The sequence below is a fragment of the Nocardia sp. JW2 genome, assembly GCF_051843015.1.
Classification (GTDB): domain Bacteria; phylum Actinomycetota; class Actinomycetes; order Mycobacteriales; family Mycobacteriaceae; genus Nocardia; species Nocardia coubleae.
The window spans coordinates 227,429-283,549 of sequence record NZ_JBPXLK010000004.1 but is presented as its reverse complement, the minus strand read 5'-3'; the positions used below and the strand labels follow the sequence as shown (position 1 = coordinate 283,549).

57 protein-coding genes and 1 riboswitch (2 of these 58 only partly in view) are annotated in these 56,121 nt (G+C 67.3%); of the genes, 25 read left to right on the top strand and 32 right to left on the bottom strand.

Going from position 1 to position 56,121, the window contains the following annotated elements:
• The 6 genes from ACSVDM_RS08940 to ACSVDM_RS08915 form a co-directional block, all read right to left on the bottom strand.
• Positions 1-419, bottom strand: partial view of an MlaD family protein gene (locus tag ACSVDM_RS08940; RefSeq protein ID WP_439263968.1) — the 5' portion only. It extends 847 nt beyond the left edge of the window; 419 of the gene's 1,266 nt are visible here — the first part of the coding sequence; its start codon is at positions 417-419; its stop codon lies off the left edge, out of view.
• Positions 420-1,274 (bottom strand): ABC transporter permease, encoded by an 855-nt coding sequence (locus ACSVDM_RS08935; protein WP_181696140.1) that lies wholly within the window; start codon positions 1,272-1,274, stop codon positions 420-422.
• Positions 1,274-2,149 carry an MlaE family ABC transporter permease gene (locus ACSVDM_RS08930; RefSeq protein WP_439263967.1) on the bottom strand — a complete coding sequence of 292 codons (876 nt, stop codon included), beginning with the start codon at positions 2,147-2,149 and terminating at the stop codon, positions 1,274-1,276. The genes ACSVDM_RS08935 and ACSVDM_RS08930 overlap by 1 nt, the downstream gene beginning before the upstream one ends.
• A gap of 2 nt (positions 2,150-2,151) precedes the next feature.
• Positions 2,152-2,703: a hypothetical protein gene (locus tag ACSVDM_RS08925; protein WP_439263966.1), complete on the bottom strand. Its 552-nt coding sequence runs from the start codon at positions 2,701-2,703 to the stop codon at positions 2,152-2,154.
• Between the two features lie 154 nt (positions 2,704-2,857).
• Positions 2,858-3,520 carry a TetR family transcriptional regulator gene (locus ACSVDM_RS08920; protein WP_439263965.1) on the bottom strand — a complete coding sequence of 221 codons (663 nt, stop codon included), beginning with the start codon at positions 3,518-3,520 and terminating at the stop codon, positions 2,858-2,860.
• Positions 3,521-3,766: 246 nt separating this feature from the next.
• Entirely contained in the window at positions 3,767-4,288 is a 522-nt protein-coding gene (locus ACSVDM_RS08915) for a hypothetical protein (RefSeq protein ID WP_439263964.1), read from the bottom strand.
• A gap of 220 nt (positions 4,289-4,508) precedes the next feature.
• Here ACSVDM_RS08915 and ACSVDM_RS08910 point away from each other — a divergent pair, with 220 nt between their 5' ends.
• The 4 genes from ACSVDM_RS08910 (at position 4,509) to ACSVDM_RS08895 (ending at position 8,086) form a co-directional block, all read left to right on the top strand.
• Complete coding sequence (locus ACSVDM_RS08910; protein WP_439263963.1) at positions 4,509-5,060, top strand: hypothetical protein; 552 nt, start codon at positions 4,509-4,511, stop codon at positions 5,058-5,060.
• Between the two features lie 56 nt (positions 5,061-5,116).
• Entirely contained in the window at positions 5,117-5,677 is a 561-nt protein-coding gene (locus ACSVDM_RS08905) for a copper chaperone PCu(A)C (protein ID WP_439263962.1), read from the top strand.
• Complete coding sequence (locus ACSVDM_RS08900; protein WP_439263961.1) at positions 5,640-6,863, top strand: Dyp-type peroxidase; 1,224 nt, start codon at positions 5,640-5,642, stop codon at positions 6,861-6,863. Before ACSVDM_RS08905 ends, ACSVDM_RS08900 begins: the two co-directional genes overlap by 38 nt.
• A gap of 845 nt (positions 6,864-7,708) precedes the next feature.
• Positions 7,709-8,086: a hypothetical protein gene (locus ACSVDM_RS08895; RefSeq protein WP_439263960.1), complete on the top strand. Its 378-nt coding sequence runs from the start codon at positions 7,709-7,711 to the stop codon at positions 8,084-8,086.
• 281 nt (positions 8,087-8,367) lie between these two features.
• On the opposite strand, the gene ACSVDM_RS08890 is transcribed toward ACSVDM_RS08895, so the two are convergent.
• Positions 8,368-9,105 carry an AraC family transcriptional regulator gene (locus tag ACSVDM_RS08890; protein ID WP_439263959.1) on the bottom strand — a complete coding sequence of 246 codons (738 nt, stop codon included), beginning with the start codon at positions 9,103-9,105 and terminating at the stop codon, positions 8,368-8,370.
• Between the two features lie 57 nt (positions 9,106-9,162).
• On the opposite strand from ACSVDM_RS08890, the gene ACSVDM_RS08885 reads away from it, so the two are divergent.
• Positions 9,163-10,320, top strand: a complete 1,158-nt coding sequence (locus tag ACSVDM_RS08885) for an MFS transporter (protein ID WP_439263958.1) — start codon at positions 9,163-9,165, stop codon at positions 10,318-10,320.
• Positions 10,321-10,524: 204 nt separating this feature from the next.
• Here the strand turns inward: ACSVDM_RS08885 and ACSVDM_RS08880 are convergent, their stop codons facing one another.
• Together ACSVDM_RS08880 and ACSVDM_RS08875 are read right to left on the bottom strand one after the other, a co-directional pair.
• A complete protein-coding gene (locus tag ACSVDM_RS08880) occupies positions 10,525-10,854 on the bottom strand; it encodes a carboxymuconolactone decarboxylase family protein (RefSeq protein ID WP_181700009.1) in 330 nt (109 codons plus the stop codon).
• 38 nt (positions 10,855-10,892) lie between these two features.
• A complete protein-coding gene (locus tag ACSVDM_RS08875; RefSeq protein ID WP_439263957.1) occupies positions 10,893-12,347 on the bottom strand; it encodes an MFS transporter in 1,455 nt (484 codons plus the stop codon).
• 85 nt (positions 12,348-12,432) lie between these two features.
• On the opposite strand from ACSVDM_RS08875, the gene ACSVDM_RS08870 reads away from it, so the two are divergent.
• The 3 genes from ACSVDM_RS08870 (at position 12,433) to ACSVDM_RS08860 (ending at position 14,382) form a co-directional block, all read left to right on the top strand.
• The gene (locus ACSVDM_RS08870; RefSeq protein WP_439263956.1) at positions 12,433-12,990 is read left to right on the top strand and encodes a CGNR zinc finger domain-containing protein; all 558 of its coding nucleotides are present in this window, start codon (positions 12,433-12,435) and stop codon (positions 12,988-12,990) included.
• A 387-nt stretch (positions 12,991-13,377) separates the two neighbouring features.
• On the top strand, positions 13,378-13,992 hold the full coding sequence (locus tag ACSVDM_RS08865) for a hypothetical protein (RefSeq protein WP_439263955.1): 615 nt from the start codon (positions 13,378-13,380) through the stop codon (positions 13,990-13,992).
• Between the two features lie 3 nt (positions 13,993-13,995).
• A complete protein-coding gene (locus tag ACSVDM_RS08860) occupies positions 13,996-14,382 on the top strand; it encodes a hypothetical protein (RefSeq protein WP_439263954.1) in 387 nt (128 codons plus the stop codon).
• A 61-nt stretch (positions 14,383-14,443) separates the two neighbouring features.
• Here ACSVDM_RS08860 and ACSVDM_RS08855 read toward each other — a convergent pair whose 3' ends face one another.
• From ACSVDM_RS08855 to ACSVDM_RS08845, 3 genes are read right to left on the bottom strand one after another with little or no spacing between them, the layout of a single operon-like run.
• The gene (locus ACSVDM_RS08855) at positions 14,444-16,633 is read right to left on the bottom strand and encodes an ABC transporter ATP-binding protein/permease (RefSeq protein ID WP_439263953.1); all 2,190 of its coding nucleotides are present in this window, start codon (positions 16,631-16,633) and stop codon (positions 14,444-14,446) included.
• A gap of 23 nt (positions 16,634-16,656) precedes the next feature.
• Entirely contained in the window at positions 16,657-17,631 is a 975-nt protein-coding gene (locus ACSVDM_RS08850) for an ABC transporter permease (protein ID WP_439263952.1), read from the bottom strand.
• A gap of 10 nt (positions 17,632-17,641) precedes the next feature.
• Positions 17,642-19,234, bottom strand: coding sequence for an ABC transporter substrate-binding protein (locus tag ACSVDM_RS08845; RefSeq protein ID WP_439263951.1), 1,593 nt, complete (start codon positions 19,232-19,234; stop codon positions 17,642-17,644).
• 17 nt (positions 19,235-19,251) lie between these two features.
• A riboswitch (cobalamin riboswitch) is annotated at positions 19,252-19,461 on the bottom strand.
• A gap of 143 nt (positions 19,462-19,604) precedes the next feature.
• Here ACSVDM_RS08845 and ACSVDM_RS08840 point away from each other — a divergent pair.
• Positions 19,605-20,165 (top strand): TetR/AcrR family transcriptional regulator, encoded by a 561-nt coding sequence (locus tag ACSVDM_RS08840; protein ID WP_439263950.1) that lies wholly within the window; start codon positions 19,605-19,607, stop codon positions 20,163-20,165.
• A gap of 430 nt (positions 20,166-20,595) precedes the next feature.
• Here ACSVDM_RS08840 and ACSVDM_RS08835 read toward each other — a convergent pair whose 3' ends face one another.
• From ACSVDM_RS08835 to glpK (ACSVDM_RS08810), 6 genes are all read right to left on the bottom strand, one after another.
• Positions 20,596-21,093, bottom strand: a complete 498-nt coding sequence (locus ACSVDM_RS08835; protein ID WP_439263949.1) for an SRPBCC family protein — start codon at positions 21,091-21,093, stop codon at positions 20,596-20,598.
• Positions 21,094-21,200: 107 nt separating this feature from the next.
• Positions 21,201-22,418 (bottom strand): RNA polymerase sigma factor, encoded by a 1,218-nt coding sequence (locus ACSVDM_RS08830; protein WP_439263948.1) that lies wholly within the window; start codon positions 22,416-22,418, stop codon positions 21,201-21,203.
• Entirely contained in the window at positions 22,415-22,750 is a 336-nt protein-coding gene (locus ACSVDM_RS08825; protein ID WP_439263947.1) for a YciI family protein, read from the bottom strand. The genes ACSVDM_RS08830 and ACSVDM_RS08825 overlap by 4 nt, the downstream gene beginning before the upstream one ends.
• 76 nt (positions 22,751-22,826) lie before the next feature.
• The gene (locus ACSVDM_RS08820) at positions 22,827-23,246 is read right to left on the bottom strand and encodes a VOC family protein (RefSeq protein ID WP_439263946.1); all 420 of its coding nucleotides are present in this window, start codon (positions 23,244-23,246) and stop codon (positions 22,827-22,829) included.
• 158 nt (positions 23,247-23,404) lie between these two features.
• Positions 23,405-25,084: a glycerol-3-phosphate dehydrogenase gene (glpD, locus tag ACSVDM_RS08815; protein ID WP_439263945.1), complete on the bottom strand. Its 1,680-nt coding sequence runs from the start codon at positions 25,082-25,084 to the stop codon at positions 23,405-23,407.
• 26 nt (positions 25,085-25,110) lie between these two features.
• On the bottom strand, positions 25,111-26,613 hold the full coding sequence (gene glpK / locus ACSVDM_RS08810; RefSeq protein ID WP_439263944.1) for a glycerol kinase GlpK: 1,503 nt from the start codon (positions 26,611-26,613) through the stop codon (positions 25,111-25,113).
• 122 nt (positions 26,614-26,735) lie between these two features.
• On the opposite strand from glpK (ACSVDM_RS08810), the gene ACSVDM_RS08805 reads away from it, so the two are divergent.
• Positions 26,736-27,488 carry an IclR family transcriptional regulator gene (locus tag ACSVDM_RS08805; protein WP_439263943.1) on the top strand — a complete coding sequence of 251 codons (753 nt, stop codon included), beginning with the start codon at positions 26,736-26,738 and terminating at the stop codon, positions 27,486-27,488.
• A 28-nt stretch (positions 27,489-27,516) separates the two neighbouring features.
• On the top strand, positions 27,517-29,019 hold the full coding sequence (gene glpK / locus ACSVDM_RS08800) for a glycerol kinase GlpK (protein ID WP_439263942.1): 1,503 nt from the start codon (positions 27,517-27,519) through the stop codon (positions 29,017-29,019).
• A 244-nt stretch (positions 29,020-29,263) separates the two neighbouring features.
• Here glpK (ACSVDM_RS08800) and ACSVDM_RS08795 read toward each other — a convergent pair whose 3' ends face one another.
• Positions 29,264-29,734: a winged helix-turn-helix transcriptional regulator gene (locus ACSVDM_RS08795; protein WP_439263941.1), complete on the bottom strand. Its 471-nt coding sequence runs from the start codon at positions 29,732-29,734 to the stop codon at positions 29,264-29,266.
• 243 nt (positions 29,735-29,977) lie between these two features.
• Here ACSVDM_RS08795 and ACSVDM_RS08790 point away from each other — a divergent pair, with 243 nt between their 5' ends.
• From ACSVDM_RS08790 to ACSVDM_RS08780, 3 genes are all read left to right on the top strand, one after another.
• Positions 29,978-31,846, top strand: coding sequence for an FAD-dependent oxidoreductase (locus ACSVDM_RS08790; protein ID WP_439263940.1), 1,869 nt, complete (start codon positions 29,978-29,980; stop codon positions 31,844-31,846).
• A 214-nt stretch (positions 31,847-32,060) separates the two neighbouring features.
• A complete protein-coding gene (locus ACSVDM_RS08785; RefSeq protein ID WP_439263939.1) occupies positions 32,061-33,581 on the top strand; it encodes an MFS transporter in 1,521 nt (506 codons plus the stop codon).
• On the top strand, positions 33,568-34,149 hold the full coding sequence (locus ACSVDM_RS08780; RefSeq protein WP_439263938.1) for a TetR family transcriptional regulator: 582 nt from the start codon (positions 33,568-33,570) through the stop codon (positions 34,147-34,149). The genes ACSVDM_RS08785 and ACSVDM_RS08780 overlap by 14 nt, the downstream gene beginning before the upstream one ends.
• 51 nt (positions 34,150-34,200) lie before the next feature.
• On the opposite strand, the gene ACSVDM_RS08775 is transcribed toward ACSVDM_RS08780, so the two are convergent.
• Positions 34,201-35,055 (bottom strand): YybH family protein, encoded by an 855-nt coding sequence (locus tag ACSVDM_RS08775; RefSeq protein WP_439263937.1) that lies wholly within the window; start codon positions 35,053-35,055, stop codon positions 34,201-34,203.
• 91 nt (positions 35,056-35,146) lie between these two features.
• Positions 35,147-36,091: a sigma-70 family RNA polymerase sigma factor gene (locus ACSVDM_RS08770; RefSeq protein WP_439263936.1), complete on the bottom strand. Its 945-nt coding sequence runs from the start codon at positions 36,089-36,091 to the stop codon at positions 35,147-35,149.
• 133 nt (positions 36,092-36,224) lie between these two features.
• Here ACSVDM_RS08770 and ACSVDM_RS08765 point away from each other — a divergent pair, with 133 nt between their 5' ends.
• On the top strand, positions 36,225-36,584 hold the full coding sequence (locus ACSVDM_RS08765) for a nuclear transport factor 2 family protein (RefSeq protein WP_439263935.1): 360 nt from the start codon (positions 36,225-36,227) through the stop codon (positions 36,582-36,584).
• A 23-nt stretch (positions 36,585-36,607) separates the two neighbouring features.
• Here ACSVDM_RS08765 and ACSVDM_RS08760 read toward each other — a convergent pair whose 3' ends face one another.
• The 5 genes from ACSVDM_RS08760 to ACSVDM_RS08740 all read right to left on the bottom strand — a co-directional run bounded on the left by ACSVDM_RS08760 (position 36,608) and on the right by ACSVDM_RS08740 (position 41,981).
• Positions 36,608-37,243 (bottom strand): TetR/AcrR family transcriptional regulator, encoded by a 636-nt coding sequence (locus ACSVDM_RS08760; RefSeq protein WP_439263934.1) that lies wholly within the window; start codon positions 37,241-37,243, stop codon positions 36,608-36,610.
• Positions 37,243-38,790 carry an MFS transporter gene (locus ACSVDM_RS08755; protein ID WP_439263933.1) on the bottom strand — a complete coding sequence of 516 codons (1,548 nt, stop codon included), beginning with the start codon at positions 38,788-38,790 and terminating at the stop codon, positions 37,243-37,245. The genes ACSVDM_RS08760 and ACSVDM_RS08755 overlap by 1 nt, the downstream gene beginning before the upstream one ends.
• A gap of 229 nt (positions 38,791-39,019) precedes the next feature.
• Complete coding sequence (locus tag ACSVDM_RS08750; protein WP_439263932.1) at positions 39,020-39,757, bottom strand: SDR family NAD(P)-dependent oxidoreductase; 738 nt, start codon at positions 39,755-39,757, stop codon at positions 39,020-39,022.
• A complete protein-coding gene (locus tag ACSVDM_RS08745; RefSeq protein ID WP_439263931.1) occupies positions 39,754-40,776 on the bottom strand; it encodes a phosphotransferase family protein in 1,023 nt (340 codons plus the stop codon). The genes ACSVDM_RS08750 and ACSVDM_RS08745 overlap by 4 nt, the downstream gene beginning before the upstream one ends.
• Complete coding sequence (locus tag ACSVDM_RS08740) at positions 40,773-41,981, bottom strand: acyl-CoA dehydrogenase family protein (RefSeq protein WP_439263930.1); 1,209 nt, start codon at positions 41,979-41,981, stop codon at positions 40,773-40,775. The genes ACSVDM_RS08745 and ACSVDM_RS08740 overlap by 4 nt, the downstream gene beginning before the upstream one ends.
• Before the next feature lie 129 nt (positions 41,982-42,110).
• Here ACSVDM_RS08740 and ACSVDM_RS08735 point away from each other — a divergent pair, with 129 nt between their 5' ends.
• A complete protein-coding gene (locus tag ACSVDM_RS08735) occupies positions 42,111-42,971 on the top strand; it encodes a TetR family transcriptional regulator (RefSeq protein WP_439263929.1) in 861 nt (286 codons plus the stop codon).
• A 73-nt stretch (positions 42,972-43,044) separates the two neighbouring features.
• On the opposite strand, the gene ACSVDM_RS08730 is transcribed toward ACSVDM_RS08735, so the two are convergent.
• Positions 43,045-43,977 carry a phosphotransferase family protein gene (locus ACSVDM_RS08730; RefSeq protein WP_439263928.1) on the bottom strand — a complete coding sequence of 311 codons (933 nt, stop codon included), beginning with the start codon at positions 43,975-43,977 and terminating at the stop codon, positions 43,045-43,047.
• 184 nt (positions 43,978-44,161) lie between these two features.
• Here ACSVDM_RS08730 and ACSVDM_RS08725 point away from each other — a divergent pair, with 184 nt between their 5' ends.
• The 4 genes from ACSVDM_RS08725 (at position 44,162) to ACSVDM_RS08710 (ending at position 47,913) form a co-directional block, all read left to right on the top strand.
• Positions 44,162-44,920 carry a DMT family transporter gene (locus ACSVDM_RS08725; protein WP_439263927.1) on the top strand — a complete coding sequence of 253 codons (759 nt, stop codon included), beginning with the start codon at positions 44,162-44,164 and terminating at the stop codon, positions 44,918-44,920.
• Between the two features lie 131 nt (positions 44,921-45,051).
• Positions 45,052-46,275 (top strand): ABC transporter substrate-binding protein, encoded by a 1,224-nt coding sequence (locus ACSVDM_RS08720; protein ID WP_439263926.1) that lies wholly within the window; start codon positions 45,052-45,054, stop codon positions 46,273-46,275.
• Positions 46,276-46,435: 160 nt separating this feature from the next.
• Positions 46,436-46,741, top strand: a complete 306-nt coding sequence (locus tag ACSVDM_RS08715) for a hypothetical protein (RefSeq protein WP_439263925.1) — start codon at positions 46,436-46,438, stop codon at positions 46,739-46,741.
• Between the two features lie 506 nt (positions 46,742-47,247).
• On the top strand, positions 47,248-47,913 hold the full coding sequence (locus ACSVDM_RS08710; protein ID WP_439263924.1) for a cyclase family protein: 666 nt from the start codon (positions 47,248-47,250) through the stop codon (positions 47,911-47,913).
• Here the strand turns inward: ACSVDM_RS08710 and ACSVDM_RS08705 are convergent.
• Positions 47,900-48,697, bottom strand: coding sequence for an SDR family NAD(P)-dependent oxidoreductase (locus ACSVDM_RS08705; protein WP_439263923.1), 798 nt, complete (start codon positions 48,695-48,697; stop codon positions 47,900-47,902). The two genes, ACSVDM_RS08710 and ACSVDM_RS08705, sit on opposite strands and share 14 nt — an antisense overlap.
• 38 nt (positions 48,698-48,735) lie before the next feature.
• On the bottom strand, positions 48,736-49,305 hold the full coding sequence (locus ACSVDM_RS08700; protein WP_439263922.1) for a hypothetical protein: 570 nt from the start codon (positions 49,303-49,305) through the stop codon (positions 48,736-48,738).
• Positions 49,306-49,391: 86 nt separating this feature from the next.
• Here ACSVDM_RS08700 and ACSVDM_RS08695 point away from each other — a divergent pair, with 86 nt between their 5' ends.
• Both ACSVDM_RS08695 and ACSVDM_RS08690 read left to right on the top strand, forming a co-directional pair.
• Entirely contained in the window at positions 49,392-50,039 is a 648-nt protein-coding gene (locus ACSVDM_RS08695) for a TetR/AcrR family transcriptional regulator (RefSeq protein ID WP_439263921.1), read from the top strand.
• 176 nt (positions 50,040-50,215) lie between these two features.
• A complete protein-coding gene (locus tag ACSVDM_RS08690; RefSeq protein ID WP_067487667.1) occupies positions 50,216-50,569 on the top strand; it encodes a histone-like nucleoid-structuring protein Lsr2 in 354 nt (117 codons plus the stop codon).
• Between the two features lie 160 nt (positions 50,570-50,729).
• Here the strand turns inward: ACSVDM_RS08690 and ACSVDM_RS08685 are convergent, their stop codons facing one another.
• On the bottom strand, positions 50,730-51,110 hold the full coding sequence (locus ACSVDM_RS08685; protein WP_439263920.1) for a VOC family protein: 381 nt from the start codon (positions 51,108-51,110) through the stop codon (positions 50,730-50,732).
• A gap of 160 nt (positions 51,111-51,270) precedes the next feature.
• Here ACSVDM_RS08685 and ACSVDM_RS08680 point away from each other — a divergent pair, with 160 nt between their 5' ends.
• The 3 genes from ACSVDM_RS08680 to ACSVDM_RS08670 all read left to right on the top strand — a co-directional run bounded on the left by ACSVDM_RS08680 (position 51,271) and on the right by ACSVDM_RS08670 (position 54,766).
• Positions 51,271-52,704, top strand: coding sequence for a cytochrome P450 (locus ACSVDM_RS08680; RefSeq protein WP_439263919.1), 1,434 nt, complete (start codon positions 51,271-51,273; stop codon positions 52,702-52,704).
• Positions 52,705-52,816: 112 nt separating this feature from the next.
• The gene (locus ACSVDM_RS08675; RefSeq protein ID WP_439263918.1) at positions 52,817-53,278 is read left to right on the top strand and encodes an SRPBCC family protein; all 462 of its coding nucleotides are present in this window, start codon (positions 52,817-52,819) and stop codon (positions 53,276-53,278) included.
• Between the two features lie 12 nt (positions 53,279-53,290).
• On the top strand, positions 53,291-54,766 hold the full coding sequence (locus tag ACSVDM_RS08670; RefSeq protein WP_439263917.1) for an SDR family oxidoreductase: 1,476 nt from the start codon (positions 53,291-53,293) through the stop codon (positions 54,764-54,766).
• A 36-nt stretch (positions 54,767-54,802) separates the two neighbouring features.
• Here the strand turns inward: ACSVDM_RS08670 and ACSVDM_RS08665 are convergent, their stop codons facing one another.
• Together ACSVDM_RS08665 and crtI are read right to left on the bottom strand one after the other, a co-directional pair.
• Positions 54,803-55,765, bottom strand: coding sequence for a phytoene/squalene synthase family protein (locus ACSVDM_RS08665; protein WP_439263916.1), 963 nt, complete (start codon positions 55,763-55,765; stop codon positions 54,803-54,805).
• Positions 55,762-56,121, bottom strand: partial view of a phytoene desaturase family protein gene (crtI, locus tag ACSVDM_RS08660; RefSeq protein ID WP_439263915.1) — the 3' end only. The gene runs 1,167 nt beyond the window's last position; 360 of the gene's 1,527 nt are visible here — the last part of the coding sequence; the start codon falls outside the window, past its right edge — the gene reads right to left on this strand; it ends in the stop codon at positions 55,762-55,764. Before crtI ends, ACSVDM_RS08665 begins: the two co-directional genes overlap by 4 nt.

The following is a 56,121-nucleotide window of genomic DNA, read 5'->3' as shown; positions in this document are numbered from 1 at the left end:
GGAATCTCGGTACCGGCGCGCAGCGCGGGCCCTGGCCCGTTGTCGACCAACTGGACCGAGGACACCGCGAACACATTGCTCGGCACCACCCGCGCGGTGACCGTCCTCGGCACGCCCGACGCGTAGGCCGGGTCGAGCAGCAGCCGGACCCGATTCGCGCCGCCGTCGGCGGCGAGGGTCACCTCGCCGACCGAACCGATCAGCAGGCCACGGAATTTCACATCGGAGCGAGCGGGCAGCCCGTCGCCCAGTTCGTCGAGCAGAGCGATCACTTCCACCCGTGCGTCGAATCGCCCCGTCGACTTCATCAGCAGCGCCGTGACCACCATCGTCGTCACCACGATCAGCAGCAGGCCGCGCAACACGAGCGCGAGTCCACCCGGCCCACGTCCGTCCTTCTCCAGCATCGGCAGCGACATCTACCCTCCCAGCCGCGCACTGGATCCGATGCCCCACATACCCACGGTGAGCAGCAGGTTCACCACGATCATCACCGAGATGGCCGCCCGCATCGCCCGCCCGGCCGCCGTGCCGACACCCTGGGGGCCGCCCGCGGCATAGAAGCCGTAGTAGCACTGGATGGTCGACGTGAGGACGACGAAGACGATCGCCTTGAGCAAGGAATACGCGATATCGGGACCGTTGAGCACGAGCTGGAAGTAGTGCTGATAAGTCCCCGCCGACAACCCACCAGACAGCCCGACCACCACTTCGACCGCGAGGTAGTTGGCGGCGAGGCAGACCAGATACAGCGGCACCATGGCGACCACCGATGCGAGAATCCGGGTGCTCACCAGATACGGGATGGCCCGCACGGCCATGGATTCCATCGCCTCGATCTCCTCGGCGATGCCCATCGCGCCGAGCTGCGCGGTGAACCGGCAACCCGCCTGCGCGGCGAAGGCCAGTGAGGCCATGATGGGTGCGAGTTCCCTGGTCGAGGCCGTGGAGGCGATGAGGCCGACGGTCGGCTCCATCCCGAGCAGGTGCAGGGCGTTGTACCCTTCCAGCCCGACGATCGCGCCGCCCGCCGCACCGAGCACGATGATGACGCCCGCGGTGCCACCGCCGACGACGATAGAACCGTTCCCCCAGGTGATGTCGGACAGGATGCGCACGAACTCGGCGCGGTAGTGGCGCAGCATCACGGGAATCGCGAACACGGCCCGGCACAGGAAGGTCCCGATGTGGCCGAGCCGCATCGCCGCCGCTGCCAGCCGGACCGCGGCCAGGTAGATGGGCCGGACCCCCGGCGGAAAGTACCGTGCCGCCATCACAGCCCCTGCCGCGGCAACAAGATCATGTACAGCTGCGTGAAGGCGACGTTGACGATCATCAACAGCAGGATCGACGACACCACCGTCGAGTTGACCGAATTCGCCACCCCTGCCGGACCGCCCCGGGTCGACAGGCCCTTCTCGCAGGCGACCACGGCGACGATGGCCCCGTATACCGTCGCTTTGATCATCGTCAGCGCCATATCGCCAACTGTGGCGAAGGACGAGAAGGTGGCGACGAAACTGCCCGGTGCCCCGCCCTGGACGAACACATTGAACAGGTATCCCGCGAGAAACCCGACGAAGCACACGATTCCGGTGAGCGACACACCGATCAGCACACCGGCGGCCACGCGGGGGACGACCAACCGCCGGGTCACCGAGACACCCATGATCTCCATCGCGTCGAGCTCGTCACGGATCTTGCGCGATCCCAGGTCGGCGCAGATCGCCGAGCCGACCGCCGAGGCCATCAACAGGGCGGCGACCATCGGCGCGCCCTGCCGGATCACCGCGAGCCCGCTCGCCGCCCCGGCCAGCGAGGTGGCACCGACCTGGCCTGCCAGCAGACCGAATTGGATGGACAGCGTCACCCCGATGGGCAACGCGACGAAGATCGTGGGCAGCGCCGCCGACGACGCCATGAACGCGGCCTGCCGGACGAACTCGGTGAACGCGAAGCGGCCGGTCACGAGGTCGACGACGAGGAATCGCACGGCGCTTGTGCCGAGCAGGAATTGGCCGCCGACGGTTTCCAGCGCGGTGATCGGATGGCGGCGCAGATAGCGGCGTCCCCAGTCGCCGATCTGGGTCGCCGCCGGTTTCGTCTTCGACGCGCCGACCTCGATGTCGGCTCGGTCGGCTGAGGTCATCATCAGCTCGCGGAGACCAGCCCAGCGGTGTGACGCAACGCGCCGACGCTGAAAACCTCTGTGGCACCGATCTTTTCGCCGGGATGACCCGCCGAGGCCACCGCGCACGCCTTGAATGCTCGCGCCGCGCGGCTCACCGGGTGATGCGCGGTCCCGACACGCTGCGCGAATTCGTCGGGCAGAGCGTCACCCCAGAGTGCGACCTCGGCGGCACCGTGGTCGAGACAGTGCAGAATTCCCTCGCGCACCCGCGGGTCGGTGGCACACATCTGCGCAGGCGCGGCGAGCGCGTGCGGCCAGGTGTCGTGTTTCGGCTCGGCCAGCGACTGCTCGAAGTCCAGGACGGTGGCGCCGAGGATCCGGAGCGGGCGGACATCGGAGTGATCGATCACGAGAACGGTCACCTCCCAGCCCGCGGTGGTCTGATCGAAGAGCCAACCGCCTGCGTGCCGCACGACCTCCAGCGCGTTCGGCGCGATGATCGCCAAGCGGTAGCGGAGGGGATGCCTGCGGGCGTGGGCTCTCCAGTGCGCGGAATCGACGATTGCAGCCATGGTTCCCGTCCCGATCTTCGAAACTGACGATCGCGAAGGGGTCGATGGGCGGCGGATTGTTTCGGTGCCCGAACCCCCTGCGGAACCACACGGTAATCCGATTACTCATCGAGGCGCAGCGGTCTGCGGCAACTAACTAGTGATCTGCATCACATCACTGCGGCGGTCGATCGGGCCCGTACGGCCCGGCGAAGGAGGGGTCGACCACCGGTTCCGAGGTGGGCGGACGCGGCGCCGTATCGGCACCCGCACGTCGCGGGTCGCCGTGCAGAGTGAGCCTTCGGATCGCCCGGTCGAGGATCGGCAGAATATCGGTGACCTCGATGTCCCCGTCGACGAACCGGCCGGTCAAGGCATAGATCATGTTCGTGAGGACCAGCGCGATGTCCTCGACGTAGTCCCGGTCCATTCCCTCGAACAACGCTTCGGCGAACGGCCACACCGCACTCACACCCTGGGCGTCGAGCCGCCTGCCAGTCGTACTGCGCCGCGCGCGATGGTAGGCCTCGAGCATGCGCGGATTCCGTTCCCACGGCTCGAAGACATGGTGCAGCACCCGCATCAACCCGTCGGCCAAGGACTCGTCCGGGCGCGGCTGATCGAGTTCGGTGTAGCTGTTGATGTCCATCCATCGCGCGACGGCGGCGACGATCAACTCGTCACGGGTGGTGAACTTCTTGTAGACGGTGGCCAGCGAAACCCGGGCGCGGCGGGCCACCTCTTTCACCTGCAGCGCGTCATAGCCCTCCGACATCAGCATGTCGACCACGACATTGATGATCTCCGTCGAAGAATCCGCGTCAGATGTCCGTCTCACTCCGTTACGTTAACCTCGCCGCCCGAACGAGCGCGCGCCCCTCCCCCTGCATCCTCCAGCCTCGGAAATCGGGAACACCGGAGGAGCGCGGTGAGACTGTCGCGATGCCGCACCGGTCCGGATTCGACACTGCGGCGACGAAGTGACACGGATGGTGTGGTTGCCGAAAAAGGGGCAGTCCGGGTTGCGGCTCGTGGCGATTCGATGCCGGTAGGCACCGACATCGTCTGCCGGAACGACTTGTGATCAGTCGGGCAGATAGCGGATCGGGACAGCGCGCTCGATCCCAGCTGCCTCGAGGTCATCCAGGGTGAACACCTGATTCGCTCGTTCGCCGAGTAGACCGCCCAGGAGCAGGTCGAGCAATTCGCGATGCTTGGCTCGCGAGGCGTCCACTGCCGCACGCAGTTCGGACACGAACTCCCGGTGCGCTTCACCGATTCCGAGGTGGTCGAGCTCTTTCAGCAGCGCTCCCGCCACCAGGTAACCGTCCCACGGGGTTCCAGTGCGCTGCAACGACTCCGCCGTGTCGAGCAACAGGCCGTGCACATACTGGTTGCGGCCTCGGCCGGCACTCTGGCGTGAGGTCGGCAGATCCAGGTCGAACAACCCGCACAGCCCATCGAAGTAGGCGCGGCGTTCCGCGGCCATCCACCGCGGATTGCGTTCGTCGGTAACGACGTCGACATAGGCATCGCGTAACTCACCCACCCCGAACCGGGTCGGCGGGTTCGGTACCAGGCTCGCGTAGTCCTCATCCGGCAGCACCGTGTCATTGTCGTGGAACCGCCTCACTGCCGCGATACGAACGATCGTCAGAGACCGAACCCCGGCAACAACGATCACGGTAAGTGTCGGCACCCGTCGCGATCGGTCTCGGCCCCGCCCAGCGCCGCAGACCGCTACGCACGGTAGATGGCGACTGGCATCAGAGCTGCTCAGCTGCCCTCGTATTCAGAACAACGACACGGCGTCGTAGGATGACCTGGTGCGCTCCCCCACCGATCAGACCGCGGGTGTCCGGGGTGTGAGTGTGGGTGCGGCGTCCGGGGCGGTCGCGGTTCTCGCGCACGGACTCGGTGGTGCGAGCGGAGTGCCCGCGAGCTCTTCGCTGGTCCTGTTGTTCGCTGCTTGCGCCCTCGTCGGTGTCGTCGCGGGCACGTTCCCGCGCGGCGCCCACGCGGTGTCGACCATGGCGGTTCTGGCTGTGGGGCAATACGTCGGGCACACGGCGCTTTCCCTCGGCCCCGGCCATTCCCATCACGGCCTGACCGTGGCGATGGTGATCGCGCACCTGGTGGCGATCCCCTTGGGCGCCTTGGCGATCCGCGGTGCCGAAGTCGGGTTCGGGCGGGCGATCAGCAGCGTGTGTCGGCTTGTCATCGCGCTGGTCGGCGTCGTCGGTGTGCCCTCGCGCCCGACAGTTCCGGTGCCGGACGCCGAACGGGCGATCGTTCGACAACTTCTTCGTCGGCCCGTTATCAGCCTGCGCGGCCCGCCGCGGCACGGGTTACGCGCATCTCACCCCGCACCGGTATAGCGGTTCGAATCCACGCGCCGGTCCGGGTCCCCCAAACCTGATGATCGGAGTTCGTCATGTCCTTCTCTCCGCGTACCCGCTTGCGCTCACCTCGTGTCGTGCGAGGTTTCGGCGCTACCGTCGCCATGGCCACACTGGCCGCGCTCACCGCGGGCTGTTCCGGTGCCGAATCCGTTTCGGCGGGCACGGCGCCGAGCGCCGCCCCGGTGAGCATGACCGATCAGTGGATCAAAGCCGCCGAGTCCGGCATGTCGGCGGCCTTCGGCAACCTGCGCAACACCGGTGACGCCCCGGTGACGCTGGTGGCCGCGACCAGTCCCGCGTCGCAGCGGGTCGAGATCCACGAAGTCGTGCCCGACAGCACCGGCACCAAGACCATGCGACCCAAGCAAGGGGGCATCACCATCCCCGCAAACGGGGAGGTGACCTTGAAGCCCGGCGCCGACCACCTGATGTTCATGGACCTGGTTCAGCCATTGCGTACCGGCGCGCAAACCACGATCACCCTGACCTTCGCCGACGGGCAGACACTGGTCGTCACCGCGCAGGTCCGCGACTTCGCGGGCGGCAAGGAACACTATGCTCCCGGAGACGAAAGCCCTTCTCACGGTGGCTGATCCGCGACTCTCCCGGCGACGATTGCTCGGCGGAGGAGCTGCAGCGGCGGGCGTGGTCGGCGCGACGGCAGCGGGCTGGGGCGCAGCCGGTCTCACCGATCGCGAGCCAGCGCGCGACTGGGCGCTCGACACCGTGCCGTTCTACGGCAAGCACCAGGCCGGTATCGAGACCACCCCACAGCGGCACGTCGCTTTCGTCGGCTTCGACCTCGCCGCGGGCACCACTCGTGACGACATCATCGGCCTGCTCCGCATCTGGACCGACGACGCGGCTCGTCTGACGAGCGGTCTGCCCGCGCTGGCCGACACCGAACCGGAACTGGCCGCCCGGCCCGGCAAACTGACGATCACCGTCGGATTCGGGCCGGAGTTGTTCACGATCGCCGGGTTGCCACAGCGGCGGCCCTCGTGGCTGCGACCGCTGCCCGCCTTCCCCATCGACCGGCTCGACCCCGCCTATACCGGCGCCGATCTGCTGATACAGGTCTGCGCCGAGGAGTCGACCACCGTCGCGCACGCGGTTCGGGTGCTGTCCAAGCACGTGAAGTCGCTGGTTCGGGTGCGGTGGGTGCAGCGGGGTTTCCGGGACCCACCGTCGGGTGCGACCATGCGCAACCTCATGGGACAGGTCGACGGAACAGTCAATATCGCCGCGCCCGAATTCGAGCGTTTGGTCTGGGAAGACGGCGCGTCGGTGCCGTGGCTGGCCGGCGGCACGTCACTGGTCCTGCGGCGCATCGCGATGGACCTCGATCGCTGGGACGAACTCGACGTCGAGGCCAGGGAACTGACCGTCGGGCGACGACTGTCCAACGGTGCTCCGCTGACCGGGACCACCGAGTTCGACGAGCCGGACCTGGCCGCCCTCGACCGCCATGGAATCCCGGTGATCCCGCCGTCCTCGCATGTGGCCCGAGCCAGACACACCAGCGACGGCGAACGGTTCCTGCGCCGCGGGTTCAACTACGACGAACCACCCGAACCCGGGCACGTGTCGAACTCGGGGCTGTTGTTCGTCGCCTGCCAGCGCGACATCGACACCCAGTTCCTGCCGGTGCAACAACGGCTGGCCGAGATCGACGCGCTGAACGAATGGACCACACCGATCGGCTCCGCCGTCTTCGTGATCCCACCGGGTGTCCCAGGTCCTGGGCACTACCTGGGTCAGCAGCTGTTCGACAGCTGAGCACGTCCGGCCGGACCTGTCAGGGTCCGGCCGGACCCGGCACAGCCGCCCGGGACCCAGGGCCGCTGATGAGGCGCCGGGTCGCCCGATCATGGCGGATCGTCGAAGAAGCCGCTGGGTTCACGGGGCGGGGTCGAGGAACGACATCATCGGGGTGATGGCGCCGCCGCACACAGTTATCGTGCGAGAGACACCAGGTAGTCGCAGACCGGTGCTCAGAAGCTGCTCTCGTCCCGCTTGTCGTGGACCCAGAATCGGTACAGAAAAATTATTCGAACCCGTCAGCCACAGGGGTCAGCGTGGCGCGCGGTTCCTCATGGCGGCACAGGTCTGTTGTCGCCGTAGCGTTCGGCCGCGGCGTTTCACTCGCGTGCTGCTTGGTGCCCAATGCGGATCACATCCGGTGCCATGACGCAAAAGGCGCCGCGCTCGCCAAGCTGCGAAGACATCAAGATGGCGGGAGAAGTTCCGCAGGCGATCACGGAACAATGGGCACGGGAACAGCTTTCGAGCGAGCGAGCCGCCGCGCTCCTGCGTGAGGCCAACGGCGGTCCGCCTGCACCCCGATGAGCAGACCTCGGCACGCCGAGCTGCGGGCACTGGATCTCTCGGCCGAGGTGGCGTTGGGTCCAGACCGGTGGATCCGCCGCTGATGTGCCGACCGGTCACGGTGCGGCTCCGCGGATCCTTGTCTTGCCGACCTGCAACCGGCTACATCGACCAGAGTGCTGCGGTTTCTTCACTGAATCCCCATATTTCTGTGCTGAAGTCATCTTGTGGGATCGGCACAGATATGGGCGAGGGTACTTGCTGGATTCGGGAGTTCGACCGGTGCGGGACTCGTCTTGGTCTACGGCTTCGCGTGGCTGGTGGGCGGGGCACCCGACGCGCAGGTCGCGCCGGGTGTGAACGAGCTTCTGGTCGTCAAAGCGATCATCGTCGGAATCGGGGCTGTCGCGCTGGCGGTTGGCGCGGTTATCGCGCGTCCGGCGGTGATCGTCGGTGGATGCTGGCTGTTCGTAACGGATTTCGTCCTGCTTCTCGTCTTGTATGGCGTTACCACCGATCGCCCGCACACGCTCCCTGCCGAGGGCGGGTCGCCGTCGATTCCGTCCGAGATCGTATCGACCGCCCTGGTGGTCGGGGTTGTGTTCCCTTTCTTGACCATGTGGCTCGCAAACAGGACGCAGCCGATGACGTGGGATCCGGTGTCGAGCAGTTGATTCGGCTTCACACCCGGCGCCGGCGGCATGCCGGGTTGTGCCGGGCGTGTGGGATTCAGATGCTGGTATGCCGTTGCGGCATTGGGAGGCCGGGGAGGAAGCGGCTGCTGCGCGATCACGACCAGCGGGTCTCGGACCTCGCACACGAGGTCGGCGGACCTCGCTGATCAGGTCGGGCAATGTTGCAGGGGCACAGCACCGGACAGCCGAGCCACTGATGCCGGACTGACGGTGCGCCTCAGCGCGGCGCGGTCATGCCGGCCCCGCCTGGGCTCGGGGCGTCACTGGTGCAGGTGCGTGCCAGGGGTGTGGCCGAAGGTGGTGCGGAAGACATCGATGAACGCGCTCGCGGTCGCCCACCCGCAACGATGGGCAACTGTGGTGACCGGGGTCTTGTGGGCGAGCAGGATCAGCGCGTGGTGCAGGCGCAGCTGGGTTCGCCATTGCGGGAAGGTCAGCCCCAGGTCGTTGCGGAACAGCCGGGACAAGGTGCGGTCGCCGGCGCCGACCTCGCGACCGAGTTCGGCCAGGGTGCGGGGGTCGGCGGGGTCCGCGCGCAGGATGTCGCAGACCGCGCGCAGCACGGGGTTGGTCGGCATGGGCAGGTGCAGGGGCTGCTGCGGGCCGGCGTGCAGCTGATCGAGCAGGACCGCACGCATCCGGGCACGTTGTGGGGTGTCGGCGCTGTCGCGGGTGTAGGCGATGATCAGCTCTCGCAGCAACGGCCCGACAGTCAGCACGGTGGGAGTGTTCAGGTGCAGGGGGTTGTCGGCGACGGGCAGGCCGAGCAGGTGCAGTTCGAGTTCGCCGTAGGCGCGGTGAGCGTGAACGGTGCAGGCGGGCACCCAGATCGCATGCGTACCGGGCGCGACCCAGGTTCCGGCGCTGGTGCTGATCGAGAGCACCCCGCGGCCTGCGTAAACGATCTGGTGATCGTCGTGACGGTGGGCGTCGATCTCCTCGCCGGGGGCCAGGAGCTGGGCGCGAGTCGGCGCGACGGATTGGTGGCGGATTTCCATTATTGTCTGTCAGTTTATCGGAAGCGCGTCAAAGGCCTGCTCGCGCAGCATCGTTGGATGCGACGGAATACCTCAACCCTGCTGCTGTCGACCGGACACGCATGCGTCGACGTCTATCAGGGCGCGGTGGCCGCACTCGTGCCGTTCTTCGTCGCCGAGCGCGACTACACCTACGCCGCGGCCTCGGGGATCGTGCTCGCGGCGTCGCTGCTGTCATCGGTGGTACAGCCGTTGTTCGGGGCGTTGACCGACCGGTGGCCGATGCCGTGGCTGCTGCCGGTGGCCACCGTGGTCGGTGGTGCGGGGATCGCGATGAGCGGGTTGAACAGCTCCTACGCGCTGACATTGGTGTTCGTGGCGATCTCGGGGATCGGAGTGGCGGCCTACCATCCGGAATCCGCGCGGATCGCGCGGGCGGCCGGCGGCGGCAGCCACACCCGGATGGCCTACTTCTCCACCGGCGGCAACATCGGTTTCGCGCTGGCGCCGCTGCTGGTCGCTGCCACCGTATCGGTCGGCGGGCTGGACTGGACCCCGCTACTGGTGCTGCCCGCTCTGGCCGGTGCCGCGCTGACTCTGCCGGTGCTGCGCGCCCTGGCGCAGCGCCAGGCGGCCGGAGACAGCGGGTTCACCCCGCCGGGCCCCGACGACATGGCCTCGTTCCTGCGGCTGTCTGCAGCGGTGATCTTCCGTTCGATCGCCTTCGTCGGGCTGAGCACCTTCATCTCCCTCTATATCACCCAGCGCCTGGGCGGCAGCACCACCGCAGGCACGGTCGCGCTGTTCGTGCTCTACCTGGGCGGGGTCATCGGGTCGATGCTTGGTGGATCGCTGGCCGAGCGCTGGGACCGGGTGCTGGTCTCACGTCGGTCCTACCTGGTGGCCGGGGCCGCGCTCGCCGGTGTGGTGTGGACCCCCGGACCGGCGGTGTACGCGTTCGTCGCACTGACCTCGATCGGGCTCTACGTGCCGTTCTCCCTGCAGGTCACCCTCGGCCAGGACTACCTGCCCACCCGGGTCGGCACCGCCGGCGGCGTCACCCTCGGGCTCACCGTCAGCATCGGCGGTCTGGCCGGCCCGCTGCTCGGCTCGCTCGCCGACGCCACCACCTTGCAGATCGCACTGATCCCGTTGGTGCTCATGCCGGTGCTCAGCTGGCTGCTGTTCGGTACCCTGCACGATCCTGCCGGATTCGGCGGGCAGCGCCAGAGCTGATCCCGCCGTGACCGCCACCGCCGCTACCTCTCCCAGTAGCACTGCCACACATAGGTTTTCGTCGCGGGTGATCAATCCGGAATGACGTGTTCCTGGGGAGTTGGCTGTGACCGGTCTTCGGTGACTATCTGGAAGGTTCCGGACTTCCGGAATCATTTCGTTGCACTGGGAGTCCTTCCGCTGGTGAACGATCTGTCGGTCGGACTACTCGTCGTCGGCGATGCTCTTCATCGCCTTCCATCCGTGGGTGATGCCGCCGCCGGCGCGCAGGGCGGCGGCGACCATGACCGCTTCGGCGACATCGGCCTTGGACGCGCCCGCCTTGACGGCGCGCTTGGCGTGGTCTTCGATGCAGAACGGGCACTGTGTGGTCACGGCGACGCCGACCGCGATCAGTTCGCGGGTGGCCAGGTCCAGGTTCCCGGTGTTCTTGTCGAATACGGCTTTGTCGAATCCGAAGAAGGCCGAGACCATTTCCGGTGCGGCTTCCTTGATGTCGGCCATGAACTTCGCTTCGTCGTTGTGCGAGTGCATCGTTGATCCTTTGAGTCGGCCCCGGCAAGCGGGGGTGTTCAGTGCAGGGCGTCGGCGGACCGGCCCGTGGGCTTCGGCTCTTGTGTGTTGCCGCGCAGGAACAACACAGCGACCACAGCGGCGGCCAGCAGCATCGCGAACGCCACCAGCAGGGCGCCGCTGTAGCCGTCGGTGAGGGCGGTGGGTTCGGCCTCGGACGAATGGCTGGTGATAGTAGCGGCGACACCAGCCAGGACCGCGATACCGAGCGCGACACCGATCTGCTGGGCGGAGTTGAGCAGCGCGGAGGCGATACCGGCTTTGTCGCTGTCGACGTGGTAGACCGCCGCCTGCGTCAGTGCCATGACTCCGAGACCGAAGCCGAGTGCCGACACCAGCATGGGTGGTGCCAGATGCGTCCAGTAACCGCTGGTCGTGGTGATCGTGGAGAACCACAGTGCCGCAAGCGCACTGAGCAAAGCACCGGCACCGGCGACGAGGCGCGGGGCGACGGCCAACAGCAGTTTCGGTGCCAGGCCCGCACCGAGAATGATGCCGACCGCGAACGGCAGCCACGCCAGACCGGTCATGATCGGCGAATAGTCACGCACCCGCTGCAGGTAGAGGGTCAGCACGTACAGCGACCCCATCGGTCCCACCGCCAACAGCAGCATGGTCAGGTAAGCGCCGGTGCGGTTTCTGTCCCGGAACAGGCTCAGCGGGATCAGAGGGTTGCGGCTGCGTGCCTGGGTGAGCACGAAACCCACCAGGACAACGATGGCCACCACCACGGCGATCAATGCGACTGGATCAGTGAAGCCGTCCTCACCGAAGCGGGTGATCGCGAAGACGAGGGCGAACGTGCCCGCCGTGCCGAGCACCGCCCCGATGGTTCCGAGCTGTCCGCGGTGCGGCTGCGGCGCGAGCAGGGTTCGGGTACCCAGCAGTACGAGCAGCCCGATCGGGACGTTGACGAAGAAGACCCACCGCCACCCGAGCGTGCCGGTCAGCACACCGCCCACCAGCAGGCCGATCACGATGCCCAGACCCGACATCGCACCGTAGAGCGACAACGCGGTGTCGCGTAGCTTCCGCTCGGCGAAGGTTGTGGTGATCAGGGCGAGCACGTTCGGTGCTATGAGGGCCGCGCCCAGCCCTTGCAGCCCGCGCGCCCCGATCAGCATGCCCGCCGTCTGCCCCAGACCACCGGCGAGCGAGGCGACCACGAACACGATCAAACCGACCTGCACGGTGCGGCGCCGACCCCACAGGTCCCCGACCCGGCCGCCGAGCATCAGCAACGCACCGAACGCCAGGATGTAGGCATTGACCACCCACGACAAATGCACCGGGCTCACGTGCAATTCTCGCTGGATGCTCGGCAGCGCGACATTCACCACCGAGTCGTCGAGCACCAGCATCAACTGGGCGGTCGCGATCGTGAACAACGAAGCCACCAACGCGGGCGACGGTTTCGCGCCCTCGTCTACCTCGGCGCCGACTATCTCGGGCATGGAACAGCCTCCTCCACTATTCGGTACCCCCGTAAGGTATACACGTCAGGCTAATGTGTCAATCCAGTGTGTAGCATTAGGTGCTGTGCCCGGACGTTTCCCCTTGCTCGGCGAGCCATTGCCACTGGATCTGATCAACACCGCCCCGTCACTCGGCGATCTGCTACAGACCCCCGACGACCTGCGCGCCTGGTGCACCGCCCAGGCTCACCGGCTCCCCGAACTCGGCGCTGATATCGACGTGGCCGACGTCAGCGCTGTTCGCGCGATCCGCGCCCACATCGCGTCTGCCCTCGAACGCGCCCACCGCGGGCAACGCCCACGCCAACTCGACCTACACGCACTCGAAGACGCCCAACGTGGCGCCCCCGCAATCACCCGACTGAGGTGGGAAGACTCAGGCGTGACCGCCGCCCGTCAGCGCACGGGCACCCCCGGACAGCGTCTGGCCGCCGAACTCGCCGAGGCCACCGCCCACCTGCTGGCCGATCCCGCGGTCACCACCATCCGGCAATGCGACGCCCGCGACTGCGTGATCTGGTTCCTGCCCACCAACCCACGCCGACGCTGGTGCTCGGCCGCGCTGTGCGGCAACCGCATGCGCGTGGCCCGGCACTACCAGCGCCACAAAGCCGGGAAATAGACCCGATGCACTCGCGAGCACCAGCCGCCGACTCGCGGCATGTGGCGGTCCAGGGCACGGGCGACGCCGAGAGCGTCGCCTGTCGATGCCGCTACCGGTTTCCGGGGCGGGCAAGGTCCTCAAGCGCGACCTTCGCGCCCCGCATTGGGAGGGGGCGGGCCGCGCCGTTCACTAGCGGTCCGGCGAGCACCCGCCGCGTCCACGGCCCAGCCGTATGTACGTGCGACCTTCGACCGGCGCATCAAGGCCATAGAAGACCTGGATCTCGCAGACCCCGCGGGCACCGATACTCACCGGGGCGGGTGGAGGTGAGCACGATCGCTGCGCGGCCCTTAGCATTCGGGCATGCGCCGCGATGGATGGCTTCGAGTCATGGTGTGTTGTGCCGTGCTCGGCAGTACGAGTGGATGCCTCGGCGCGGTGGATCGCCCCGATTTCGAGAGCCAGGTGCGTTCGCGCGGCGGCGGGTTGGTGAGCGCACTGCCTCAGGAAGCGGTCGCCGCGCTCGGCCGGCGTATCGGCGCCACCGACGTCGAGGCGAATGTCATCGTCGTCTCCCCGCCGAACACCACGCAGTTCCGGCTCACCTTGGTCGACCAACCCGACCAGGTCACCAGGATGATGACCACCGACCACGACTTGTCAGCGCGGACGCCCACCGTCCACTTGCGAGTCCGTCCACCGGACCGACCCCGTCAACTCGACGACTACTCGTTCACCCTCGGTGACCTCAGCGCACCCCGCCCGGTGCGCGTGTCGGCTCTCCACGATCTCGACGGCGAGAACTTCTCCGTCAGCGAGGTGCCCGGCCTGTCGCGCCTCGAGGACATCGTCGACACCGCCCTCGTGCGCAGCGACCTTCCCGACGGCCAGCTCACTGTGCTGGTGGTGAGCCGTTTCGGCCCCGACATCCGTATGGTCGCCAACGTGCTGTCACCACGCGCGGAGACGGTCGTCGAATTCGACCGCACCGGCGCCTTCCTGCGGGTGCGGCAGGTCTAGACAATGCGCGCATTCATGATCGCCGCGGTGGGCGCCGCCTTCCTCACCCTGGCCCTGACCGTCGGCGTATGGCCCGGTGAAGCGAAACTCACCGCACCCCTGTTCTGTTCTGCCCCGACCACCGATCCCCTGGTCGTCGCGGACAAGTTCTACGACGGCGAGGGAACCTCGATCAACTACACGCTCTATTGCGTAGGCGAGCGCGGTGAACTCACCGACGAGGGCTTCGCCCTGCCGCTGCTGACCCTGTACGCCGGACACCTGGCGATACTCGCGATGATAGTGCTGTCGACCGCGTTGATCGGCCGGTCGCGCGACCGGCGCGCACCGGTCGGATCCATGCGTCCTCAGGACCGAGCGGTCGGACCAACGGGCACGAGCGACAGCTGATTCTCATGGAAATGGGCGAAGGATCATAGGGCTATGACTCTCGGCTGCCTGCTCTTCCAGCTCATTGCCACATCCTGCTCGAAAGTCCTAGCACCCGGTCGGCGAGACGGTTGATTACCGTGTCCTGATGGCTGATCACGATGAGCGCCATTCCATTTCGGCGCAGGTCTTCGAGCAGGTCGAGCACCATGTTCTGGGAATTCGGGTCGAGCGCGGTGGTGATTTCGTCGCAGATCAGGATGCGGGGTGCGGCGGCGAGGGCCCGGGCGATGGCGGCGCGCTGTTGCTGGCCGCCGGACAGCTGGTCGGGACGCCGTGTCGCCAGTTCGGAGTCAAGGCCTACCCCGTCGAGCAGACTTCGAGTCCGTGCCGAGGCGGCAACGCTGTTCATGCCGTGTAGGTGGCGCAGCGGTCGGCTGATCTGGCCGCCGATGCGATAGGACGGGTTGAGTGAGGTCGCCGGATTCTGCGGTATCAGTTGGATGGCGCGGCGGTGCGCCGGCGGGCGCCGGTCCACGCGCGGATGCAGTGCTGTGCCGTCCAGTTCGATAATGCCGCCCATCGGCGCGTGCAGGCCGGAGACGGCGCGTGCCAGCGTGGTCTTGCCCGCCCCGGATCTGCCTGTGATGGCGAGACATTCACCGGGATGCAGGGTGAACGACAACCCGTCGACGACTGGCTCGGGGTTGCGGCCGCGCCGGTGCGTCATCGACAGGTTCTCGACCCTGAGTATCGGCGAGGTCGCGGTCTCGATGCGGGACATCCGCGCAACCGATGTCGCCCTTGATGTTCGAGGGGCAGCCATCGATTCCACCCGGCCCCGGTCCAGGGTGAGCACATGGTCCACCAGCGGTTCCAGCGCCGCCGAGTCGTGGGTGATCACGAGCAGCGTGGTGGAGTTGTCGGACCGGATCCGGCGCAGTGTCCGCACCAGTCGGTCTCGGGCGTGCGCGTCGAGTCCGGTGGTCGGCTCGTCGAGAACCAGCAGTGCCGGATCACCGAGGAGCGCCATGGCCAGCAATACCCGTTGCTGCTGGCCGCCGGACAGCTCGTGCGGGAATCGGCGGCGGAATCGGCGGTCATCGGGCAGGTCGACCCGTCGCAATGCCTCCGCTACACCGTTGCCGACCCCCGATGCGTCATACCGCCTGGCGATTTCACGCAGGGCGGTGCCGATGCGTAGCGCCGGGTTGAGCCCGGTCGCCGGATCCTGCGGGACGTAGCCGACCGTGCGGCGACCAGCGGATCGGCCGATGCCGACCGAGCCGACGGCGGTCAGTTCGGGCGGTAGCGCACCGAGCACCGCCAGCGCCAACGTTGTCTTTCCGGCACCGGACGCTCCAACCACGGCCACGCCGCTGCCGGGCGGCACATGGAGCGAAATATCCTCCAGCACAAGGGCTCCGTCCGGATTCCGGACGCAGAGACCATTCACCGCGAGCCCCGGTCCCGCTTCGGAATCCCGCACCGGTTGATGCGCCGCGCTGGGCTGATCGGTGCCGAAGGCTCGGTCGGTGACCATATTGACCGAAACCACCAACACCATGATCAAAAGCGCCGGCGCGAGCACCGACCACGGTTGCAGAGCGAATCCGGGTCGATTCTCGGTGATCATCAACGCCCAGTCGGGCGCGGGCGGGCGCAGTCCCAACCCGAGGAATCCACTCACCGCAACCAGCGAAATGGTCGCCGACATCCGAACACCCGCGTCGGCGAGCACCACGGCCCGCAGGTTCGGCAGTACCTCGACCAGCCCCAGCCGCCACAGCGGTTCCCCTCGAGCTCGGGCGGATTCGACATAACCGGTCGACGCGAGTTCGAGCACACCAGTGCGGACGGTGCGGATGATCCAGGGCACCGATGCCAGTGCCGCGGTCACCATGATCGCCGCGGGCCCCGCCCCCATCGCGGTGGCGATCACCGCGAGCAGCAGAAACCACGGCACCACGGTGATGGCGTCGACCGGCCGCATGACCCAGTGGTCCCATTCGCGGCGCAGCCCGGCGAGGAGGCCGAGGCTCAGCCCCAACGCATAGGCGACGATCAGCGCAGGCCCGGCGATCGACAGCAACGGCAGACCGCCGTGCAGCACTCGCGAGGCCACATCCCGTCCGACCACATCGGTACCGAGGAGGTGCCGCGCCGACGGCGGTTGGAACGGCGGTGCCGTCACCGCGGTCGGCGAGTACGGCGCGAGGAGCGGACCCAGTGCCACCAGTAGCAGCACAGCGACGGTGACCAGGAGCCACACGGATCGAATCCTGCCGCGGTTCCTCATCTCCGATCTCCCATCGCTACCTGCCGCGCACGCGGGCTCACCAGCAGCGTGAGCAGATCGGCGAGCAGATGGATGCCGATCCCGACCGCCGCCAGCAGCACCGCGGCCGATTGGACGAACGGGAAATCACGGGATTCGATGGCCCGCAACAACTCCTGCGACAGACCCGGATAGGAGAACAGTGTCTCCACCACCGCGACACCGCCGATCAGCCCGACCACCGAGCCCGCGAGCGGATGGATCGACGCCGATACCGCATTGGGCGCGACCTGTCGCAGCATCAGGCGCGCACCCGCGATCCCGTTGAGCCGCGCCGTCTTTATGTACGGGCCGGCCATGACCTCGGCGGTTTGCGCGCGCACCATCCGTACCGGATGCGGCGCCAACCCGATCAGCAGGCACGTCACCGGCAGGACCAGGATTTCCGGGCGGTCCCACACGCTCGCGCCGGTCGGCAGCAGCGAGACAGCGGGCAGCAGGCGCAGCGACAACGACACCGTCGCCACCAGCAGGACGCCGAAGACGAACGGGGGCACCGATTCCGCCGCCAACGCACCGACGCTGATGACCCGGTCGGTCCGCGAACCCGCACGGGCACCGGCAAGGAGACCGAGCGCGAGCGACGCGGGTACGAGCAGCGTGGCGGTGATCAGCGCGAGCGCGACACTGTTGGTGGCGCGTCCGAGCAGCACATCGCCGACCGGCCGGCCGGATATCAGCGAATGCCCGAAATCGCCCTGTACGAAGGCGACCAGCCAGTCCTCGAAGCGCACCAGCGCGGGCCGATCCAGCCCGAGTTGGGCACGCAGTGCCGCCAGTTGCTCGGGGGTGGGGTCGCCACCCCCGGCACGTGACAGGATGACCGTGGCCGCATCGGAGTCCAGTGTCTCGAACAGCATGAAGACGACCAGCGCGACGGCGAACAGCACCGCGAGGCCGCCGCCGATGCGCCGCGCGACGTAGGCGATCACGAGCGGCGGGTCACTGCTCGGCGAGCCAGGTGGTCGCGTAGTTGGCCCAGTCGTCGGTGCCGGGCACGCCGTTTCGCACTCCACCCACATAGTTCTTCGCCGCGTCGGGGCGTTTGGCGAAGCTGTGCAGGATGTAGCCGCCGTCGTTCCAGAGTTCTTCCTGCAGTTGGCGATACAGCTCGCTCCGTCGCTGCGGATCCATCGCGGCGCGGGCCTGGGCGAAGGCGGCATCCCAGCCGGGTCGTCGCCAGCCGGTGCCGTTGCTTGGCGACGAACTGGTCATGGTCTGGCCGTAGAAGTAGTCGAGACTGTAGTTCCACCAGCCGACGTGGGACAGCGGCGCCTTACCGCTGACCTGGGAGAAGTAGGTGTCCGCAGGGACCGATTCCAGCTTGATCGTGATGCCCGCCGCTCTGGCGTGCTCAGCGAACAAGGTCGCGGCCTCGAGCATGCCGGGCATTCCGTCCGCCGTGGGCAGGGTCACCGTCAAGTTCTCTTTTCCGGCCTCGCGCAACAGTTCTCGCGCGCGCTGCGGATCGTAGGACCGCTGCGGCAGATCGCCGTGATAGAACGGTGCGCCCTTGCCGTAGATGTCGTTGCCCACCTCGGCGTAGCCGTAGTACACCGAATCGACCATGGCTCGGCGGTCCACCGCCAACCGCATGGCCTGCCGCACCCGCGGATCGTCGAAAGGCGCGGTGTCGACCCGCATCTGGAACGCACCCATCAACCCGGCGGGCGGCACCACAACCGTGGTGTTCGGATCACTGGACAGCGTCCGCGCCTGCAGGTACGAGATCTCGTGCGCCACATCGGCTTCCCCGGAAAGGAAGGCGTTGATACGCGCTTCGGTCTCGGCGATCTGGATGATCTCCACTTCATCGAGCGGTACCGGTCCGTCCCAGTACCGCTCGTTACGACGCAACAGGGTTCGGTCACCTGGTGACCAGCGGGCCAACGCGAACGGGCCGGTGCCCACCGGGAGCGCCGACCCGTCGATGACGCCGGTGCCCGCCTTGACGATGTAGCAGTACCAGCCCGCCAGCACCGAACCGAAGTCCGCCAGCGGGGATTTCATCGCCACCACGACACCGAGGTCACCGTCGGCACGGGTGCGCGACATATCGACCATCGAGAGATCACCGGAGGAGTTCCTCGTCGGATCGAGCATCCGCTCGAAGCTCCACAGCACATCCCGCGCGGTCAGCGGGGTTCCATCACTGAACACCACCCCCGGGCGCAGATTGATGCGCCACTGGCTGCCGTCCGCGTTCGGCTCCAGCGACCGCGCGAGCCGGTAGCGCAGGGTCAGATCATTGTTGTAGGCAACCAGCTTGTCCCAGACGTTCTTCGACACCGCGCCACCCGCCGAGCTACCGGCCTCGTGCGGGTCGAGGACATCCGCGCTCGCCGACCTTCCGGCGATCACCGAGCGCAAACGTCCGCCCGGCCGTGACGGTCCCAGCGGCGAACCCGCCTGGCCGGCTTCCGAGCCGCAGCCCGTCATGGTCGCGCCCAGCACGACAGCGCCGAACGCTCCCGCGCTGCCCAGCAGGAATTTCCGGCGGCCGAGCCCAGGCCGATCCGATGTGTAGTTGTTCATTGCCATCCTCGTGGGTGGATCCCGATACTTCGGGCGCAGGTATCCTGGCTCCCGGATCGACGCACCTCCGCCGGCCTTCCAACCTGGGTAGGTCGTGACCACTAATCGGCGGATTGCTCCCCGGTGACAGTTGCGGGACAGCCCCGGATTCACACCGGTGTTCCCTACGCCGGATACGACCCTACAACGATCTCGTCTGGCACCGAACACCGTTGGTCTCGGGCTTTACGCCGGATCGCGCGAGCGCCGGCCACGTGTCGCGACCATCCGGCTACTCAGGCGATGTGCGGCAATGCCCCGTCGACCTCCGATATCGGCGGTTTCGGGCGGGAGGCCGGAACGATCACGGTCGCCGCGACAGCACCCGAGCATGCGCCGGCTGGCCGATGAACTCGGGACAAGCACCGCCGCGATCTACCATCACTTCCCCACCAAGGCAGCCCTTTTCACCGTGATACTCGGCGCGCTCGCCGACGAACTGCAACGCCCCGAACTCCCCGATGCACCCAGGGACCGCCTGATCGCCATCGTCTGCTATCTCGTGGACACCCTGGACCAATTGCCGTGGGTGGCAGACATTCTCGTCACCGGCCAGAGCTTCGGTCGCTCCGCGATGTGGATGCTCAACGAATTCGTCGATGCCGCGACCGACCTGGGTGCCACCGACCGCAAGGCCGGATACATGTACTTCACCGTCTGGCGGTTCGTCGTCGGCGAGCTGATGAGCCGCCGCGCCGCCCGAACCCATCACGGCACAGAGCCCGCCCAGCCCTACTGGTCGGACCTGATCACCACCGATCAACTCACCGACTTCCCCACCGTCGCAAGACTGCTCCCCCAATGGTCAGACATCCGCGCCGAATTCCACACCGAGACAGCTGTTGCCGACGTCATCGACGGACTCGTCGCGAGCATCACACGGAACAGATGAGTTCTCACATCACTCGACGACGAAACCATCGCGTCAGCTGCCATCCCTGTGCGCTGCGCGATGCCTCCGCAGTACGGGAAATGCGCAATTTCAGGCTCTCCCCGTCGAGTTCACTACCAGGCACAAATGACCGAGCACGACTCGATCGAGAGCCTTCGGAGCCAGGATCCGTTACACGCGTTATCGGTCGCAATTCGCTCGACTGCTCTGTATGAATTGGTCACCGGCATTCCGCCGTTCAAGTATGCCGAGCAAGCCACGATGGTCGCGGTGCGTCTCACGGCCGAACCACCGCGATGCACGCGGGCGCGACCGGCCAGGGCAAGACGGCCTCCAGCCCGGGCGGCACGCTCGTCGCCGCCGACTCTGCCCGCTACTACCTGCCTCCGATCAGGGAACTCAAAGGCCGGTCCCTTCGAGTCGCGATGGATCAGGCGTCGTACTTCGCGAACGGCAGGCCGGTGCCGGTGGCGATCAACTGCGGAAGGCTCTTGGTGATGTAGAAGTTCCAGCCGCGGGAGCATTCGTCGAAGCATTCGGAGTCTGCGGCGGTCAGGCCTTTGTGCGTGAAGTGCAGGGTCGTGCCTGTCTGGTCGGCCGTGATGTCGAAGACGACATCGGTGCCGGTCCACTCGTCGCGGTCGTCGACGAAGCTGAGGTCGGAGTCCACGACGTGCCAGACCATCCGTTTGCCCGGCACTACCTCGGTGATCCGGAACCGGCTGAACCGGATGCCGTCCTTGTTCGTCCTGGCCGTCTCGCCCGCATAGTCGACGTCGTCGGTGAAGACGAATTCGTCGCCGACGGCGGCCGTATCGCCGATGATGTTCTGGTTCCACCAGCCGCGCACATCGGTGACGGCGGCGAAGACCTCGTCCGGTGTATGGCCGACCGACATCGTGGCGCTCAGGTACTCGGTGTTCGACATCTTCTTGCCTCTCTCTATCGGGTGGTTGTGTACCACCGACGAAGCAGAGCGCGCGGGATCGACATCGGCACGAGAAAAAGTTCTCCGAGACTTCCGGAACGGATCTGTCAGCGTCCGCGGAGGCGTTCGGCCAGGTAGCGGCGCTCGGCGTCGGTGGGGGCGAGTTCCAGCGCGGCCTCGTACGCTGCGGTGGCTTCGGTGATCCGGCCGTCGCGGCGGAGGAGATCTCCTCGGGTCGCGTGCAGCAGGTAGTAGCCGTCGAGGCGGCCGGACTCGGCGATCTCGTCGACGAGGGCCAGGCCGGCTGGGATGCTCTCGGCCATCGCCACCGCCACGGCACGGTTGAGATCGACGACCGGGGACGGCGCCAACTGCGCGAGTTCGCGGTAGAGGGCTGCGATCTGTGGCCAGTCCGTGGACGCCGCGTCGGGCGCGGTGGCGTGGCAGGCGGCGATCGCGGCCTGCACCTGATACGGGCCGGGACGACGCACAGCCAGCGCGTCGTCGAGCGTCGCCACGCCTTCGGCGATCAGCGCGCGATCCCATCGCGACCGGTCCTGGTTCTCCAGCGTGACCAGCACGCCGTGGTCGGTGCGGTTCTCGCGGCGCGCCTCGAGCAGCAGCATCAAGGCCAGCAGGCCGCGCGCCTCGGGCTCGGTGGGCAGCAGCCGGACGAGGACCCGCGCGAGATAAATCCCCTCGGCCGCGAGCCCGCGGGTTTCGTCCTCGTCGTCGTAGCCCTGGTTGAAGATCAGATAGAGCACCGCCAGGACGGCGGGGAGTCGTTCCGGCAGCAGTTCCGGCGGTGGCACGCGGTACGGGATGCCCGCCTCGGTGATCTTGCGTTTCGCGCGGACCAAGCGTTGTGCCATCGTTGGCTCGGCCGTCAGGAACGCCTTCGCTATCTCGGCGGTGCTCAAGCCCGCAAGCGTGCGCAATGTGAGAGCGACCCTGGCCGGGAACGGCAGCGCCGGATGGCAGCAGGTGAAGATCAGCCGCAACCGCTCGTCGGGAATCCTGTCCGTCGGCGGCTCGATCGGGTCTCGTGCCAGCACGGCGAGCCGGCGCAGCTTCGCGGCCGCGGCCGTGTCCCGGCGGAGCCGGTCGGTCGCACGGTTGCGCGCCGTCGTGGTGAGCCAGGCGCCCGGACGGCTCGGCACACCATCGCGCGGCCACGTCGTCAGCGCCGCGGCGAACGCCTCCTGCGCGCAGTCCTCCGCGAGATCCCAATCTCCGGTCATCCCGATCAGGGTCGCGACCACCTGGCCCCACTCGTCGCGAAACGCGGCCGCCACCGCCGCGCGAACCGCCTGTGGCGCAGTCATTCCCAGACGGGGCGGATCTCGATGCAACCCCGACTCGCGTACGGATGACGTGCTGCGATGGCGATCGCGTCATCCAGATCCGCGCAGTCGATGATGTCGATGCCACCGATGAAGTCCTTGGTCTCCGCGAACGGCCCGTCGGACACCAGTGTTTCTCCATCGCGGTTGCGGACTGTCGTCGCATCGGCCACCGGGCGTAATCGCGCGCCGCCGAGGCTCGCGCCGCGCCGCCGCACTTCGTCCTCGTACGCGCGGTACGCCGGATCGGCGGCGATCTCCTCCATGGTCGGCGAAGTCGTCTCGTCGTCGCAGATCAGCAACACGTACTTCATGCCGACATCATGCACGCAAGAAACGCATGCCGCACCACCCCTGGCGCGTCTACCTCAGGCGCGCCGGCGACGCCGATCAGTGGTGGGCGGTGATGTCGAACATCCAGCTGATCCCGAATCGGTCCACGAGCGAGCCCGCCTCATCTCCCCATACTTGCCTTTCGAGAGGCAGCGTAACGGCGCCACCGACGGACAACTTCTCGAAGTAGTCGCGGAGTTCTCCGTCGTCGCCATCGAGGAAGATCGCGACGTTGTTGCCCGGCCGATAGGAAGGGTGGCCGGGTCTTTCATCCGGGAAGTCCCATGCCATCAACGTGTACCCGGCAGACGTGTCCAAACGGGAGTGCATGACCTTGTCAGCGCTCGGCGAGTCCGATGAGCCGAAGTCCGCGACCGTCGAAACCTCCAACACTCCACCGAAGACCTGCTGGTAGAACTCCATCGCCTCCCGCGCGTTGCCGTTGAAGGTGATGCACGGACTGACCTGTGAACTCATTGGAACGCTCCTTCATGCACTGACCGATCGGGCTGCCCGATGACTGCCGGATCAAGACTCCCAAAGAATCACGAACACCCTCTGTCGTGATTCTTGAAAGAACGCCCCTCACCCTCCTCGGCGACCCCGAGTTCTTCGACCCGTACGTAAACGGCCGATCAGCCGACGGCGACGAGGCGGGCACTGTTGGCCGATTCGTCGTCGCTCGCCTGATTGGCCAGCAGTTCGGCGTGGACCCGGTCACGGTAGCGATCGATCTCGAGTTCGGTGGTCGCGTCGTCCCAGCCGAGGAGTGGAGCGACGAGGCGGGCGACGACGGGGGCTGCGGCGAGGCCGCGGTCGGGGACCTCGATGGAGATGCGGGTGCGGCGGGTGAGCAGGTCGTCGAGATGCAGAGCGCCCTCGTGGGTGACCGCGTAGACGATTTCGGCGGCGAGATAACCCGGGGCGCCTGCGAGGGGTGCGCGCAGGGCGGGGTCGGCGCCGACGAGATCGAACAGGTCGGTGGCCAGGGAACCATAGCGGTCGAGCAGATGCCGCACCTGCTCGGGCGACAGTCCTGTGCGGGTGGCCGATTCCTTTGTCGCGGCGAGCATTTCGCGATAGCCGTCCGCGCCGAGGATCGGCAGCCGCGCGGTCGGTGACGCGGGTACGTGCCGGGCGAGCCTGGCGGCGGCGGCGTCGACGACGTCTTCGGCCATCACTCGGTAGGTGGTGTATTTGCCGCCCGCGATGACGAACAGGCCGGGCACGGGTTCGGCGACGGCGTGTTCGCGGGAGAGCTTGGCGGTCTCCTTCGACGCCCCGGTCATCAACGGTCGCAGCCCGGCATAGGTGCCGACGATGTCGGCCCTGGTCAGCGGCTCGCGCAGCACTGCGTTGACGTGTTCGAGGATGTAGTCCACGTCGGCCGCGGTGGCGGTGGGGTGGTTCTTGTCCAGCGACCACGGGGTGTCGGTGGTGCCGATGATCCAGTGCTCGGCCCACGGGATCACGAACAGCACCGACTTCTCGGTGCGCATGATCAGGCCGGTGTGCAGGTCGAGGCGGTCGCGGGGCACGAGGATGTGCACGCCCTTCGACATCTGGACGTGGAACGGGAAGTCGACGCCGGTCATCGAGATCATGTCGTCGGTCCACACACCGGTCGCGCTGATCACGGTGCGTGCCCGGACAGTGTGGGCGGCACCGGTTTCCAGATCGAGCACGCGTGCGCCGACGACCCGCTCGCCGTCGCGTTCGAGCCCGATCACCTGGGTGCGGGTGAGGACCGTCGCGCCCTGTTCGGCGGCGGTGCGCGCGATCATCATCGTGTGCCGGGCGTCGTCGACCTGGGCGTCGTAGTAGCGGATGGCGCCGGTCATGGCGTCGTCGCGCAGCGCGGGAGCCAGGTCGAGTGCGCCGGAACGGGTCAGGTGCTTGTGCATGGGCACCGTCCGGGCGCCGCCGAGGGTGTCGTAGAGGGCGATGCCCGCGCCGATGTAGGCGCGCTCCCACACCCGATGCCGTAGCGGGAACAGGAACGGCACCGGGCGTACCAGGTGTGGTGCGAGCGAATTCAGCAGCAGCCCACGCTCTTTGAGCGCCTCCCGGACCAGGGTGAAGTCCATCTGCTCGAGATAGCGCAACCCGCCGTGGATGAGTTTGGACGAGCGGCTGGAGGTGCCGGCGGCGAAATCGCGGGCCTCGACGAGGGTCACCGACAGGCCGCGCGCGGCCGCGTCGAGCGCGGCGCCCGCGCCGGTCACGCCGCCGCCGATAACCAGCACGTCGATCTCGGTGTCGCCGAGTGCCGCGATCGCCGCGGCGCGGTAGGTGGGGTCCAGGGAAACGGTCACAGTGTGCTCCTTGGTGTGGTGATGCATCAGTCGAGGTCGGCCCAGCCGAGGGTGCGTTCGACGGCTTTGAGCCAGCGGGTGTAGCCGCGTTCGCGGTCGGCGTCGGACCAGGTGGGCAACCAGCGCAGGTCTTCGTGCCAGTTGGTGCGCAGTTCGTCGGTGCCCGCCCAGAAGCCGGCGGCCAGCCCGGCCGCGTAGGCGGCGCCGAGCGCGGTGGTCTCGGCGACGACAGGTCGGGAGACGGGGACACCGAGCAGGTCTGCCTGGATCTGCATGGCGAGGTTGTTCACGGTGACGCCACCGTCGACCCGCAACGTGCTCAACCGCGTCCCAGCGTCACGCTGCATGGCCTCGACCACGTCACGGGTCTGATAGGCGATGGATTCCAGTGTCGCCCGGGCCAAATGGGCGTTGTTGCTGTAGCGCGAGAGGCCGACGACGGCGCCGCGCGCGTCCGGTCGCCAGTAGGGGGCGAACAGGCCGGAGAACGCGGGCACGAAGTACACGCCGCCGGAATCGTCGACCTGGGCCGCCATGTCCTCGATCTGCGCGGCGCCCGCGATGATGCCGAGTTGGTCGCGCAACCACTGCACCGCCGAACCGGTGACCGCGATCGACCCTTCCAGCGCGTAGGCGGGTGCGTCGTCACCGAACTGGTAGGCGACGGTGGTGAGCAGCCCGTGGGTGGAATCCACGATGTCGGTGCCGGTGTTGAGCATCAGGAAATTGCCGGTGCCGTAGGTGTTCTTGGCCTCGCCGGGCCGAAAGCACACCTGGCCGACGGCCGCGGCCTGCTGGTCGCCGAGTGCGCCGGCGATCGTCACCCTCCCGCCGAAGGGGCCGTCCGGCATCGTGGTTCCGTATCCATCCGGGTTCGACGAAGGCGCGATGGTGGGCAGCATGGCGGCGGGAATGTCGAAGACGCGCAACAGTTCCTCGTCCCAGCGCAAGGTCCGCAGATCCATCAGCATGGTGCGCGAGGCGTTGGTCGGGTCGGTGACGTGGGTGCCACCGGTGAGGTTCCAGATCAACCAGCTGTCGATGGTGCCGAACAGGGCATCGCCACGTTCGGCGTCGGCGCGAACCCCCTCGACATTGTCGAGGATCCAGCGCAGCTTGCCGCCGGAGAAATACGGTGCGGGACGCAAGCCCGTCCGCTTGCGGATCAGTTCGGTGTGCTCGTCGTCCAGGTCGGCGATGAGGCGATCGGTGCGGGTGTCCTGCCAGACGATGGCGTTGTAGTACGGGCGGCCGGTGTGGCGGTTCCAGACCAGGGTGGTCTCGCGCTGATTGGTGACACCGACCGCGGCCAGGTCGGCGGCGGTCAGACCGGCCCTGGCGAGCGCGGTCCCGACGACGGTGCGGGTTCGTTCCCAGATCTCCGTCGGATCGTGTTCCACCCAACCGGGTTTCGGGAGAATCTGCTCGTGCTCGAGCTGATGCCGTGCGACCACGCTGCCCGCGTGATCGAAAACCATGAAGCGCGTCGAGGTCGTGCCCTGATCGATCGCGCCCACATACCGGTTCATCGTGGTCCTTCCGCGAGCTCGCCGTCGAGCCCGTTCACCGGGGTCCACGCTAGGAACGAGTCGAGCGGCGAGCCACGGTCACCGTTCGACAATGCTGAACGCCGGGCTGATAGGTTCAGACGATGCCGGGTCCGATCCAATCGATCGAACGTGCCGCGGCCGTGCTGCGGCTGCTCGCGCGTGGGTCGGGCCCGATGGGCGTCGGCGAGGTGGCGACCGCCCTCGACCTGGCCAAACCCACCGCCCACGGGATCCTGCGGACACTGCTTGGCACGGGTTTCGTCGACCAGGATCCGGTGACGGGTCGCTACCTGCTCGGGCCCGCCGTGCACGAGCTCGGTTCCGACCACCTCGACGTCAACGAGTTGCGCTCACGCGCCATCCACCGCGCCGACGCACTCGCCGCACGCACCGGCGAGTCGGTGCGCATGGCGGTTGCCCGCCCGGCCGGGGTGACGGTGGTGCACCACGTCTTCCGGCCGGACAACAGCGAGCAGGTCCTCGCCGTCGGCGAAGTGCTGCCCGCCTACGCCACCGCCCTCGGGAAAGTTCTGCTCGCCTACGAACCGGCCGCCGAACGCGGTGCGCTCCAGGCGTTCACCCATCGCACCATCACCGATCCCGCCGCCTCGACTCGCTCGATCGCCGAGGTCCGGCGTGCGGGCTGGGCGGGCGAGGTCGAGGAATACCGCACCGGCGAAGCGGGCATCGCCGCACCCATCCGCACCAGGGGCGGGTTGGTGGTCGCGGCCATCGGCATCTCCGGACCGGTCGACCGGCTGTGCGACAGCCACTCGCGGCCGCGTGCCGGACTGGTCGACCAGGTGCGTGCCGCCGCGCAGGCCGTGCATCGTGACCTGACGGCGGCGCGATGATCGAGCGAAACCTGCCGAAAGGCTTTCTATGACACCACGTTTCGTCCTTGCGATCGATCAGGGCACCACCTCGAGCCGGTGTCTGGTCTTCGACCGCCATGCGCGCTTGGCCGGGCTGGCCCAGCGCGTACACCGCCAGCACTATCCTCGGTCCGGCTGGGTGGAGCAGGACGCGCTCGAGATCTGGCGGACCGTCGAACGGATCCTGCCCGCCGCTCTGCGCGATGCCGGGATCGGCGTCGAGCAGGTGGCGGCCATCGGCATCGCCAACCAGCGCGAGACGACCGTGGTGTGGGACCGGGCGACGGGCGTGCCGGTGCGTCCCGCCATCGTCTGGCAGGACATCCGTACCGAAGAGTTCGTCGAATCCCTCCGTAGTTCGCCTGCGGCACAACGCATCACCGAACTGAGCGGACTACCGCTGGCGACCTACTTCGCCGCGCCACGCCTGCGCTGGCTGCTCGACGACGTCGAGGGGCTGCGGGCGCGCGCCGAACGCGGTGAGGTGCTGTTCGGGACCATGGAATCCTGGCTGATCTGGAACCTGACCGGCGGTGTGCACGTCACCGACGTCACCAACGCGGGCCGCACCCTGCTGATGAACCTCACCACCCGGCAATGGGACGACGAACTGTTGCGGCTGTTCGACATTCCGCGCGCCATGCTCCCCCGCATCGAACCCTCCACCGGCGACTTCGGCACCGCGGTCACCGCCGCACCGGGCGTGCGGATCGGCGCCGCACTCGGCGACCAGCACGCCGCCCTGTTCGGCCAGACCTGTTTCGCACCCGGCGAGACCGAATGCACCTACGGCACCGGCGGATTCCTCATGATGAACACCGGCGCCGAGCTCATCCGCTCCGCACACGGCCTGCTCACCACCATCGGCTACCAGATCGGCGAGGAACCGGTCTACGCCTTGGAAGGCCCGATCGCGGTCACCGGCTCACTGGTCGGCTGGTTGCGCGACATCGTCGGCCTGATCACCACCGCCCCCGAAATCGAAACCCTCGCAAGCACTGTCGACGACAACGGCGGCTGCTACCTGGTCCCGGCCTTCTCCGGCCTCTACGCCCCGCACTGGCGCAGCGACGCCCGCGGCCTCCTGATCGGCCTGACCTCCTACGTCACCAAGGGCCACCTGGCCCGCGCGGCACTCGAGGCCACCGCCTGGCAGACCCGCGATGTCCTCGAGGCCATGAACGCCGACGCGGGCCTGCGCGCACGCTCGTTGCGGGTGGCCGGTGGAATGACCTCCAACAACCTGCTCATGCAGATCATCGCCGACGTCCTCGACATCCCCGTCACACGACCCTTGGTCACCGAAACGGTCTCCCTCGGCGCCGCCTACGCAGCGGGCCTGGCTGTCGGCTACTGGCCGGATCTGCAAGGACTACGCCGCAACTGGCGCGCAGCCGCCCAATGGGTGCCCGGTCACAACCGCTCCGCCCGCGAAGACGAATACGAGCACTGGCAACGGGCCGTCCAACTCAGCATCGGCTGGTCCCGGCCGACCCGCCGCCCCCACTGAGCAGCGCTGCGAACACAATGCCACCAGGTCAAGCGGACTGGTCATTCACCGCGTCGGCGCTATCGCCGACGACTCTCATCCGAGTTGCCGTGACGTCGTAAGTCCCAACTCTCGAGAAGGTTGGGCAGCATTCGACCGAGGCCGCGCTGGGTTCACAGATGTCGTCGATGCGACCCACCCCACGCGTGGGTCGCCGTCACAACCTATTTCTCCGATCGCTCGACTCCCCCGTCATTGCAGGCGATTACCGGCGGCGTGGACGGGCGGACGCGCCCGGTCGCACGACGACCTGGTTGTGAGCAAGGGCGGCGTGGTCGTGACTGCACTCGACGACCACTCGCACGGGCGCGTCGCAATCGGCGTGGCGGACATCCAGGAACGGCCCCTCCGGATCAGCCGTGTACTTGTCTCCCCATTGCATCAGGGAGACGATGACAGGCCACAGGTCCCAGCCCTTCTCGGACAGCCGGTACTCGTTGCGGGTGCGTCCGCCCGGCGACTGGTAGGGCCGGGTCATCAGGATGCCTGCAGCGACAAGCTTGCGGAGCCGGTCGGCGAGAACAGCCTCCGACATGCCCAGATGGTCACGGAAGTCGTCGAACCTGCGGACGCCGTTGATCGCCTCGCGAACGATCAACAAGCTCCACTTCTCGCCGACCAGCTCCAGCGTTCGCTGAACGGGGCAGTTCGCGGTGTCCAGACCGAGCCAGTCCACATCGCACCTCACTTCGACATTGACAGTCAGGTGCATCCTAGCTAACTTCGCTTGCGAAAGTCATCTCACGAGTCGGTATCCAGACGGACACCGACGCAGCGGCCGCTGCCCGGTAGGTGACGTTCAGGATCTGCGCCATCGACCGGTCGAACTCGGCGCCCCGTTGTCCCGATAGCCCGAACGCCCAGGAGAGCTCATGCTTGCCGATCGGTTGAACAACTGCGTATCTCGCCACACGACGACATGGCCGAGCCCCAGCGGCCGGACCCACTGCACACGATGACAGCCACAGCACGGCGCTCCACGAGCAGCGCACGACTTCTCGTCCAAGCAACGGACTTTCACGACCGAGGCGGCTGGCTGCTCGACTCGCAGTTCGACGTCGAGATGGGCGCCCCCTACCTGTTGGCCCATGGCCTCGGAGTGCCGGTGGCCGACGCCCGAGCGACGCTCGAGATCCCCGAGGCGGGCAACTATCGCATCTGGGTCCGCACCAAGGACTGGGTACCGACGCACCACCCGGGACGCTTCGCCGTCACCATCGGTGACCACACGCTCTCGAAGGAGTTCGGCGCAAGCGGCCAGGGGTGGATGTGGGAAGACGCCGGGCTCCTGCACCTCGACAGCGGCCGGACAGAGGTGACCCTCCGCGATCACACAGGCTTCGACGCACGATGTGAAGCGATCTATCTGAGCCTCGACGATGCGCCGCCTCCCGAAGGCAGCGGCGCTCAGGCGCGCGAGTGGCGCCGCCGACTGCGCGGCCTTCCTGAAACACCCACGGATGCAGGCGAATTCGATGTCGTCATTGTAGGTGGAGGCGTTACGGGCGCCGCCGGAGCCCTGGCGGCCGCCAGGCTCGGGCTACGGGTCGCCCTCCTGCACAATCGGCCCGTCCTCGGGGGAAACGCGAGCGTCGAGATCGGCCTCACTCCCCGCGGCGAGACCGGACCGCTCGTGCATGAGCTGTCGAAGCGCCACCCCGACGGCGATCTGATGGCACGCCAGGTCCTCGAGGCGGAATCGAACGCATCGCTCTACACCGAGCACCAAGTCTTCCGCGCGATCACCGCCGAACGACGAGTCACCGCGGTCGACGCCCGCGACACACGGACAGGGCGGGAGTATCGATTCTCCGCTCCGCTCGTCATCGACTGCAGCGGGACGGCGATCGTCGGCCTGCTCGCGGGCGCACGAACCCTGTTCGGCCACGAATCCAGGGCCGAGTACAACGAACCGACGGCTCCAGCCGAGCATCTCGACCAGCATCACGGTCACACGCTGTTCTTCCGGACTCGCGAACACTCGGAGCCGGTGCCGTTTCCGGATGTCCCCTGGGCGCAGGCCGTCGCGAAGGACTACGCGAATCTCGGCGGGCAACTGGTGGAGCCAGGGGTCGACAACGGGCCAGGTCCCGTGGCGGGGCGATTCCGTGATCCGGATCCGGCCATCCGACGCCGAATGCTGTTCCCCGCCACGCATTTCTGGGAGTACGGCCAATGGCTCGATCCGTATACCCAGGGCGAGGAAATTCGCGATCACCTGCTGTGCGCGATCTATGGAACCTTCGCCAACGTCAAGGCCCTCGAACCGGATACCTACGCAAACCTGGCGCTGGACTGGGTCGCTTTCGTCGCCGGGCAAGGGGAGTTCCGACGATATCTCGGCGGATACGTCTTGACCGAGAACGACATTCGCGAGCACCGACGCTTCCCCGACACAGTGGCGATGAACTCCGGGGCGTTCTGTTTGCACTACCCGATCGACGACGAATACGACTTCCGCCTGAAGGACTGGAAGTGGGACACCCGCGACGGCCTCCCGTTCGAAGTGCCGTTCCGATGCCTGTATTCAGCCGACCTGGACAACGTGATGATGGCAGGCAAGCACATCAGCGTCACCCACATCGCCGGCTCGGTCACGAAGTTCATGGGCAACGGAGCGCAGCACGCGATCGCAACGGCCGCCGCCGCCGCACTGTGCCTGAAGTACGACCTCACGCCGCACCAACTCCGCGACAACCACATCGAAGAGTTGCGCCGGATCGTCGGCGACCTGACGGACGCGGTGAACCAGACGGCCGACAACGGTCGAAAGAACGAGAAGGACTGAAGGCAGACCTTCACCGCGAGCGGGCACACCAGGTCCTGGCCGGCATTGCGCACGAACGCGAGGACCGTGGACGCGTCGAGCAGACGTCCTCTCGATAGGCGGTCAGTTCCGGGGCCGTTCGGGCCGATTCCGGCCGGCGGAATCGGCACCGTTCTCGGCGTCTAAAGTCCATTTGGACTGTACAACCAGACAGGCAGACGGTTAGGCTGGTGCGGTGAGCCCAGACCTCGAAACGAACCGTGCGGGTAGACGCGAATGGTGGGCGCTCGCCGCCCTGGTCCTGGTGGTGTTGCTGCTCACGATCGACGGCACGGTCCTCTACCTGGCCGTCCCGTCACTGACCACCGACATCGCACCGACCGCGACGCAACTGTTGTGGATCGGCGACATCTATTCGTTCGTGCTGGCGGGCTTGCTGATCACGATGGGCAATCTGGCCGACAAGATCGGGCGCAAACGGCTGCTGCTCATCGGTGCGGCGGCGTTCGGCTGTGCGTCGGTGCTTGCCGCGTTCGCGCCGAACCCGGAAACGCTCATCGCCGCTCGCGCGCTACTCGGTGTCGCGGGCGCGACACTGATGCCCTCGACACTGTCGATCGTCCGTCACCTGTTCGGTGATCCACGGCAACGCACCACCGCGATCGCGATCTGGTCCGCGGGCGCCACAGCCGGTGCCGCGCTCGGGCCACTCGTCGGCGGTGCGCTGCTCGAACGGTTCTGGTGGGGCTCGGTGTTCCTGATCAACGTGCCGATCATGCTGGTCGTCCTCGTCGCGGGCGTCGTGCTGCTCCCGGAGTCGCGCGGCGACGCCAACCGGCCGGTGGACCTCATCTCGGCGGCACTGTCGATTGTCGCGATCGTGCCCCTGGTGTACGCGATAAAGCATTGGGTCGGAACGGGATTCGACTGGACTGTGCTCGCGTTCGCGGCAGCGGGTGTGGTGGCAGGATGGTTGTTCGTGCGCAGGCAGTTGAATCTCGAGTACCCGCTGCTCGATATCGCGCTGTTCCGCCGACCGGCTTTCACGGGTGCGGTCACCTCGTCGGCATTGTCGATCTTCGCGTTCATGGGTCTGCTGTTCTTCTTCTCCCAGTACCTTCAGCTCGTGCGCGGTTACGGGCCGCTGCGGGCCGGGATGGCCGAACTTCCGGCCACGATCGCGTCGATCGTGGTGATCGCCTTCGTCGGTGTGCTCGTCACCCGGTTCGGCCCGGGCCGCTCGATCGGCGCCGGTCTCGCCACTGCCGCGGTCGGCCTTCTCCTGCTCGGGTTGTCCGCCACCCACTCCGGGTATTGGGGTCTGGGTGTCGCCTTGGCGGTACTCGGTCTCGGCGTGGGTGTGGCCATGACCCTGGCGGTCGACGCGGTGGTCACCGCCGTGCCCCGGGAACGCGCGGGCGCGGCGTCCTCGATCGCGGAGACCGCGTACGAACTCGGCGGGGCGCTGGGGATCGCGGTTCTCGGGTCCATCCAGTTGGCGAACTACCGGTCGCATGTGAACCTGCCCGCCGATACCGACCCGTCCCGCGCCGCCGTCGTGGAGGACTCGCTCGCCGCCACCGTCGCGACGGTCGACGACCCCGGCATCGTCGCGCTGGCCAAGGACTCCTTCGCCCACGCCATGCAGACCACATCGTTCATCGCGGCGGCGATCCTCGCCGTCGCGGCGATCCTCGCTTGGCGTGCCATCCCTTCCCACGGCACTGTGAAAGTAGCTCGACATGACGAAGTCTGACCGCGCAACCACCGGCGACCGCACCGCTACCCGCGACAAGGAACGAACCCGCCGCGCCATCTTGGACGCGGCCGAGGCGGTATTCACCGAACGCGGCGCCAATGTGGCCCTGGCCGATATCGCGGTCGCGGCAGGCGTCACCAAAAGCGGTCTCATGCACCACTTTCCCCACCGCGAAGCACTCGTCAACGGAGTCACCGAGCACATCCTCACCCGCTTGCACGAAGAGGTGCGCGCCCAGATCGACCTGTCGGAGAACAGGCCCGGAAAATTCACCCGGGCCTACATCCGCGCCTTCACAGGCGACAGCGAATACGTGAAACGAGTCCTCGCCCCCACCAGCCTCATCACCACCCTCGGCACCTCACCGGAGCGCGAAGCCCTCTACGAACGAGACGCCCGCATCCTTGCCGATGCCTTCGCCGCCGACGGTCTCCCCCACACCCGGCTCCTCCTGATCCGATACGCCACAGAAGGGCTCGCGGTCGCCGCCGCCAGCCCCTATCTGTCGGACGAAGACCTCGAGATCGCCCGCGCTGAACTCCTCGCGATGACCGAGGTCGAATAATCGCACCGACCTGCGGCCACCCCGCAACGCGGCAGTACCGACGCAGGTTGGTCACGCACTTCGCGTCGGCTCGTCCTGGGGTACGAGATCTGTTGCCGCCGCACCGGTTTCCGGGTCGTAGGGGTAGGACACGTGCTGGTGCACGAGCAACCACCGTCCACCACGCCTGCGGAATACCCGGGTGCCTCGCGACCACGAGTGATCGACCTGCCCGTTCGCGTCCTCGGCGCTCATGTGGTTGAGGCCCCACACCACGGCGAGATCACCGCGGACCTCGACTGCCATTTCGGGGACGTCCCAGGTCACCCGCCCAGGAGCGGATTCGAGTCCCCGCCGGCAGACCTCGCGGACGTTGTCCGCGCCGGTGTAGCGCAGCGGTGCGTCGTGTTCGTAGGATTCGACGTCGTCCGCGATCTCCGCCATCAGGCTGTCGAGGTCCTTCTCGGCAGTCGCGGCGAACCACCGCTGATGCAGTGCGCGGATCTCGGCGATGTCGTCGGCCGGGTCGGCGGTGGTGTCGGGGAACGAATGGTGTTCGTGGGCCACCCTCCACCGGCCATCTTCCTTGCGCAGGCCGAGAGTGAGGCGCAGGCGGGTATCGGGTTCGGCCGCAAGCTCTTCCGGCGATCCACACCGAAGCAGAGCGTGGGCGTAGGCGATGTCGGAGCCGGCCGACACGTTCAGCTCGACGATGTCGAAGGCGGCGCCGCGGCCGAGCCAGGTGAAGAACGGTGGCCAGGTCTGCCCGTAGGCATCGAGGCCACGGACGCCGTTCTGCGGTGGCGGCACGTCGTACATGACGATGTCGGCGGTGTGGTCGGCCAGGACATGCTCGAGGTCACCCGCGCGGACGGCGGCGGCCCACTCGTGGATCAGGGTGCGGATCTGGTCTTCCTCGTGCGACATGACGGTCTCCCTTCGGGGTGCCGAGGGCGAACCCCGGCCGTGGGAACGTCCCACTACCGGTATGACCCAGCCGGTCGTGCCGAACTAATCGTCAGTCGGTCACGAATTCTGGGAGAGCGAAGCGGGCGAACAGTGTGGGGTCGAGGAACGACACCACATCGGTGATCGCACCGCCGCGCACTGTCAGCACATCGAGGGCCATGGCCGCGAAGACGGAACGCTCGGGGTCCCACCAGTAGGTGCCGAACGCGGGTTGGCCGTTGGCCACGGTGGGGCGGAAACGCCAGCGCCAGTGCAGCGGGCCGGTCACCAGGAATTCCCGGATCGCGGGTTGTCCGCCGTACCACTCGGGCAGTGGCGGCATGGCGTAGCGGGCGTCGGTGGCGAGCAGCGCGATGATGCCGTCGACATCGGCGTTCTCCCAGGCGGTGGCGTACCGCTCGGCGAGGCGGCGCGCCTGCGGATCGTCGGGCGCCACAGAGGGTTCGCGCTGATCGAGGCGAGCCCGCGCCCGTTGTAGGGCGCTGTTGGCCGATGCCACGGTCACGTCCAGCAATTCGGCGGTCTCGCTCGCGGTGAAACCGAGGACATCGCGCAACAGCAACGCACCCCGCTGCACGCCCGGCAACTGCTGGATCACCGCGACGAACGCCAATTCGATCGACTCGCGAGCCGTATAGCGTGCTTCCGGCCCCGGCTCCCCCACCCCGATGCCGGGAAACGGTTCGAGCCAAATCCGTTCGGCCGCAGGCGCATCCGGCTCCGAATCCATCGGGAGTTCGCGTCGGCCGCGCTGTTCGAGCATGGTCAGGCACCGGTTGGTCGCGATCTTGTACAGCCACGGCCGGAACTTGCCGGGATCGATGAGGTTCGCGCGCGAGCGCCACGCGCGGAGCAAGGCCTCCTGCAGGGCGTCGTCGGCATCATGCACCGAACCGAGAAAGCGGTAGCAGTGCACGTGCAGTTCCGCGCGCAAGGGGCCGACGCGGCGGTCGAACTCGGCGCGATCGGCGGCAGGACCATCGGCACTGTCCACCTCGCGATCATGGCACACCTCAGCGTCGGTGTGCCCGGGGCAAGATGTCGATTCATATGGGTCTCGTCGGCGCCTCGCTCTCTGCGGAAAACGAACATGGCGTGAGTGGACATCGGCTGGCAGGGTGAGGTGCATGGAGAACTTGCGGGACGCCGAGCGGCGGTTGCAGGCCGCGCAACTCGCCGGGGATGTGCAGGCACTGGACCGTCTGCTGGATGACCGGTTGATCTTCACCTTCGGCGCAGACGTCTACACCAAGGCCGACGATCTGGAGCTTCACCGCACCCGGACCCAGGTGGTGACGACCTTGGTCGAGGAAGAGCTGAACGTCCTCACCGACGGGCATGCCGGGGTGACCTGGTTTCTCGGGACGATCGAGGGGACCGTCAACGGCGAGCCTTTCGGAGCCAGGATGCGCTACACGCGTTCATGGTTGCACGACGATGAGCACGGCTGGCGGATTATCGCAGCACATGCCAGCGCGACGGACTGATGCTCCTGTAACCACAATTCAGTTCAATCGTCTCGCCCGCGAGCTCTCGGAGACGACACTCGATCGCTGTCGACCGAGCCGCTTCGCGACAGCGCTTTCCGGAGAACCGCTCGAATGTGTCCGGGGTCGACGTCCCGGTCATCGAGGAGGATGGCTGTACACAAACCGTCGGACAGCGCGACGAAAGCCTCGATCGCATCGGAGTCGTCCGTCTGTGTTCGGGCGAGTTCGGCGACTTTGTCGCGCCAGGCGCGCGCGGCCGGGCGTAGCGCCGGGCGGCGCGCCGCGAGGGTCGACAGCTCCCGCTCGGCGAGAGCTCGTTCACGTCCCGGGCCGGCGGATTCCGCGATGAGTTCCGACAAGCCGTCGAGGGGATCGTCGTCGGTGTCGATGAGATCCTGGATGCGGTCGGTGTACTGCTGCGTGACGCTCGTCAAGGCGGCCACCAGCAGATCGTCCAGGGTGGCGAAATAGTAGAGGGTCAGGCTGGTGGTGATCCCGGCTTCCTTGGCAACGGTGCGGTGGGTGACACCCGTCGCGCCATCGCGGCGGACGATCTCCAGCGTTGCCTCGATGATCTGAGCTCGTCGCCGGTGGCCACGCGCCTTGCGTCCGTCGGCAAAGTCCGGCTCGACTGCCATCGCCTTGTCGTCGTTCATCACTCGCTCCCGGATGGCGAGACCGCCGCCTCGGCCGGCCGGTCGACGGCACCGAGTGGCTCGAGGTGCCGCAGCGTCACGAAACACACCAGGGAAGCGATCGCAATCGCGGCACCTGCTGCCACAGACGCGGTGTTGAGTCCAACGGTGAACACGGTTCGCGCATGCTCCAAAGCGTCGCCTGATATCCGGCTCGCCAACGATGACGCGCCGGCGAGGCTGTCACTGTAGGTCGCGGCCACCGATGCGGACAACCCGGCGGGAATCTCGATGCTGCTGCGGTAGATCGCGGTGGTGAAGCTTCCCAAGAGTGCCACACCGGCTGCGATGCCGAGTTCCTGGACGGTCTCGGACAGTGCGGCCGCCGATCCTGCCTTGTCCGGCGGCGCCGCGCCGACAACGATGTCGGTGCCGAGCGCGGCGATAACTCCGAGGCCGAGATAGACAAGGGCGAAGCCCACGACGACGGTGCCGTTGCCGTCGGTGCCCGCCAGTGCCAACAACGCATACCCCGCCAGCGACAACGCCAGAGTCGCCGCCATGACCACACCGGGCGAGACACGCCGTGCCAGCAACGGTGCCCCGATGGCGCCGACGAGCATGGCAAGCGCGGGCGGACCCATCCACAAACCGGCCGTTGTCGGGGCGAAGCCCGCGACGAGCTGCAGGTATTGCGTCACCAGAAACATCGCGCCACCGAATCCGACGAGGCCGATCAACAGCACCGACAGAGCCGCTGAGAAGGTCGAACTGGTGAACAGCTTCAGGTCGAGCAGCGGTTCCGGCAGACGCAGTTGACGGCGGACGAACGCGACGGTGGCGACACCACCGACGACAGCGGCCGCCACCGCTGGGATGTCCATACCGTGCGCGGCGGCATGCTTGATCGCGTAGACGACCGGCAGTATCGCTCCCAACGACAGCCCGGCACTGAGTACGTCGAGCCGACCGGCAGGTGACCTCCGCTCCGGAAGGAACAACGGCCCGCCCGCCAGCACCAGAAGGGCGACCGGGACTGCGATGAGGAAGACCGCACCCCACCAGAGTGCTGCGGTCAGCACGCCACCCACGATCGGGCCCGCGGCCATCCCCAGGCCGAACGCTGTCGCCCAGACACCGATGGCCGATGCTCGCTGCCCGGGATCGGTGAACATCGTGCTGATCAGGGAAAGGGTCGAAGGCATCAGCGTTGCCCCGGCGACGCCGAGCAGCGCACGCGCCGCGATCAACCACAAGGCCGTCGGAGCGAATGCCACCGCGACCGAGGCTATCGCGAAAAGCGCCACTCCGATCATCAGGAGCCGGCGCCTACCGACCCGGTCACCCAGCGTTCCCATCGTGATCAGAAGCCCGGCAATCAAGAAGCCGTAGGCATCCATGATCCACAACGTTTCGGTCGCGGAGGGATCCAGGTCAACGGCCAAACTCGGAACAACCAAGTACAGGGCCGTCACATCAAGGCCGAGCAGCATGGTCGGCAACGCCAAAAGCGCGAGCCCACCCCATTCCCGCCATCCCGCGCGCCGATTTTTCTGATCACCGCTCATCGCCGAACCCCACATAGTTGAACCAACGTACTATTTGTACGATAGTTCAAATTACTGGCGACGACTCTGCTTGGCAACAGCTCCGTTCAAGGTCGACGACGAAACGGTGGGCGAGCACGAAAGGGGACGAACCAAACCCCGTGAGCTCAGACTCTTCGGACGGAATGCGCAGCTCCTCCCGCCTGATGGAGCTGATGAAAACGGCCAAGAGCTGATCGCAACAGCGCAGTCAGGCCCTGTAGCCGTCGGTGCCCGCGCGGGACATGACGATTGTCGGCACCACTGCGCGGGCGGACAGTCGCAGCAGTGCGTCGACCATCTCGACGATGTCGTTCACGGCGAGCATCTGGTCGGGGGGAACCTGATCGTGGATCCAGGCGCTCATCTCGGTGTCGACGTAGGCGGGTGCGATGGCGGTGGCGGTGACTCCGTTGCCGGATTCTTCGGCGTTGAGGGTGGCCAGCAGTGAGATCAGCGCCGCTTTTGCCGCGCCGTAGACGGCGAGCCCGGCCTCGGCGTAGACGCCGGTGATCGATGACAGCGCGATGACTTTCGCACCGCGACCGGGGTTTTCCCGGGCCCCGGCGCGCAACAGCGGCAGCGCGCCCTGGATCAGCTGGATGGGAGCGCGGACGTTGACTTCGATGGTCTTGTCGAAGCGCCGCATCGAAGATTCGGCGAGCGGGCCCGCGGTGCCGACACCCGCGTTCAGGATCAGGGCCGACATCGTCGCGAACCGATCCGTGTGCGCGCCTAGCACGCGCGCGACGCCCTCCTCATCGGACATGTCCGCAGCGGCAACGATCACTTCCGCCGCGCCGTCCGCACGCAGTTCCGCGGCGACTGCTCGCAGACGGTCGGCGTCGCGCGCGGTGATGGTCAGCGAATAGCCCTGCTGCGCCAGGTGTTTCGCGATGCCGAGGCCGATACCCCGGGAGGCGCCGCTGATGAGCGCGGACCTGGTCATTTCCGGTGTCCTTTCATTGCCCGCAGCCCGGCCGCCATGAATTCCGGCGTCGCCTCGGCCGCGCGTTCGGCGCCTGCTCCGGCGCCCGAGCCCTGGAGCGCGCGGTGGGTGATGCCCTCGCCGATCACGCCGAGTTTGAAGTTGGCGAGCGCGAGGTAGAACCCCCAGTCGACCAGGTCTCGGCCGGAGGCCGTCGCGTAGGCCTGTGCGAGAGCATCGGCGGTGGGCATCCGATCGCTGGTCCACGCGGCCGAGGAGCCGAGAACCAGGTCGAACACCGGCGAGCGGTACACACACATCAGCGCGACATCGGTGAGCGGATCCCCCAGTGTCGACATCTCCCAGTCCACGACAGCACGCACCCGGGCCGGATCGGCCGCGTCCAGGATCGTGTTGTCGATCCGGAAGTCGCCGTGCACGATCGAGGCCGCGGAGGCGTTCGGCACCGACTCCACCAGTGCCGCGTGCAGCGCCGCGACATCGGCGAGCTCACGGGTCTTCACCCGATCCCATTGGGACGCCCACAGATTCACCTGCCGTTCGACGAAGCCCGTGGGACGTCCGAACGTGCCGAGACCCACCGCGTCCGGGTCGATTTCGTGCAATCGGGCCAGCACGCGCACCAGCTCGGCCGCGCTCGCCGCCACTTGGGCGTCGGTGAGAGCGGCGAGGTCGTGCTGGTCGCGGATCACCGTTCCGTCGACGTATTCGACCACGGTCATAGGGGCGCCGAGCGCGGTGCCCTGCGCATCGAATGCGACGGTCTTCGCGACCGGCACCGCCGAGCCCTCTAGCGCCCGGGTCACGGTGAATTCGCGGGCCATGTCGTGGGCGGAGGGGGTGAGCCCGGCGACGGGCGGACGGCGCACCACCCAGCTCGACTCGTCGTCGGCGACCGCGAAGGTCAGATTCGAGCGGCCACCGCCGATCAGGTCCACCCGTAGCTCACCGCGCACCGCGACCCCACTGTCGCGCAGGAACTTCTCCAGTGCGACGACATCCATTCCGGGAAGGCTCATTTCATGTCCTGCTGTGCGCGACGGGCCGCGCTCACCGCGCGTTTGGCGATGGCCCAGCGGTGCACCTCGGACGGACCGTCGTAGATCCGGAACGGCCGGACCTCGCGGGAGAGCCGAGCCAGCGGCAGGTCGGCGGAGACGCCGAGGCCACCGCACATCTGCATGCTGCGATCGATGATTCGGAAGATCGCTTCGGCCGCATAGGTTTTCGCGATCGACGTCGCGTTCGCGGCGGGTTCGCCGAGGTCGAGTTCCCAGCATGCGCGGGTCAGCAGTGCCCGCGTGGCGGCGATGTCGATCTCGTTGTCGGCGATCATCTGCTGGATCATGCCGAGATCGCCGAGCCGCGAACCGAATCCGCGACGCTCGGCCACCCGCGCCACCGCGACGTCGTGACCGCGGCGGGCGGCTCCGAGCCAGCGCATCACGTGGGTCATGCGGGCAGGCCCCAGGCGCACCTGGGCGTATTCGAAGCCGCGGTCGACCGCCCCGAGTACAGCCGAGTCGGGGACGAGCACGTCGTCGAAGAACACCTCGCAATGGCCGCCGAGCATCGATCGGTCCAGGGTGTCGATATGGCGGCCAACTCGGATTCCCGGGGTCTCGGCCGGGGCGAGGAACATGGTCGCGCCACCACGATCTCCGGGTTCACCCGAGGTGCGGGCCATGATGATGAAGAAGCCCGCGCCGTCGGCGCCGGTGATGAACCACTTGTGACCGTTGATCCGCCACCCGCCCTCGGCGCGCACGGCGCGGGTGGTCAGCGCGGAGGGGTCCGAGCCCGCACCGGGGGCGGGTTCGGTCATCGCGAAGGCCGAGCGGACCTCGCCGCGCGCCAGCGGGGCGAGGAACTGTTGTTTCTGCTCGGGATCGGCGATGTGGGCGAGCATGTGCACATTGCCCTCGTCCGGGGCCGCGATGTTCAGTGCCGTCGGGCCGAACAGTGAATAGCCCGCTTCTTCGAAGATCGGTGCGCGGTTCACCATTCCCAGTCCGTGCCCGCCGTATTCGGTCGGTGCGTGCGGTGCGAACACTCCGGCTTCGCGTGCGGCGTGTTGCAGATCCTTACGCAGCGCGTCGCCGCCCGCGGCAGTGATGTCACCGTCGTGCGCGTCCTCGATCGGTAGCACCCGATCGCGAACGAACCCGCGGGTGCGGTCGGCCAGCCGCTGCACCTCGGGCGGATAGGACAGATCGATCGCCACGAAACCACTCCTCGCTCACAGACCGAACGATCGTTCGGCGTTGGACACTCAGCACACTGACATGTTTGCTATTACCTGTCAACAACAACGTTTTTCGGCCTCGCATGATGTTCAGCTATTCTGAACATCATGAACACGCTCGACAACGGACCGACAGATCTGGGTGCGCGGCTGCGAGAAGCGAGAGTCGCGGCAGGGCTGTCGTTGCGGGAGACCGCGCGCCGCATCGGGGTCAGCCCGGCCACGCTCAGTGCCGTGGAGACCGGTAAGACGGGCGTCTCGGTACCCCGGCTCCGCCGACTGGCCACCGAACTCGGCACCACGACGCAGTGGCTGCTCGACGAGTCACGAAACCCGGTGACCACACAGCGTCCGCGCGGCGCCGTCACCGAGACGACCCGCGCATGGCGTGAGTTCCCGCCGCTCGACATCGATCCCGTGCTCACCGCCGCGATCGAATCCTTCGTGGAAACCGGCTACCACGGCGCGACCATGCGGTCGATCGCGCACCGTGCCGGCATGAGCGTGCCCGGCGTCTACCACCACTACCGCGACAAACAGGACCTGCTGGTACGGGCACTCGACCTCACCATGGACGAGCTGCACTGGCGGGTCGGCGCGGCCCGGAGCGAGGCAGCCACCGGTCGCGACCGGCTGATCCGCACGGTCGAGGCGCTCGCGCTGTTCCACACCCATCGTCGCGAGCTCGCCTTCATCGGCGCCAGCGAGATGCGCAGCCTCGATCCTGCTGATCGACAGCGAATTGCTCACTCCCGCAGCATGATCCAATACCTGCTGGACGAGGACATCGACACCGCCCTCGCCGAGGACAACCGCGCCACCGACCAGGCGAAAGCCGCCGGGCGCGCGATCGCGACAATGTGTACCGCCCTCCCACAATGGTTCCGCCTCGACGGCCCGTCCACCCCTGAGCAGATCGCTACCGCCTACGCCGACTTCGCCCTCGGCCTACTCGGCATAAGCCGGTGAATTTCCGGTACGGATCGACCGTGATCCCGGAGTGGGCTGCCAGGCTGTAGCGCGGGCACTCCTCGGTGGGTTGTCAGTCGAACAGCCCGCTCGCGAACGGTTGCTGTCGCCAGGCGTCGAGAGCGGGCGCGAGCGCGTCGGCGAGGATCGGCTGCTGGTCGACCAGGGTGAGGCAGGTGATGGCACGGACCATGCCGACCGCGTCGGCGAACTGTGCGACGCGCGGGTCGAGCGGACGTGTTCCGTTGGCCCTGGCGGCGGCGTCGTACGCGGCGGCCCCCTCGGGGCCCATGGCGGCCAGATCCCATTCGATGGGGCCGAGGCAGGCGAGTTCGAAGTCGGCGTAGAGATGGCCGGTGCGGGTGGTGACGATATTGACCGCGGGCGCGTCGCCATGGATGGGCTGCGATGTGATGCCGGGGAACTCGGCGTCGAACGCGGCGCGCGAGGAGACCAGGGGTTCCAGCAGTGCCCATTCGCGGCGGACTCGGTCGAGGTCAGCCGGGGCGAGGAGGTCGGGGCGCTCGGCGAGCACGGTCAGACTCGTGGTGATGGTGTGTGGTTCGGCGGCGGCAAGGAACGGCAGGTCGCCGGGATAGTCGCGCATGGCGAGGTGCAGGTCGGCGACGCGGGCGGAGTTGCGCACGTAGTCGGGTTCGACGTCGGGGTCCTGGTCGACGTACTGCCAGAACGTCATCGAGAAGCCGTCGCGGCGTACGGGTTCGGCCGGGACCAGCGGGCTCGGCGGGATCACGGGGATTTGCCGGCCGGCCAGCCACGACACCACATCGAGTTCGATGCGCTGGCGCAGGTACTGCTCGTGGACAGGAAGGGTGACCACCGTCGGTACCCGCACCACGACCGGTGCGGGCGCGAGGTGCACCACCACGGAGAACACATCGTGCAGGACAGCGGGGTCGGTCACGGTGAGCCCCTGTGCGCGGCCGGCGGCGACCGCGGCGTCGACGGCCCGCGCGGTGCGGTCGGCCAGTTCAGCGGTACTCATGGGGGACGCCATGGGCACCGATGGTGCCATGGTCGAAGGGTTCACGGCCACAAAGCCATCGCCACCACGGATCAAACCGTTGTCGTGCTCAGCGCGGCGCCGGAACGCCGCGCAGAAAGCCCACGAGCGGCGCGAGTTCAGGAATCGCCTCGGCGGCGGCGAGTTCTTGTTCGAGGGCGCGATCGTGTGTGGGACGCGCCTTTTCGTAAGCGCCCTGTACACCAACGCCTTTCGCGGCGTCCTCGCGCGCTGGCGGATGCTGCTCGCCTACACCGCCGTCGAGATCATCGGCCCGTGGGTGCTGCTCGGCTACGCCGAACAGACCCTGCACAGCTCCACCGTCGGCATCCTGCTCGCCGCGGTGCCGCTGATCGCCGTCGTCCTGGTGACGATGCTCGGCCACGACCACTTCGACGGTCGCCGCACGCTCGGTCTCGCCGTCAGCTTCGCCGGTGTGGCGGCGCTGGTCGGTCTCGACGTCGACCTCACCGCACCGGCGGCGCTCGGCGCGGTGGCCGTGGTGACCATCGGCTACGCCATCGGCCCGACCATCTACGACCGCACCCTCGCCGATCTGCCCGCACTCGGCGTGGTCACGGCGTCGCTGCTGCTCGCGGCCCTGGTCTACAGCCCGTTCACCGCGGTGTCCTGGCCCGAACACATCCCCGCCGACGCGGCCTGGTCGGTGCTCGGGCTGGCCGTGATCTGCACGGCCGCCGCGTTTCTCGTGTTCTTCGCGCTCATCGCCGAGGTCGGTCCGGCTCGGGCCACCGTGGTCACCTACATCAATCCGGCGGTGGCGATCGTCCTCGGCATCGCGGCGCTCGGCGAGCCGTTGACGATCGGCATGGCGATCGGCTTCCCGCTCGTCATCATCGGCTCGATCATCGGCACCCGCAGCGCCACCGTACGCGTGCGCGACGCGGTGCCCGTCCGGACCTGAACACACGAAACCGCCGGATCGACACGTCGGGCTGCGCCGATTCTTCGACTCGGTATGCGATCCTTCGGCAGATACGAGCGCTCGTCTCGCACGGTTCATTCCTCTCGCACCCGCCATCGACAGGAGATGTCATGGACGCAGGCCCCACCGCCCGCAGCGAGGCACCTCTCCCCCGGATCGATGCAGGCCGATCGGTTCTGACCATCGGGGTGGTCGTCGCGCGTTCGGGCCGCCTTTCCAGCCTGGGCGACCCACTCGACTTCGCCCTCGCGGAGCTCACCCCACACCTGCACCGGCTGGCGCCCCGCGGCACCCGACTGCGGATCGTCGGCCGCGACAGCAAGTCGACCGCCGACGGTGCGCGCCAGGCGGTCACCGAACTCGTCCGGGACGAGCGGGCGCGCATCGTGCTCACCCTGGCCGGAACCCAGGTTCTGCCGGTGGTCGCCGACACGTGCGACAGTCTCGGCAGCGTCTGCGTTTCCAGCACCTTCCCCTGGCAGGTGTACTACTACGGCCGGGGCGATCGGCCGTTGAAGCGGGCGTTCCATTTCTGCTGGGGTCTCGACGACATCGCCGAGGTGTTCGCCGACCTCTGGGAGCGCGCGGCGCCCGACGGCCCGGCGGTCGGCTGCCTGTGGAACGACGGCCCCCAGGGCAACTGGTCGCGCCACCACGTCCACGGCTTCGCCCCCGTCGCACAAGGACGTGGTCACCGACTGGTCGACCCGACGGGCTATCACGAGCCCGCCACCGACTTCGCCACCCACCTGCGTGCCTTCCGGGACAGCGGTGCCGAGCTGGTGACCAGCGCGGCCACCACCCGCGACCTCACGCTGTTCCGAAGCAGGGCAACCGAATGTGGTTGGCACCCGCGCCTGATCACCTGCTCCCGTTGGCTCGCCTACCCACCCACCGCCACCTGCTCCGGCGGCGAGGCAGGCCAGGACAACGTGGGCACCCTGGTCTACTGGACGCCTGTGCACCCCTACTGGTCCTCCCTCGACGGCACCACCGCCGCCGAACTCGCCGACGCCTACACCCAGCGCACCGGACGGCCGTGGTTGCAGCCCCTCGGCCTGGCCTACGCGCTGTTCGAGGTCGCCGTCCACGCGCTGCGCACCGCCGACGACCCCACCGACCCCGACGCGCTCGCAAAAGCATTGCACCGCACCGACATCCAAACCATGGCCGGCCGACTGGACTGGACCTCGGGACCGGTGCCCGGCGTCGCGGTCGTGCCGCTGGCCGGTGGGCAGTGGCAGGTCGCGACCGGGCACGCATACGACCTCGCCGTGATCGCCCCCGGCAGTGTCGAGGGGCTGCGACCGACAGCGGATCTGGTGGTCTGCTGAGCACGCGTGTCGCCTCTGCATGCCCAGCCCACCGCGTTATCGTTCGATGGCAATTCGCATTTCTCCTGATGGCCCACCCGGATTCCCGGCGCGCCACGCTTTCTGCCGCTCCGGGTGGACGACCGATTCGTCCTTCCACGGAACAGAACAAGGAGATCTCATGACAGGTACTCACATCGCCCGCACGCTCCTACCCGGCTTGGTCGTCGTGGCGGGCACGCTGCTGCTCGGCGCACCGACAGCCGCCGCCGAATCGGTGTGGTCCTACACCTGCACCACGGTCGAGCCGAACTTCCCCGACATCGTCGGCACCGGCTGCACCCCGGGCGAGGATGCGCCCGCCGAAGGCCCGATCGACGGCGAATTCGTGGTGACACGCCCCGACGACGGCGCACGGTGGATCTGCAGCTCCGGCATGGTCTCCGGAGATGTCGTCGAAGGGGCCGAGTGCGACCGGAGGCGATGACCTACACGGCCCCGACGGGCGAACGCGCCGGCTCGTTCACTGAACCGGCGCGTTCTCGATCTCCGCATATTCCCGGGAAGATGCCGAGACCTACCAGGCCGTTACCCGCAGCGGCCCGATCCAACCACGCGTCTCCCATCGATCAATGGATCGGCGGTCTGCTCCGACCTAGGTGACCGAGGCCGTCCGGTCGGGCGGCGAGGCGTTCCGCGGTGGGCCCACCACCTCGGCCCGCTTGCGAACCGCTCGACATGATCGGCGCACGCGACCCGGCGGTGGGTCGACCACGGTCGGTGGTTTTTCCGGCGGCGGCCAGGTGGTCCATGCGGTGGCAGCCGCGTGCTCGGCGACAGATTTCCCCCAGTCCCACATAGTTTCGCTCCTCCCCTGAGCTACTCGGCGGGTCCCATCAGGCTATCTGCCGAATAGCACGCAGCACCAACGGTTTTCGCGTGGGGACAACACAGCGATCCCAGCGCGGTCGTCGGCTCTCGTATGCTGACGTGGTGCGCCTGATCGATCTGACCCGGCCGATCCACACCGGCATGCCGGTGTTCCCGGGCGATCCGGAAGTTCTGCTGGAACCGGCATTGCGTGCCGCCACCGACGGGGTGAACGTGCTGCGCGTGCATCTCGGGTCGCAATCCGGGACGCACGTCGACGCGCCCGCTCATCTGGACGACAGTCTGCCGACCTTGGACCAACTGCCCCTCGACCGCTTCGTCGGACCAGCCTGGATCGTGGATGCGCGATCGGTTCCCGCGCACACCGCGATCGGACCGGCACTGTTCGACGTCGATATGCCACCCGGCACGGTCGTGCTGATCGCCACCGGTTGGTCGGCGCGGTGGGGCAACCCGGACTACTTCACCCACCCATACCTGCACCCGGAATCCGCACAGCTGCTGGTGGACAAGGGAATCCGGACCATCGGCATCGACGCGCCGAGCATCGACCCGTCCGGGACCGAAGACCTGGACCTGCGAGCACACCGGATCCTGTGCGGTGCGCACGCCGTGATCGCCGAGAACCTCACCGCACTCGACGAGCTGTCGAACGCTCAGGCGGCAGGCGCATCGATCGAGGTTTCGTTGTTTCCGCTGCCGCTGCGCGGGGCCGACGGGGCGCCGATCCGGGCGGTGGCCCGGGTCGGCGACCTCAGCTGTTCTTGAAGGGGTTGAAGGTCTTTCCGAGGAGGTAGCCCAGGCGGACGGGCAAGGGCTTCATGGCGGCGGCGGAGATCTTGTTGACGATGCCCGGGACACATACGGGCTTGCCTTTCATCACAGCGTCCCAGCCCTCGGCGACTACAGCGTCGGGCTGCTGCCAGAGGATGCGGGGCAGATGGTCGGCTTTGTCGCGCGTGCCCATGACATCGTGGAATTCGGTGCGGGTGAAGCCGGGGCACAGCGCGGTGACGTGGATGCCGTGGTGTTTGAGTTCCATGTCGAGGGCTTGCGAGGTGTCGAGGACGTAGGACTTGATGCCGGTGTAGAGCAAGCCTGCGCCGGGCGGGGCGAAGGCAGCGACCGACGACAGGTTGACGATGCGACCCCAGTGGCGCTTCTTCATGCCGGGGATGACGAGGTGGGCGAGTTCGGTCGGGGCGGTGACCATCAACTGGATCTCCCCAGCCAGGTCGTTCCACGGTGTGTCGGCGAATGCTGTCTTGCCCGAGAGACCGGCGTTGTTGATCAGGACGTCGACGGGCAAGCCCTGCCGGTCGGCGTAGTCGACGATCGCGGCTGGTGCGGCGCTGTCGGTGAGGTCGGCGGCGAACACCTCGCAGCGCACATCATGGCGTGCGGTCAGCTGTGTGGCGAGTTCCCGGAGACGATCGGCGCGGCGGGCGACGAGCAGCAGTTGGTAACCGTTCGCGGCGAGGTGGTGGGCGAACGCCGCGCCGATGCCGGCGGACGCGCCGGTGATCAGCGCGGTGCGGGGAGTTGTGGTCATGATTCCTTCGTTCGGATAGGGCCGAGAAGTGAGTGGTGTCAGGCGGGCGTGCCGGGCAGCTCGCGGGTGCCGGGGGTGAAGTCGCGGCGGGCTTTACCGATGTCTCCGCGATAGGAGCCGATCGGGCCGGTCAGCAGGAAGGGCCGGGGGACGCGGCGCTGGGCATCGGTGAAACCCCAGGTGCCGATTCCGAGGTAGACGCCGGGCGCGGCACGCCGCACCTCGTCCACCATGTGGATCGAGCCACAGAGCGAGGTGTAGGCGCGATAGACGAGCGTGTAGGACAGTGCGCCGTCGTAGCGGGACGGTGCCAACAGCGTGCGCATCGGGTAGCGCTGCCGGACTCGGCCGACCCTGGCGAAAGTGTTGTAACCACGCCCGCTGATCTCGTCGACAGGCCGGAAAGCCTTGCACCGCCATGGCTCGAACGGGTTGGCCACGGCCACCTTTCCGGTCACCACGGCGAACAGATTCGGCTGGGCCAGTAGAGCGGCGGCGTATTCGCCGTCGATTTCGGCGATCGTGGGGGCTTCCAGAGTGGTGAACAGGGCGAGCAGACCTCGGGTGTCGAGTCGACGCAGCTCGTCGGCCACGTTGTCGGAGTCCATGTGAACCAGCCTCATCTCGCAATTTCTTGAATGTCGCTCAAGAAACGTACCGCCTTCTTGAGCGAGGTTCAAGATAGAGTGTCGAGGTGCCGAGGAACCGACGCCCGCAGAACCGCGAGGAGAAGCGAGAGGAGATCATCGCCGCCGCGCGACGCCTGCTCATCGACGACGGCTTCGATTCGGCGTCCACAGCGCGGATCGCCAAAAGCGCGGGTGTCACCGTCAATACGATCTACTGGTACTTCCAGGACAAAGACGAGCTGCTCATCGCGGTCCTCGACCGCATTCTGGCCGAGGCACTGGCCACCTACGCGGAGATCGACGGCCGGCCGCTGAACGAGCAGCTGCTATGGGTGGTCGACCAGCTCGAACAGCTGCACGGGCTGGTCAATACCGTGCACGCCCGGGTAGCCACCTCCCACTCCGTCGCCGCCTGGCACACCGGGTTCCATCAGCTCGCCGGCGCGCTGTTCGCCGACAACCTCCGCGCGGCCGGAGTCGCCGAGACCGACCTCGCCGCCATGTCCGCCATCGGCACCTTCGTGATCGAAGGGCTCCTCACCCACCAGCACGACGACGTGGACAAGCGAGCGGTCATCGACCTGCTCGTCCGCAGCCTCACCGCCACATCCGGTCCACCGAATGCCGTTTCCTCGGATGTCGCTGCCGCACAGGCACATCGAGCGCCCGCACGAAGGATGAGCAGTGACTCACGCGGTGACCGAGAGCCCTGATCGACTGCCGGTCGGCCGCAATCCTGACGCCGGATCGGCGATTCGCCGCCCACGAGGACGGGGTCCGCCTCAACCAGACAAGTGGATCGCACGGTCCGCATGTACGACCCGCGCCGAGTGCTACTACCCTGGCCATCGCCGAACCGAACCCGTATACACAACTGACAGGAATCCATATGGCGCGCAAGGTCGTTGTCACCCTCGTCGACGATTTCGACGGCACATCCGCCGCCGAAGAAACCGTCATTTTCGGCATCGACGGACACACCTACGAGATCGACCTGTCCGAAACCAACGCCACCAAACTGCGCAACACCTTCGAACAGTGGATCCCCTACGCCCGGCGAACCGGCCGCGCCAAAACCAGCAACGCCCGCCGACACGCCACCGCGACCCCCGCCGCCCAGACAGGTCGCCGCACCGACCTCGCGGCCATCAGGGCCTGGGCGATCGCGAACGGCCACACCGTCTCCACTCGCGGCCGCATCGCCGCCGAGATCATCGCCGCCTACGACGAAGCCTCGGCATAGGCGGGCGTGGAGAGCGCCCGCAGCCCGGATGCCCCGACCAGTCTCGCCGAGATGCCCGGGGCCGTGTCATGACGCCGATTGCAAGTCGGCGAGCTTGTCGGCGCTGCAGACGACTCGCGCGGTGACCGAGCGCCCCTGATCGACTGCGGGTCGGCCGCAATCAGGACGTCGACTCAGCGATCCGCCATGGTGGTTCGAGCCGGTTGACTCCGGCATAGAACAGGCAAAGCCGATGACCGTCCGGATCGTGCAGCCATGCCTCGCGCCACAGCCATGGTGTGTCGACGGGCGAACTGTCGAACACCACGCCCGCAGCACGTAGCCGAGCGCACTGATTGTCGAGGTCGTCGGACTCGAAGTAGATGGAGACCTGCCCACCGCCGCGCAGGGATTCGACCAGCTCGATCGAAAACGTGCTGTCACCGTCAGGGCATCGGAAACGCAGGTAGTGGTCGGTTTTGACGATCAGGTGCAGCCCGAGCAGCGCATAGAACTGCTCGGACCGCACAAGATCGGTAGCACCGATAGTGATCTGATTCATCCGCATCCGGCCACTGTGCAACCTCAACCACAGTGCAGGTCAACCTCGTGCCGCTGGTCCGTTCGACCGGACCTCACCCGCGAAACGCAACGCTCCGGGCGTCATCGACCGGAGCGTTGCGTTCGGCATTCGCGGACCCAGTTGCGCCTACACTCGCGATGTGGAACCCGACGTGTTCGCCAATTCGGTAGCGCAACAATGCATTCCCGGATCCGAGTTCTCCGAGAAGCTACCGTATCCCCGGTTTCGGCTGCCGTTGCTCGGTGACGTCCTGACCACCGATTTCGCGAAGCCGTGCCAGCGACTCGCCGAGCAGGCGCGGGAGTTGGGGCCGGTCTTCGAGCAGAAGTTGTTCGGTTACCCCGCGGTCGTCGTCACCGGGGTCGAGGCCATCGAGGAGGTCAACGACGAGTCGCGGTGGGAGAAGCATGTCGGGCACGCGTTGATGAAACTGCGGCCACTGGCGGGTGACGGATTGTTCACCGCCTACAACTCGGAACCGAACTGGGCCAAAGCACACGCCGTTCTCGCTCCCGCCTTCACCAAATCGGCGATGGCCGACTATCACGGCGCGATCACCGGCACCGTCCGCGAATTGACCGACCTGTGGTCGACGACAGCGGAGTGGATCGACGTGCCCGCGGCGACGAACAAGCTGACGTTCGAAATCATCGCGCGCGCGGGGTTCTCGCATTCCTTCGGTTCACTGGCCGATTCGAACAGCGGTTCGTTCGTCGAAGCGATGGTGCGTGAGCTCGCCTATGCCAACCGCCGCACGGATGTACTTCCGTTGTTCGACAAGGTCTTCCGTCGGGCCGACCATGCGCGGCACGAGGCCGATCTGGCGCACGCTCACGCAGTCGTCGACGACATCATCGAAGCCCGCAAACACGATTCACACCGTCGGTATCGCGACATCCTCGACCTCATGCTCGACAGTGCCGACCCGGAAACCGGCGAGCGGTTGGACACGGTGAACATCCGGAATCAGATCCTCACCTTCCTCATCGCGGGCAGTGAGACCTCCGCCAACACCATCGCCTTCGCTCTTCATTACCTCTCGACCCGTCCCGACATCGCCGCCGGCGTCCGAGCCGAACTCGACGAGCGCTGGCCCACACCGGAATTCCCCGATATCCGGTATGACGACGTGGCCAAGCTCCGCAGTCTGCGCCGCGTCATCGACGAGACCCTGCGACTGTGGCCGACCGGTCCCGGATACTTCCGGCGGGCCAAGCACGACACCACGCTCTGCGGCCGTTACCGGTTCGCCCAGAAGGACTGGGTGCTGGTACTGCTCCTCGGCGCCCACCGAGACCCGGCTTGGGGTCACGACGCAGATCAATTCAACCCCGACCGATTCCTGCCCGAGAACATTCGCGGCCTGCCGCCCCGCGTCTACAAACCTTTCGGCACCGGCCCCCGCGCCTGCATCGGTCGCCAGTTCGCGCACCACGAAATCGCCGTCACCCTCGCGGCACTTCTGCACCAGCTCGATCTGGAACCCGACCCGGAATATGACCTCGACGTGCGCGAAACGCTCACCCTCAAGCCCGCGGGTCTGCGCCTTCGAGCACGTCGTCGACGTCGTTAGCCGGCGGTCGGACCGCAGCCAGTTGAAGCGAATTTGCATCAATCGGTGTGAACTCCGGATGAGTGGGCACTCGGCCGCTGAATGTAGAAAATTCGATCCGAGGAGGCCGAGAATGAGCACTGTCATCGAAGCTGTCGACGTGCACGTGCCGGTGGCGACCGCCTACAACCAGTGGACCCAGTTCGAATCGTTCCCTCAGTTCATGCACGGTGTCGACCGCATCGAACAGCTCGACGACACTCACACCCGGTGGACTGTCGACATCGCCGGAGCTACCCGGACATTCGATGCCACCATCACCGAGCAGCATCCGGAGGAACGCATCGCCTGGAAATCCGACGATGGCCCGCAGCATGCCGGAGTGGTCACCTTCCATCGGCTCGACGACTCGACGACCCGGGTCACCGTGCAGATGGACATCGATCCCGACGGCTTCGTCGAGAACATCGCGGACAAAACCGGGGTGCTCGATCGCCGCATCAAGGGGGACGTGCGCCGCTTCAAAGACTTCATCGAAAGCCGTGGGTCGGAAACGGGAGCGTGGCGAGGCGACGTCGATCGCCCCAAGCCCTAGTCGCGAATCAGCATGCGGTGTGTGGTCTTCGGGGTGACCGGCTACATCGGTGGCCGGTTGGTACCCGAATTGCTTCAGGCCGGACATGAGGTCCGGGTGGTCGCCCGGACACCGGCGAAGCTGGCCGAAGTGCCGTGGCTCGATCGGGTCGAGGTGGTCGAGGGAGATGTCACCGACAGCGACCAGGTGCGTTCGGCGGTGGCCGGTCAGGACGTCGTCTACTACCTGGTGCACTCCTTGACCCGTCGTGACTTCGCCGATATCGATCGTGAGGCCGCGCGGATCGTCGGGGCGGCCGCGTCGTCGGCGGGGGTCGGGCGCATCGTCTATCTCGGTGGAATCGTCCCGCCACACACCGAACTGTCTCGCCACCTGGCCTCCCGTGCCGAGGTCGGCGAGATCCTGCGTGCCTCCGGTGTTCCCACTGCGGAGTTGCGTGCGGCGGTGATCATCGGTTCCGGGTCGGCGAGTTTCGAGATGCTGCGGTATCTGTCCGAACGCCTGCCCGCGATGGTCACCCCGCGGTGGGTTCACAACAGGATTCAGCCGATTGCTGTTCGAGACGTTCTGTATTACCTGGTGCACGCCGCGGAGTTGCCGGCCGAGGTCAACCGCGCCTTCGATATCGGCGGGCCCGACGTGATGACCTACCTGACCATGATGCGCGAATACGCCGTCGTGGCCGGGCTGAATCGTCGAGTCGTGCTGCCGGTTCCGGTGCTCACGCCGTGGCTGTCCGCGCAGTGGGTCAACCTGGTGACGCCGGTGCCCCGTGCGCTGGCTGTGCCGCTCATCGAGTCGCTCGTCCACGAGGTGGTCTGTGGCGAGCACGATATCGCCGCGTACATCTCGGATCCCCCGGAGGGCCTCACCCGGTACGGACGCGCCGTGGAGCTGGCGCTGACCCGCATCCGTAACGCCGAGGTGCCCACTCGTTGGTCCGATGCCAGCACCTACGGCGCACCCTCCGATCCCTTACCCACCGATCCGGACTGGTCCGGCGGCTCCCTCTATGAGGACGTTCGCGAACATCACACCTCCGCGGATCCGGACACGGTGTGGGCGGTGATCGAATCCATCGGCGGTGAGAACGGCTGGTATTCGTTCCCGCTCGCCTGGTCGCTACGCGGCTGGATCGACCGGGTGGCCGGAGGTGTCGGGCTTCGCCGCGGCCGTAAACACCCGCGGCGCCTGCACTCCGGCGAGGCGTTGGACTGGTGGCGCGTCGAATATATCGACCGACCACACCTGCTGCGCCTTCGTGCGGAGATGCGGGTGCCGGGCCTGGCGTGGCTCGAGCTCGGGGTCGAGCCCGCCCCGAAGGGTGGTTCGCGATACCGTCAACGCGCGATCTTTCAACCGCACGGACTTGCTGGGCACCTGTATTGGAAGGCGATCAGCCCCTTCCACAGCGCCGTTTTCGGAGGCATGGTCCGCAACATCACGAGTACTGCGGAACGCACCCCCGATAGCACGCCGACAGGTTGAAGATTCAGCGATTTCCTTCGGCTCGACCCGATCGCCTCAGCCTTCGGTGGGGGTGAGTGCCCGTGCCCGGCTACCTCGCCGCGCCCACAACGCACGAGCCAGCGCCGAACCGGCGACGCGAGTTCGGCGCGCGTTGCTGACGGTCGCCCGCGCGGTGAACACCGCGAACTCGCTCTGTTCGATCCGGTCGAGGATCTCCGAATACAAGACGGCCGCGGTGGCGACGCACGGTCGCGATACCGGGTGCAGCAACGCGATTCCGGCATCGGCGTACCGGTACCAGTCTCGGGCGACGGCGTGTTGAGCGGCCAGCGCCGACCGCACTTTGGAGTCGGTGCGCCGATTGGTCCGGCACCACTGCAAGCGGGCGCGGTCCACACCGAAAGCAGCCAGCTCGTCGGCAGGCAGATATACCCGGCCACGGTCGAGGTCTTCGGCGACGTCGCGAAGGAAGTTGGTGAGCTGGAAGGCTTTTCCCAGCGCGGCCGCGTAGGGCGCGGCATCGGATCGGGGGCCGATGGTGCCGAGCACCGGCAGTACCTGCAGGCCGATCACCGCTGCCGAACCGTGGATATAGCGATCCAGCGCGGCCCGATCCGGGTAGTCGGTCACCGTCAGATCCATCCGCATCGAGTCGAGGAAATCGTCGAACAGCGCGTGCTCGATCTCGTATCGGGCGGCGGTATCGGCAAGCGCGGCAAGGATCGGGTCGTCATCGTGGGTACCGCGAAGACTGTCGCGCATGGTCTTCGCCACCGCGTCCAGGCGTGCCGTCGCAGAACCGGTAGCGTCGCCGGTCGGGGGTTCGTCGACGATGTCGTCCGCCCATCGGGCGAAGCCGTAGAGCGCGTGGATCGCTGGGCGCTGGGCGGGCGCGAGCAGTCGAGTGGCGAGGAAGAATGTGCGCCCGTGCCGGGCGTTGAGTTCCCGGCACCTCTGATAGGACGCGCGCAACCCCGCGTCACGGATACCGGCGGCGTCGAGTTCGGTGCGAGTCATCGTCGTCCGTCCCTGGTCGCGGTGGAAGACGAAGACCGAGAGGTAGTCACGGTGCCGGTCACGCGGTCGGCGGCGAGACGACCCGACAACAGTGCCGTCGGCACACCGACGCCGGGAACGGTGCCACAGCCGGCCAGCACCGCATTGGTCGCTGCGCGTGGCATGTTCGCGGGACGGAACGGACCGGTTTGGGCGAAGGTATGCGCGAGGGAGAACGGGGTTCCGGCCAGCATGCCCTGCCGTTGCCAATCGGCGGGGGTGTCCACATGCACGATCGTGGAGTTCGCGACGAAGCCCGGAACCAACCGGTTCTCGACGATCGCCGCGAGTTCCTCACTGTAAGCGGTGGCGCGGCG

Excerpts from the sequence above, each read along its gene's own strand:
- ACSVDM_RS08935 (WP_181696140.1), bottom strand. The coding sequence starts at position 1,274 with ATGGCGGCACGGTACTTTCCGCCGGGGGTCCGGCCCATCTACCTGGCC.
- ACSVDM_RS08930 (WP_439263967.1), bottom strand. The coding sequence starts at position 2,149 with ATGACCTCAGCCGACCGAGCCGACATCGAGGTCGGCGCGTCGAAGACG.
- ACSVDM_RS08925 (WP_439263966.1), bottom strand. The coding sequence starts at position 2,703 with ATGGCTGCAATCGTCGATTCCGCGCACTGGAGAGCCCACGCCCGCAGG.
- ACSVDM_RS08905 (WP_439263962.1), top strand. The coding sequence starts at position 5,117 with ATGTCCTTCTCTCCGCGTACCCGCTTGCGCTCACCTCGTGTCGTGCGA.
- ACSVDM_RS08900 (WP_439263961.1), top strand. The coding sequence starts at position 5,640 with ATGCTCCCGGAGACGAAAGCCCTTCTCACGGTGGCTGATCCGCGACTC.
- ACSVDM_RS08890 (WP_439263959.1), bottom strand. The coding sequence starts at position 9,105 with ATGGAAATCCGCCACCAATCCGTCGCGCCGACTCGCGCCCAGCTCCTG.
- ACSVDM_RS08885 (WP_439263958.1), top strand. The coding sequence starts at position 9,163 with ATGCGACGGAATACCTCAACCCTGCTGCTGTCGACCGGACACGCATGC.
- ACSVDM_RS08880 (WP_181700009.1), bottom strand. The coding sequence starts at position 10,854 with ATGCACTCGCACAACGACGAAGCGAAGTTCATGGCCGACATCAAGGAA.
- ACSVDM_RS08875 (WP_439263957.1), bottom strand. The coding sequence starts at position 12,347 with ATGCCCGAGATAGTCGGCGCCGAGGTAGACGAGGGCGCGAAACCGTCG.
- ACSVDM_RS08860 (WP_439263954.1), top strand. The coding sequence starts at position 13,996 with ATGCGCGCATTCATGATCGCCGCGGTGGGCGCCGCCTTCCTCACCCTG.
- ACSVDM_RS08845 (WP_439263951.1), bottom strand. The coding sequence starts at position 19,234 with ATGAACAACTACACATCGGATCGGCCTGGGCTCGGCCGCCGGAAATTC.
- ACSVDM_RS08840 (WP_439263950.1), top strand. The coding sequence starts at position 19,605 with ATGCGCCGGCTGGCCGATGAACTCGGGACAAGCACCGCCGCGATCTAC.
- ACSVDM_RS08835 (WP_439263949.1), bottom strand. The coding sequence starts at position 21,093 with ATGTCGAACACCGAGTACCTGAGCGCCACGATGTCGGTCGGCCATACA.
- ACSVDM_RS08830 (WP_439263948.1), bottom strand. The coding sequence starts at position 22,418 with ATGACTGCGCCACAGGCGGTTCGCGCGGCGGTGGCGGCCGCGTTTCGC.
- ACSVDM_RS08825 (WP_439263947.1), bottom strand. The coding sequence starts at position 22,750 with ATGAAGTACGTGTTGCTGATCTGCGACGACGAGACGACTTCGCCGACC.
- ACSVDM_RS08820 (WP_439263946.1), bottom strand. The coding sequence starts at position 23,246 with ATGAGTTCACAGGTCAGTCCGTGCATCACCTTCAACGGCAACGCGCGG.
- glpK (WP_439263944.1), bottom strand. The coding sequence starts at position 26,613 with ATGAACCGGTATGTGGGCGCGATCGATCAGGGCACGACCTCGACGCGC.
- ACSVDM_RS08805 (WP_439263943.1), top strand. The coding sequence starts at position 26,736 with ATGCCGGGTCCGATCCAATCGATCGAACGTGCCGCGGCCGTGCTGCGG.
- glpK (WP_439263942.1), top strand. The coding sequence starts at position 27,517 with ATGACACCACGTTTCGTCCTTGCGATCGATCAGGGCACCACCTCGAGC.
- ACSVDM_RS08790 (WP_439263940.1), top strand. The coding sequence starts at position 29,978 with ATGGCCGAGCCCCAGCGGCCGGACCCACTGCACACGATGACAGCCACA.
- ACSVDM_RS08780 (WP_439263938.1), top strand. The coding sequence starts at position 33,568 with ATGACGAAGTCTGACCGCGCAACCACCGGCGACCGCACCGCTACCCGC.
- ACSVDM_RS08775 (WP_439263937.1), bottom strand. The coding sequence starts at position 35,055 with ATGTCGCACGAGGAAGACCAGATCCGCACCCTGATCCACGAGTGGGCC.
- ACSVDM_RS08765 (WP_439263935.1), top strand. The coding sequence starts at position 36,225 with ATGGAGAACTTGCGGGACGCCGAGCGGCGGTTGCAGGCCGCGCAACTC.
- ACSVDM_RS08760 (WP_439263934.1), bottom strand. The coding sequence starts at position 37,243 with ATGAACGACGACAAGGCGATGGCAGTCGAGCCGGACTTTGCCGACGGA.
- ACSVDM_RS08755 (WP_439263933.1), bottom strand. The coding sequence starts at position 38,790 with ATGAGCGGTGATCAGAAAAATCGGCGCGCGGGATGGCGGGAATGGGGT.
- ACSVDM_RS08750 (WP_439263932.1), bottom strand. The coding sequence starts at position 39,757 with ATGACCAGGTCCGCGCTCATCAGCGGCGCCTCCCGGGGTATCGGCCTC.
- ACSVDM_RS08745 (WP_439263931.1), bottom strand. The coding sequence starts at position 40,776 with ATGAGCCTTCCCGGAATGGATGTCGTCGCACTGGAGAAGTTCCTGCGC.
- ACSVDM_RS08735 (WP_439263929.1), top strand. The coding sequence starts at position 42,111 with ATGAACACGCTCGACAACGGACCGACAGATCTGGGTGCGCGGCTGCGA.
- ACSVDM_RS08730 (WP_439263928.1), bottom strand. The coding sequence starts at position 43,977 with ATGAGTACCGCTGAACTGGCCGACCGCACCGCGCGGGCCGTCGACGCC.
- ACSVDM_RS08720 (WP_439263926.1), top strand. The coding sequence starts at position 45,052 with ATGGACGCAGGCCCCACCGCCCGCAGCGAGGCACCTCTCCCCCGGATC.
- ACSVDM_RS08715 (WP_439263925.1), top strand. The coding sequence starts at position 46,436 with ATGACAGGTACTCACATCGCCCGCACGCTCCTACCCGGCTTGGTCGTC.
- ACSVDM_RS08705 (WP_439263923.1), bottom strand. The coding sequence starts at position 48,697 with ATGACCACAACTCCCCGCACCGCGCTGATCACCGGCGCGTCCGCCGGC.
- ACSVDM_RS08700 (WP_439263922.1), bottom strand. The coding sequence starts at position 49,305 with ATGGACTCCGACAACGTGGCCGACGAGCTGCGTCGACTCGACACCCGA.
- ACSVDM_RS08690 (WP_067487667.1), top strand. The coding sequence starts at position 50,216 with ATGGCGCGCAAGGTCGTTGTCACCCTCGTCGACGATTTCGACGGCACA.
- ACSVDM_RS08685 (WP_439263920.1), bottom strand. The coding sequence starts at position 51,110 with ATGAATCAGATCACTATCGGTGCTACCGATCTTGTGCGGTCCGAGCAG.
- ACSVDM_RS08675 (WP_439263918.1), top strand. The coding sequence starts at position 52,817 with ATGAGCACTGTCATCGAAGCTGTCGACGTGCACGTGCCGGTGGCGACC.
- ACSVDM_RS08670 (WP_439263917.1), top strand. The coding sequence starts at position 53,291 with ATGCGGTGTGTGGTCTTCGGGGTGACCGGCTACATCGGTGGCCGGTTG.
- ACSVDM_RS08665 (WP_439263916.1), bottom strand. The coding sequence starts at position 55,765 with ATGACTCGCACCGAACTCGACGCCGCCGGTATCCGTGACGCGGGGTTG.